Genomic DNA, 57,671 nt, shown 5'->3' on the forward strand with positions numbered 1-57,671 from the left:
TGTATTAATTTTTGTAATCTTCTATTTTACAAATGCAGAAATGGGAAGCGACAAAACTCCAATCGGGCTTGGTTCCTTAGGCGCAATTCCCGTAGCTTTTTTGGTTTGGGTAATCGGGTTGGCCCTTGGTGGTACAACAGGTTATGCAATTAATCCGATCAGAGATTTAGGTCCTCGTATTGTTCATGCCTTAATTCCAATGAAAGGAAAAGGAAGCAGCGATTGGGCATACTCTTGGGTACCCATTGTTGGGCCTATAATTGGTGCAACTTTGGCGGCACTATTATATCTGGCACTAAACATTTAATATTAAAAAAATATGAAGCACCTTATCTATACTTAGATAGGGTGCTTTTTTATGGAATATCTTTTTCCTATGTAGAATTATCAATTTCTCCAAGTGGAAATCCTCAATAAACCTATTGATTTAACCCCCACTACTTTAAATCTCAATCTTACCTTATATTAAAGCTGTAAAATTAATTATCTTTGAATTGAAGGACGAACAAAATCCTTTATAAAGCTTCTAACTAAACACCTACAATTGCAAGATTTTTTCCTCGTTATTGATACAGAAACCTCTGGTTTACCCAAAAACTGGAAAGCTCCGTATTCGAAGGAAAAAAACTGGCCTCACATAGTACAAATTGCCTGGATAATTTATGATTTTCAATATCAGGAAGTAAAACGTGAAAATCATTTTATTAAATCGGATGGTTTTACGATAGATAAGAGCGCCGAAAAAATTCACGGGCTTAGTGACGATTATTTAAAAAATCATGGCGAATCCCTGGATAAAATAATGAGTTTATTTTGCGATGATATAATTCGGTTTAATCCACTGATTATTGGACATTTTATCGAACTTGATTACCATATGGTTAATGTAGAGCTGTACAGACTGGGCAAAAAAAATGTTTTTCAAAATTCAACATTCTACTGCACAATGAAAACCAGCTCAGAATATGTAACCAATCCTTCTGTTAGCCACTTAAAATTGGATAAATTCTACACCCTATTATTCAACGAGGCGCCTTTACAAATTCATAATGCATTAGCTGATGCATTAAATACGGCCAAAATCTTTTTTTACCTAATCACTAATAAAAATATATCCTTAAATTCGGTGTACGAGCAGGAACACAGTTTTAATAAAGCAAAAGAAATTTCTAATAAACCCTCCTTAAAGCAAATTATACAGCGGTTATTCAATGGAAAATAGATTAGTAGATAAAATTTATACTTCAAGAATTGGTGATATCGCATTCAGAAAAATTGTGAGTTGCCTACCTCAAACACCAATTTTTGAAGTTGCTTTTAAAATGGCGGAGCACAAAACCAGTTGTTTGTTTATTAAGGATGAGCAAGATAATTTTCTGGGATTTGTAACAGATATCACCCTAAGAGATAAAGTAATTGCAAGACAATTAAATACTCAGCTGGCTATAAGAGAAGTGATGGATGTGAATATTGTAACCATTTCTCCAGATGCATTTGTTTATGAGGCGATTTTAATGATGTTCGGTAAAAAATCCCGTTATTTATTGGTTAATGACAATGGAAACTATCTTGGTTTTTTAAGTAGGAATAGACTTTTAAGCGAACAGGCAGAATCGCCATTGGTTTTTATTCAATCGGTTAAATCGGCAGTTAATACCACCGATTTAAAAAGCAAATGGCAAAAAGTACCTGGAATTGTTGCTCAACTATTGGAAAGAGGTGTTCACGCAAAAATTGTAAATGAAGTTGTTACTACCATTGCCGATACCATTTCATTAAAAATCATTGAAGAAGTAATCGCAAAGTTAGGGCCACCACCTGCAAAATTTGTTTTTATGGTTTTGGGCAGCGAAGGCAGAAAAGAGCTGAGCCTTAAAACCGATCAGGACAACGCAATTATTTACGAAGATACAACCGAAGAAGACCGTGCTGGTGTTCGTTCTTATTTCCTGGATTTTGCAGAACAGGTTTCTGATAAGCTGAATTACGTTGGTTTTGTTTATTGTGATGGTGATTACATGGCCTCTAATCCAAATTGGACACATTCTTTAGAACATTGGAAGTACAATTATAAAAATTGGATAGAGGAAGCCTTGCCAGAAGCAGCCGTAAAATTTGCAGCGTTTTTTGATTGTAGAGCCATTTATGGTGATTTAACCATAATGGAAAAATTGCGATCGTTTGTTGATGAAGAGCTTCAAAAACCGATAGAAAAATTCTATGTCTATTTGGCGAAAAATGCTTTGCTGTACGAACCTCCACTTACATATTTTAAACACATACGAACTCAAAAGATAGCAAAAAAGGAAGTATTCGATATTAAAACGGCAATGACTCCGATTGTAGATTTAGCAAGGGTTTACGCACTTCAAAATAGAATTTTTCAAAAGGAGAATACTGGAGAACGCCTAAAAACACTCAAAGATTTGGGTGTTTTTACAGAGCAACAATTTGATGAATTATCTCAGGCCTATTATTATTTAATGGGACTTAGGTTAAAACATCAGGCAAAACTTATTACCGAAGATCATATTGCTCCAAATAATTTTATCGAAATAGATGCTCTAACCAAGATAGAGAAAGTAACGTTGGTCGAGATCTTTAAAACGATTCTGAATTTTCAAAGTGGGATAAGGATGAAGTTTACCAATACTTTAGGTTAAAAATTCTTCAAATTGTATTTAACAAAAAAGGGCTCTGATATAAAATCAGAACCCTTTTTAAATATTATAATCGCGTAAGCGAGAATTTCTATTTTACTGCATCAATTACAGCTTTGAAAGCTTCAGGATGATTCATTGCTAAATCAGCTAATACTTTACGGTTTAAACCGATTTCTTTTGAAGCTAGTTTACCGATTAACTGAGAGTAAGAAATACCGTGCTGACGAGCACCTGCATTAATACGTTGGATCCATAATCCGCGGAATTCTCTTTTCTTAACTTTACGGTCACGGTATGCATATTGCAAACCTTTTTCTACTGTGTTTTTAGCAACAGTATAAACCTTACTTCTTGCTCCCCAATAACCTTTTGCAAGGTTAAGGATTTTTTTTCTTCTTCTTCTCGAAGCTACTGCGTTTACCGAACGTGGCATGTTGTTGTTGTTTTTTGGCAAGCGGCGTTCCGTTTAATCGGAAACTTTAAAGCCTGATACCTGGTGAAATTAATAAATTACTTTCCGATGCAAAGCATACGTTTAACGTTTCCTAAATCAGCGTCTGAAACTAGACTTGTTTGACCCAGTGCACGTTTACGTTTAGTGCTCATCTTTGTTAAGATGTGACTTTTGTATGCGTTGTTTCTTTTGATTTTACCTGTTCCAGTAAGCGAAAAACGCTTTTTAGCACTGGAATTGGTTTTCATTTTTGGCATAACCTGTTTTTTAATTTATAAACCTATTTTTATTTTTTCGCTACTTTAGGCGCAACTGTTAAGAACATACGTTTACCTTCTAACTTAGGTAACAACTCTACTTTCCCAACATCTTCCAAAGCCTGAGCAAATTTTAATAATAAAATTTCACCCTGTTCTTTGTAAACAATTGCTCTACCTTTAAAATGCACATAAGCTCTAACTTTTTCACCATTCTCCAAAAAGCTTATTGCATGTTTTAGTTTAAACTGAAAATCGTGGTCATTTGTATTAGGACCAAAACGAATTTCCTTAATTACAGTTTGTTTAGCATTTGATTTAATCTCTTTCTGCTTTTTCTTCTGCTCGTAAACAAACTTACTGTAATCAATAATTCTACAAACCGGTGGTACTGCATTTGGAGAAATCTCTACCAAATCCAATTCCAGTTCATCAGCAAGCGCCAAAGCTTTAGCCAAAGGATAAATCCCTGGTTCAACATTATCGCCAGCTAAACGCACTTCGGGCGATTTAATAAACTGATTAATGTTATGTTCTGCTTCTTTTTTCTTAAAAGGTGGACGTGGTCCCCTGTTAAATCCTGGTCTTCCTAATGCCAAATTTGTACTATTTAATTAAACTGTTATTTCTTTTATTAATAAATTGTTGAATTCCTCCAACGTCATTTCGCCTAAATCTCCCTCACCATGTTTACGAACCGAAACTTTTCCTTCGGCCATCTCTTTATCGCCGATAATGAGCATGTAAGGGATTTTTTTAACTTCCGCATCACGGATTTTGCGACCGATTTTCTCATCTCGAAAGTCAATCAGCCCGCGAATATCGGAATTATTTAGCTCATCTAAAACTTTTTTTGCATAATCTTCATATTTTTCTGAAATAGGAAGAATTGTAAACTGTTCCGGACTTAGCCATAAAGGGAAATTTCCGGCACAATGTTCAATTAAAACTGCAACAAATCGTTCTAAAGAGCCAAACGGTGCACGGTGAATCATCACTGGGCGATGCTTTAAATTATCGCTACCGGTATATTCCAATTCGAAACGTTCTGGCAAGTTATAATCTACCTGTATAGTTCCCAGCTGCCACTTTCTACCTAAAGCATCCTTAACCATAAAATCTAGCTTCGGACCATAAAAAGCTGCTTCACCATATTCTACAACTGTATTTAAACCTTTTTCTTCGGCAGCTTCTACAATTGCGCTTTCAGCAAGTTTCCAGTTTTCATCAGAACCGATATATTTAGATTTGTTATCTGGATCTCTTAACGAAATTTGAGCAGTATAGTTTTCAAAACCTAAAGATTTAAATACATAAAGCACTAAATCGATTACTTTTTTAAATTCATCCTTAACTTGCTCTGGCATGCAGAACAAATGTGCATCATCTTGGGTAAAGCCACGCACACGAGTTAAACCATGCAACTCGCCACTTTGTTCGTAACGATATACAGTACCAAATTCTGCGAAACGAACCGGAAGATCTTTATAAGAACGTGGTTTGAATTTATACATCTCACAGTGGTGAGGACAGTTCATCGGTTTTAAGAAGAACTCCTCTCCTTCTTGTGGAGTTTTTATCGGCTGGAATGAATCTTTACCATATTTATCCCAGTGACCTGAAGTAACATATAAATTTTTATTTCCAATATGTGGAGTAACCACTTGCTCGTAACCAGATTTTGATTGTGCCTTAGTTAAAAAATTAACTAAACGCTCACGCAAGGCAGTTCCTTTTGGCAACCACATTGGCAAACCAGCACCTACTTTTTCTGAGAACATGAACAATTCCAACTCCTTCCCCAATTTACGGTGATCGCGTTTTTTCGCTTCTTCGATCATCGCAAGGTACTCAGTAAGTTCACTTGCTTTAGGGAAAGTTACACCGTAAATACGGGTCAGCTGTTTTTTGGTTTCATCACCACGCCAATAAGCGCCGGCAACGTTCATCAGTTTTACGGCTTTAACAAAACCAGTATTTGGAATGTGCGGACCTCGGCATAAATCGGTAAATTTACCTTGAGTATAGAAAGTAATTTTTCCATCCTCCAAACCATCAATTAGGTCTAATTTATACTCATCACCTTTTTCGGTAAAGTATTTAATTGCATCAGCTTTGCTTACACTTTCGCGAGTAAAGGTTTCTTTTTGCTTAGCCAGCTCAATCATTTTGGTTTCTATGGCTTTGAAATCATCCGAAGAAAATTCTTTCTCTCCAAAATCTACATCGTAATAAAAACCTGTTTCAATTGCTGGGCCAATGCCAAATTTAGTTCCTGGATAAAGCGCTTCTAAAGCTTCGGCCATTAAGTGGGCGGATGAATGCCAGAAAGTTGTTTTGCCTTCCGCATCGTTCCAAGTTAAAAGTTTCACTGATGAATCTTCTTCGATTGGACGGGTTGAATCCCAAACTTGACCATTAACTTCTGCGGCTAATACGTTTCGAGCTAAACCTTCGGAAATTGACAATGCAATTTGATGGGCAGAAGTGCCCTTTTCGTACTGACGAACGGAGCCGTCAGGTAAAGTAATATTAATCATCTACAACTATGATTTTGTTCCTAATCCTTTGTTAAAACTTTGGAACGGTTTAAAAATATGGTGAATTCTAAATCACATACAAAGTGATTTTTATTTGGCGCAAAGATAGCGAAAGTTATTTGATTGGCTAAAATTTGGACAATTAATGTGTATAATCGTGATACAATTTAACTTATAGAATTTAAAAGGCCTGACAAGAGTATCTGTAAATTAAAGACTTGCAAAGTTTCCCATCACACTTTCCCTTGAAACTTCGTAAGTCGATATAAAAAAAGCCTGCACAAATTAATGGGCAGGCTTAAATATTGCTTGAATGAATAATTAGTTCATTCCGAAGGTTCTTATTTGTCCACCACCACCCGGAGGTCTGTTATTTCTAAAACGTTTCATCATGTTTTCCATTTTAGTTTTGTATTCCTCTTCGGTAATTAATTTAGCTTTTTTAGGGGCTGTAACATCTTTTGCACTTACATTTCTATATTCAATGCTTTTCGCAATAGAACTATTACCTCTACCTTCAATAGCTAGAACGGTTCCTTCTGTCCACATGTTAGGATTTGGAGAAAAGTTGAAGCCCAACTCGTTTGTGTACCAGATTTTGGTTTCTTCAACAACATTCTTATCCATATCCAAAAGCTTAATTGCTCTGGTTGATCTTACGATAACCTGCTTACAGGTAAAACCAAGAATTTTTTTAGTCGAATCTGTTTTAACAATTTCGATAGTTGGCGGTGCAACAGGTTTAGCTTTTGCTGTATCGCCAGGTGCTCTGTTCCCACCCATTCTCATAGATCCAATCGGACCACTTGTAGATAATGTTAATTTGCTCGGCATGTAATAAGTTGTATCGTTTAAATCGAAAACCTCTGTAAGTTTTTGATCTGCGAAGGTATAGTAATACTCACGATTACCACCACCGCCACCGAAACGCATCATCATACGACCCATTCCGCCTCCGTTTCCACCCCCACCAGCGCCATTACTGTCCTCAACTTCTTCTACTGGCATATAACTTGCATTAGTTGCCGTAAATAATAACTCGAAATTTGTCTTAACAGCTGAAGACATTCTAGCTTTCTGCTGATCAGTTAACTGAATACCACTTGCAGATGCCATAGCAGCAGGATCTACCGTTGTTTCAAATTGTATAGCTCCAGAGGTTTTCTTTTGTGCATCAGCTATGGATACAATTGAGAAAATACTCATTAAAGCAAAAATTAATTTTTTCATTATATGTTGTTTTATTGATTAGAGACTAAACTTGCAAAAAGGTTTAACAAAGGTATTGCAGATAAAACGTAAAGCTTGTTAATTTGTGTTAAATCTCTAGCAATCAGACGTAAAAAAACTGTTAGTATTCGGTACTTTCTAGCCAGCCATTACAAAGTACGTCTGCTATGTGCATTGTTTTAATCGGGAGATTATTCTTATCAATATAGCCTTGAAGATGTAAGAGACAGGATAAATCCGTCGAAATGATGTAATCTGCCTTTTGAGCCAACGCATGATTAACTTTTTGCTCTGCCATGGCCGATGAAATTGCATCGAACTTAACAGCAAAGGTTCCACCGAAACCGCAGCACATATCGGTGTCTTCCATTTCCAGCATTTCCAATCCGTGCACTTTTGAGAGTAACTGACGAGGTTCATCCTTAATCTTGCATTCCCTTAATGCGCTACAAGAATCGTGATAAACGGCCTTTCCTTCTAGCTCGGCTCCGAAATAATCCTTCTTGGCTACGTGAATCAAAAAATCAGAAAGTTCCCAAATGTTCGATTGCAAACTACGGCATTTATTATGGACGATTGTATTGGTAAACAAATCGTTATATCCACTTTTAATCATTCCTACGCATGATGCTGAAGGTGCGACCACATAGGTATTTTCGGTAAAATCATTTAAAAACTTTGTCCCCACTTCTTTTGCTTCATCCCAATAACCAGCGTTATAAGCAGGCTGACCGCAACAAGTTTGTTTTGAGTTGTATTCTACCTTACAACCAGATTTCTCTAATAATCTTAAAGTGTTAAAAGCGGTTTCTGGATATAATTGATCGACAAAACAGGGCACAAATAATTCTACTTTCATAATAATCTTCAGGCTACAAACTTACGATTTTAGCAATTCTTTGCGTTCGATTTTTCGTAAAAGCACCAAAAAGATTAAGCCAACGATAAAAAATGAAGCCAATGCGATGATTGATTGACGCATATTATGTGTGAGCCCTTCTATCGAAGCAAAACTAAATAACCCAATAACAATGGCTAATTTTTCGGTGGCATCGTAAAAACTAAAAAAGGAGGCAGTATCTGTGGTGTGTTCTGGAATATGTTTAGAATACGTAGATCGAGATAATGATTGGATTCCGCCCATAATTAGGCCTACTATGGCAGCTAAACTATAAAATTGATATTCATTAACAATAGAATAACCATAAATACAGCATCCTATCCAAACCAATACAACAATTATAAGAACATTTACATTGCCCCATTTCTTTGCCAAAAGCGACATTAGCCATGCGCCTAAAATCGCAACCAATTGAATGATTAAAATAACCGCAATTAAACTTCCAGATTCTAATTTTAGCACTTTTGCACCAAAACCTGCTGCAGCTAGCATAATGGTCTGCACACCCATCGAATAAAAAAAGAAGGCAATTAAGTAGGTTTTTAAAAACTTCATTTTCCTTAACTGATTCCAGACCTTTACAAATTCGCCGAAGCTAACCTTAATAATACCTTCACCAACAAAACTTGTATTAGGCACATCTTTGGGCAATACCTTAAAAGGAATTTGCGCAAATAAGAACCACCAGATACCAACTAAAAGAAAAGAAATTTGAGCTGGTAGCGATTTATCGGTTATGCCAAAAATTTCTGGTTTCAGTACAAATACAAAACATATCAACTGCAAGATTACGCTTCCGATATAGCCATACGAAAACCCCTGAGCACTTACCTTATCCTGATTTTCTGTTGAAGCAATTATTGGCAAATAAGCATTGTTAAACATTACGCCACCTACATAGCCCATTGCAGCCAAAACAAAGCAAATAATTCCCGCTTCCAAAGTTTCTAATTTGAAGAAAAACAAACCCATACAGGCAAACGAGCCAATGTAGGTAAACAATTTCATGAAAAATTTCTTCTTCCCCTTTGCATCGGCATAGGAAGATAATATTGGCAACAAAACCACCATTACCAAATAAGCAAAGGCCAATGCATAATTAGAGAGTACAGTGTTTATAAAGGTTTTGCCAAAAAATGTAACCTCATCTCCATGTTCTTTTGTTGTGGTAATGGCAACATAGTAAACCGGAAAAATTGTTGAAGTAATAACCAAGTTATAGGCAGAATTTGCCCAATCGAAAAAAGCCCAGGAGCGGATGGTTTTCTTATTGTCTTTTTCTATCATTTGTATTTAAAGCGGTTAACGGTTTGATGTGGTTAGTTGGTTAACTGTTAAATAAATTAACCAAACACTGGCTAAAGATAATACTTCTTCCCATCAGATTTTATCTTGCCGGCATCTAATAATTCTCGGATGGCTTCTATCCTATCATTTTCATTTCCGATTTTAATATTGGATACCAGATCATCTAAGCCTAACGCTTGTTGCTGTAACAAAGAAATGATTTCGAAATCGAGCTGATCGTTAATCTGATTTTCATTTTGGGCTCGCTTTTCTGCTAAACAAACATCGCAAACCCCACATTTTGTAGCGTTGTGTTCATCAAAATAATTAAGCAACTGAATGCTTCTACAAATATGCGATGATGCGTAGGCAACAACAGCATTGACTTGCTTTAGCAGGATTTCTTTTCTTAGTTCGAGGTACTTAAAATCGACATCGAAGTGATCCATATCTACCCGCGGGCGAACATATTGCAATTGTGGCTGATCTGTTTGCTGAATGTAGGTAAGCATTTCTATCGACTGCAATTTATTTAGCAAGGCGATTACATCTTTGTAGGAGATTCCGATTTTCTTCGCTAAATCTGCTTCATTTATTTTTACGAAACCATCAAATGCGCCACCATGAGAACGAAGTATAGTTTTAATTACATTATCATAAGCTTTATTTTCTATTTGAAAGCGATAAACATCTTCATGACTTACAACAAACATCATTCTTGAGGGCAGGAAAACACTTTCTGATAAGGTAATATAGCCATCGTGCTCTAAAAATTTCAACGAAGAAATCGTTTTTAAAACACTAATATTAAATCGTTTACAAAAATCGGCTATATCGAAAGTAAAAGTTAATCCTTCTCCGGCGCCAAAAGCCAACTGAAAATAATTACCTAAATAATGATAGGTTTTTCTAATGTCATCACTCGAAGGAAAACTATTAATGTATCTTGCTTCCAAACTCAAAACATCAGATTGATTGGCCAACAAAACGGCGTAACTTCGTTTTTCATCTCTACCGGCTCTTCCTGCCTCCTGATAGTAGGCCTCCAAACTTTCGGGCAAATCTAAATGGACAACGGTTCTAACATCGGCCTTATCTATTCCCATACCGAAGGCATTGGTAGCCACCATAATTCTGGTTTTATTCTGCTTCCATTCTTCCTGTTTTTTAAATCTCAGATCACGTTCTAAACCGGCATGATAAAAATCAGCCTTAATCTGGTTGCGATTAAGAAAATTAGAAACCTCTGCAGTTTCCCTTCTGTTGCGAACGTAAACCAGTCCTGTTCCATTTACATTTCTGCAAATATCAATCAGTTTTTTATATTTATCTTCTTGATTAAAAACAACATAAGACAAATTATCTCGAGCAAAACTTTTAACAAAAATCTGTGGATCTTTCATTTCAAGCTTATTCAAAATGTCTTTTCGAACAAATTCTGTGGCTGTTGCAGTTAATGCCAAAACCGGAACATCGGGGTGGATCTCTCTCAGTTTGGCAATCTGCTGGTATGGAGGACGGAAATCATAACCCCACTGAGAAATACAGTGTGCCTCATCAACTGCGATAAGATTAACATTCATGTAAGAAATCCGCGTTCGAACCAGATCAGAAAGCAACCGCTCTGGCGATAAATAAAGGAATTTTATTTTACCATAAATACAGTTATCGAGTAAAATATCGATTTCGCGCTTCCCCATTCCTGCGTAAATGGCTATCGCTTCAATTCCTTTTGATTTAAGATTTTCAACCTGATCCTTCATCAAAGCAATTAGTGGAGAAACTACAATACAAATGCCCTCTTTAACTAATGCGGGCACTTGAAAACAAATAGATTTTCCACCTCCAGTTGGAAGAAGTGCCAAACTATCATTTCCTTCTAAAACCGAAGTAATAATATCCTGTTGTAAGGGCCTAAAAGCTGAGTGTCCCCAATATTTTTGTAAAATCTCTATTGCTGTCATAAATCGGCAGTATCAAAACTATACATTTAATCTAAAATCGCCATCTATTATTACTGGATTTAGAAAAAATTATCTTTAAGAAAGATTGTTAACTTTGTTAAATAAGACAGATTAAATGTTAGAAACACAATTTTCAGATATTGTTAGCTTAATTAAACATGCAAGAACGATTGCCCTAAAAACTGTAAATTCTACACTAATTAATCTTTATTGGAACATTGGCGAATACATTCACATTCGAATTAAAAATGCAGAATGGGGCCAATCTGTTGTAAAACAATTGGCAGAGTTCTTAGCTGTAACTGAACCAGGTTTAAAGGGTTTTTCTGATAAGAATTTGTGGCGCATGAAACAGTTTTATGAGACTTACAAAGATGTTCCAAAACTCTCGCCACTATTGAGGGAAATTAGCTGGTCGCACAATTTAGCTATCTTTTCAAGATGCAGTACAATTGAGGAGCAAGAATTTTATTTAAGATTATCAAAAAAGGAAAATTATTCATTTCGCGAGTTAGATAGACAAATTTCAGCTGGTTTATTTGAAAGAACAATTATTGGAAACACAAAACTCTCAACAGTGTTGAGAGAAATGCATACCGAGATTGAAGGCAATTTTAAAGATAGTTATGTGTTCGAGTTTCTAAATCTTCCAGAACCACATAATGAAAGTGACTTACAAAAAAGACTAATTCAAGAAATGAAAAACTTCATTCTTGAGCTTGGTAAAGATTTCCTGTTTATCAGCGAAGAATATAAAATTCAGGTTGGAAATAGCGATTTCTATATTGACTTACTTTTTTATCACCGAGGATTGCAATGTTTAGTTGCATTTGAATTGAAAGTTGACAAATTTAAACCTGAACACCTAGGACAGCTGAATTTTTATTTGGAAGCACTAGATCGGGATGTTAAGAAAAAGAACGAAAATCCAAGCATTGGCATTTTGCTTTGTAAAGATAAAGACAATGAAGTTGTTGAATATTCTTTAAGCAGAAGCTTATCACCAACACTCGTTTCAGAATACAAAACCCAACTTCCAGATAAAAAACTATTGCAAAGAAAAATTCACGAATTATTTAAATAATTATTAAAGTCGTTAATGAAAAAACTCTACATACTTTCCGCTCTGTTACTTATAGTTCTTACCTCAAATGCCCAAGAAAAGAAATGGGACGTAGAAAAATATCAAGGTACTACAAAAACCATCAACGTAAATACGGATGAAGGTACGTGGATGAATCTCGACGTAAGCCCTGATGGACAAGAAATTGTTTTCGATTTGCTTGGCGATATTTATTCAATGCCTTTTAGCGGAGGTGTTGCAAAATTAATTAGTGGTGGCATCGCCTGGGATGTTCAACCCAGATTTAGCCCCAATGGAAAATACATCTCTTATACCAGCGATAAAAGTGGTGGCGACAATATCTGGATTATGAACCGGGATGGTTCCAACAAAAAGCAGGTTACCAAAGAAAGCTTTAGATTATTAAATAATGCCACTTGGATGCCCAACAGCGAATATTTGGTTGCTCGGAAACATTTTACGGCAAGCCGATCTTTAGGGGCAGGCGAAATGTGGATGTACAGCATAAACGGTGGCGATGGCGTACAGCTTACAAAACGAAAAAATGACCAACAAGATGCAGGAGAGCCAAATGTTTCTCCAGATGGGAGGTTTTTATATTTCAGTGAAGATGTAAGTCCTGGACCTAATTTCGAATATAGCAAAGATCCAAATGGAACCATTTACGCCATTCGTCAATTAGATTTAACAACTGGAAAATTAACAACTTTAATTAACGAACAAGGCGGTGCATGCAGACCCCAGGTTTCTCCGGATGGAAATTTAATTGCTTTTGTAAAACGCGTTCGTTTAAAATCGACACTTTACGTTCAGAATATTAAAACTGGCGAAGAATGGCCGGTGAATGAAGATTTATCTCACGATCAGCAAGAAACTTGGGCAATTTTTGGAGTTTATCCAAACTTTGCGTGGACACCAGATAGCAAAGCCCTGGTTTTTTATGCTAAAGGAAAAATCAGAAAGACAGAAGTTGGAACGCTAATTAACAGCGATATTCCGTTTCAGGCGAATACCATTCAAACCGTTCAAAAGGCTTTGCATTTCGAACAACAGGTTTTCAGTAATGATTTTTCTGCAAAAATGCTGCGACAGTTAACAACATCACCAGATGGAAAAACGATTGTATTTAACGCAGCTGGTTATCTTTATAAGCAGGAAATGCCAAACGGTACCCCAGAGAGACTAACCAATGGTTTAGATTTTGAGTTCGAACCGAGTTTTAGTCCTGATGGTAAATTTGTAATCTTTACAACATGGAGTGATGAGCTGCGTGGTGCCATTAAACGAGCGGATTTAAAATCTGGCAAAACCATTACGCTAAGCGATGAAAAAGGTTTTTATTATTCGCCACAATACTCTACCAAAGGCGATAAAATTGTTTTCAGAAAAGGTAGTGGAAATGATGTTTTAGGTTATAATTATGGCAGAGGAACAGGAATTTTTGTTATGCCAGCAAATGGTGGTTCTAAAATTTTGGTGTCAGAAAATGGAATCAGACCACAGTTTAACAATACCGATACCAGAATTTATTTTCAAAGTTATGCTGACGGGAAAAAGGCTTTAAAGAGTATAGATTTAAATGGCGCTAATGAAAGAACACATTTCACATCTCAATATGCTAATCAATTTGTAATTAGCCCCGACAATAAGTGGTTGGCATTTAATGAGCTCTTTAATGTTTACATCACACCGATGATTAACGTTGGAACAGCTCAAGATGCTTCTGCGGGCAATAAATCAATTCCTGTAGCAAAAGTAACCACCGATGGCGGAACTTATATACAATGGAGTGCAGATAGTAGATATTTACATTGGACGTTAGGTCCAAAATACTTCACGGTTGATGTAAATGGTGCCTTTAATTTTGATGGAACAACACCAAAAACAGAAGCTTCATCAACAGATATAAACTTAACCTTAAAAAGCGATGTTCCGACGGGAATAATTGCCTTGAAGGGAGCACGGATTATTTCGATGAAAGGTGATGAAGTAATTGAGAACGGAACAATTTTAACAGATGGAAATAAAATTACAGCAATTGGCAAAGCAGATGCAATCACCATTCCGGCAAATGCCAAAGTAATTGATGTAAATGGAAAAACCATAATGCCAGGAATTATTGATGTTCATGCGCATCTACGCACCAGTCCTGATGGAATTACGCCACAGGCAGATTGGAGTTATATGGCAAACTTGGCTTTTGGAGTTACAACTTCTCATGATCCTTCTAGCAATACAGAAATGGTTTTCAGTCAAAGCGAAATGTTAAAAGCCGGTAGAATGGTCGGGCCAAGAGTTTACTCAACAGGTTCGATTTTGTATGGAGCAGATGGCGATTTTAAAGTGGTAATAAATAGTTTAGATGATGCTTTGGCAAATCTTCGCAGGTTAAAAGCTGTAGGTGCATTTTCAGTTAAATCTTACAATCAGCCAAGAAGAGAGCAACGCCAACAAATATTGGAAGCGGCCAGACAGCTGAAAATGGAAGTGGTTCCTGAAGGTGGTTCAACATTTTTTACCAACATGAACATGATCGCCGATGGGCATACCGGGATTGAACATAGTATTCCGGTTTTACCAGTTTATAAAGATGTTATAAATTTCTGGAACAGTACCGAGGTTGGCTATACACCAACCTTAATTGTTGCCTACGGTGGCCAATGGGGTGAAAATTATTGGTATGATAGGACGAATGTTTGGGAAAACGAGAAGCTAATGACTTATACTCCACGTTCCATAATTGATTCGAGAGCGAGACGTAGAACAACTTCAGAGTATAGCGATTATAACCATATTGACATTGCAAAGGCAGCCAAACAGATTGCAGATGGCGGTACAAAAGTAAATTTAGGCGCCCACGGACAAATTCAGGGTTTGGGTGCACATTGGGAACTATGGATGCTGGTTCAGGGTGGATTTTCTCCCCTTCAGGCCATTAGAGCAGCAACATTAAATGGCGCTTCTTATTTAGGAATGAATAAGGAAATAGGATCTTTAGAGATTGGCAAACTTGCGGATTTGGTTATTATGGATGCGAATCCATTAGATGATATCCGAAATTCAGAAAAGATTAAATATGTTATGATTAATGGTCGACTTTACGATAGCGCTACGCTAAACGAAGTAGGAACTAGAGAAAAATTGCGCAACAAATTGTGGTTCGAAAATGCGAAAGGAAACGGTTATATCGTTCCTGTAGGAGAATCGGAAACTTGGACTTTTACTGTTCCACATTGCGATTAAATTAGTTGCTTTACCATGTAAGGAATGTAAGCTTCATTTAAGCTCAAAGTCTTATATTTTCTTACATTCCTTATATGGTTAGTTTCTATAAAACCAACAATCCAAATTCCCTTAAAGTATTTATTGGTTTAGAGTACCAGAACAATTCAAAGTTTTCTATCTTGGATTCGAAATCAGATTTTACCTCAGCAAAGTTGTAAACTTTTTCATTTGAAATGTGGGTTTTTTCCAAAAATGAAATCAACCACTCACCTTCACTTTTACTGGTTTGAATGCTGAAAGTTTGTTTTTTATCGTGAAAAGTTAGCGAAGCCATTTCCCATGAATTTCCTTTTTTAGATTTCGTGTATGTTTCAATGGAAGCTTTTCCACCCAACCAAACTACTTTTGCAGTTGGTTTTGTATTGAAATGATTATCATCATTTAAAGCACGTTCAATAAAATCAGTTGGGATTTTAGTTTTTGGGATCTTAAAATCGAACCAATCCTGCAATTCATAATCTAAACAAATTCCATGCATAAAATTAAATAGGGATTTCTTTAACCCGTAACTAAATTTATTGTGGTCGATACCAGTCTTATCAACATAATTTATGTCGTTATTGGCGAAACTTCCAATCGTTTCAGTTTCTTTAACCACACCAAATCTTTCGGGGTACATGCCCACAGGACTGTGTGCCGTCATAGCGAATTGATGCCAAAAACCTGATTGTAAAACACCTGCCTCAAACAACTGACGAACCATCTCCAAGCTATCAACTGTTTCCTGAATGGTTTGCGTTGGATAACCATACATCAAATATGCATGAACCATAATACCAGCAGCCGTGAAATTACGGGTTACTTTTGCCACCTGCTCAACCGTTACGCCTTTATCAATCAGTTTTAATAAACGGTCTGATGCCACTTCCAAGCCACCAGAAACCGCAATACAACCCGAAGCTTTTAATAGCAAACATAAATCTGCAGTAAAGCTTTTTTCAAAGCGGATATTTGTCCACCAAGTTACGGCCAATTTCCTGCGGATGATTTCCAATGCTACCTCACGCATCAAGGCCGGCGGCGCTGCTTCATCAACAAAATGAAAACCGTTCTGACCTGTTTTGGCATATAAATCTTCAATTCTATCAACTATTTGCTTAGCCTGAACGGGCTCGTAAACCTTAATATAATCTAAAGAAATATCGCAGAAAGTGCATTTTCCCCAATAACAACCATGCGCCATGGTCAATTTGTTCCATCGTCCATCGCTCCACATGCGGTGCATCGGGTTAACAATTTCAATTACCGAAATGTATTTATCCAAAAGTAAACCTGTATAATCGGGTGTTCCAACGTCTGTTTGTTTATAATCTTTTCTAAATGAATCATTTTTATATACAACATCTCCATTTTCGAGCAAAAACGTACGTTTATACATTTGCATTTCTGCAGGCACAAATCCGCTAATGTTTTGGATCAGCAAATCAATTGGCAATTCGCCATCATCCAAAGTAATGAAATCAAAAAATTCAAAAACACGCTTATCAGAAAGTGAACGCAATTCGGTATTTGGGAAACCGCCTCCCATCGAAATTTTAATTTCAGGATAATTGGTTTTTACCCATTGCGCACAACGAAAGGCACTGTATAAATTTCCAGGAAAAGGAACAGAAATTAAAAACAGTTTCGGTTGGATAGCTTCTATTTTATCCTTTAAAACTGAAATTAAAATATTGTCAATATATGTTGGTTGTTGGTATAATGCATTATAAAGTTCGTCAAAAGAATTTGCGCTTCTTCCCAAGCGTTCAGCATATCGGCTAAAACCAAAGTTTTCATCGATACATTCTACAATGTAATCAGAAATATCTTCGAGATAAAGCGTCGCTAAATGTTTCGCTTTATCCTGCGTTCCCATTGCTCCGAAAGCCCAATCTAATTCTTCTAATTGCGCAAAGCGAGATGCCTGCGGCAGAAAATCATCGCCGCAAATTTGGAGTGCCAAGGTTGGATTTTTCCCTTGAAGAAAAGCAATTACCGCATCAATCGTTTTAAGATATTCATCTTTCAAAGCGAAAATTCGCTTCGCATTATCGCTTAATGGCCTCTGATTATTTACGGCAAATAAGTCGTTCAATCCTTTTTTTGAAAACAATTCTAAAATCACTTCAATGCCCAAATCGGCTTGGCTTGAAGATATATTCTTGGTATTCAAAAATCCTTTTATATACGCCGTTGCTGGATATGGGGTATTCAGTTGGGTAAATGGTGGCGTAATGGCAAAGATTTCGGTTTTCAAAAGGAATTTTTTTCTGCAAAAGTAAGGGAATTTTAGAAGATTAATCACTTTTAATACTACCATAAAAGATTCGTCATTTCGAGCGAAGCCGAGAAATCTTTGTAACAGGTTTTCAATTCAAAGATTTCTCCATTCTACTACGTTTCAGTAGAAAGGACGACTCTTCGAAAGTACATTTAAACTAAATCGCCAATCAAAGCGTTTTATAACTACATCAATACCGTTTTCTACCCGAATGAAAGTTTTTAGTCTCTTTTTTCTGATGCTCCTGGCACAAATCAGCTTTGCTCAAAAACCGTTTATTTTCCCTAAAGTCAAGGCGCAAGGAACTTCAATTGAGCAACTTACACCTAATAACTGGACGGTAATTGAAACTGCAAACGGCGATTTAAATAATGATGGAAGTGAAGATTTAGCTATGATTTTTGAATCAAATAAAATTACAGATGAAACCAGAACTTATGGAGATAACGATAGCGAAATCATTAAGGAAACACAGAAACCACGAATTTTAGCTTTATTTTTCAAAGATAAATCCTCAGGGATTTATCGTTTATCAACCCAAAACAACGACTTTATTTTACGTTCTCAAGAGGGTGGAAAACTCGGCGACCCGCTAAATCAAATCGGAATTAAAGACCAACAACTTTATTTACGCTTTCAAGGCGGTGCCGAATGGCGTTGGGAAATGGGTTATACTTTTAAATTCGAAAACAAAGATTGGTTTCTAACCAGTGCAATAAACTTATATTTCAACCAAAATACAGGCGACATGACTGAAAGGGTTTATGATTTTAAAACCCGCGAGTTATTTACGACTGTTGGTAATTTGCACAGAAGAGATGTGGCAAATCGCAAAACAAGCGAAGTTTTGTATTTCTCTCAATTAAGAACTTTTAAAACGTTTAAAAAACCTTGGGCCTGGGAAATTATGCCCAATATTTATTTGTAGATGAACTTTTTGAATATCTCAATATGTTAAAAGACATTGTCGTAAAAAAAATGATTAAAATGCACGAATAATATATTTTAAAGAGCCATTCAAAATTATGCAATCCTATGAATCCGTCATCAAACCATGTTTTAAATAAAGAATGAATTAGAATTAATGCTGAAATAATTATACATGAAAGAGCATAACCCGTTTTATTCGTTTCACACAGACTTATCGACACTTTTGCCGATAATTGATAATAAATGGCTGCAGTTAGATATGATATTAGTATCATAAAAAGGACGGAAAAAGAAACATTGTTAAAGACGTTTAGAGACCAGAACGATATAAACAGTATAACTATGGGTGCAAAAAAGGAAAGCACAAAGTAAACAACAATAAAAAAAAGTAATTTCATATGTTCAAGTTAAGCAATATTTGAGAACTGGATATAACCTAAATATTCTGCGCTATTACAAAACCGCTGGCCCAGGCCCATTGAAAATTATAACCACCTAACCAGCCCGTAACATCCAGACATTCGCCTCCAAAAAAAAGATTTGGAATTTTCTTGCATTCTAAGGTTTTAGAAGAAATTTCATTGGTGTCAATCCCGCCACGCATTACTTCGGCTTTGTCATAGCCTTTATCGCCTGCAGGTTTAACTTTAAACTCGTGGATTGTTCTTTCAATTAAATCTATTTCTATCTTGGTTAATGATGCTACAGGTTTGCCCAAAGGTAAAAACTTTCCTAAAGCATCCGTAAATTTCTTGGTGTAGTACCGATTCAGTAAAGTAGATAAAAGGGTTTTCCCATTTGATTTTCGTTCTTCATCCAAAAGTAAAACTATATTGTGATGTGGCAACAAGTTCAGATTAATCACTTCTCCTCTTCGCCAAAAGGATGAGATCTGTAAAATCGCCGGTCCGCTTAAGCCCCAATGTGTAAACAAAATATTCTCTTCGAAAGAAATTTCATCATTACTTACTTCGCAAAAAACCGAATTGCCCGAAAGTTGGGCAAACCAATCTTCATCTTTTCCGGTAATGGTTAAAGGAACTAATGCCGGAGCCGTTTCTATAATTTTTAAATCGTGTTTACGGGCAAATCGTAAGGCAAAATCTGTTGCACCCATTTTTGGAATTGGTAATCCACCTGTTGCAATAACAAGCTTTTCAGCCATTAAAACAATCTTTTTACCATTCTTTTCATAAGTAACGTTGAAACCATCGGGTAGGATTTCAATATCTTTAACATCGGCATTGCATCGAATTTCCTGACCAAAATCTTCGCAAATGGAGGTGAAAACCTGAACCACATCCTTCGCATTTTTATCATCAGGAAACAATTGTCCTAATGTTTTTTCTTTGCCTTGAATGCCATAAGTTTCAAAAAAGATAATGGTATCGTCAACTGTCCATTGGGTAAATGATGATTTAATAAAGTGAGGATTGGCAGAGATAAATTGTTCAGCAGAAGCAAACTGGTTGGTATAATTACAACGACCACCGCCCGAAATCAGAATTTTGGCACCTGGTTTTTCGTTCTTTTCAAGTACAATTACTTTTTTACCCAAATAGCCGGCTTGTACCGCACACATCAATCCGCAAGCACCTGCACCAATAATTATTGCATCAGCATTCATTTGGCAAAGTTAGAAGTTTTAGGTTTATAGTAGCGACTTGTTTTAATAGCCCCGATTGCAGTGGAAAGCTTTTTGGTGTAGCAACTATAAATAGATTGTCATGCTGAGGTACGAAGCATCTGCAACCTATGAAACAGATGCTTCGTACCTCAGCATGACAGAAGTTAAAAAAACTTGTAACGTAAAGCGGGACTGATTTTCATAACTGCGGTGTAATTGCGCTTCAAAAAACTTATGATACAAATTAACCATTGTTCCTTTATCCATCTTCTTTTTGCTATTTTTGCGTTTCAAAAAATCTATCTTATTAATGGCAAAACAGATTAGCGAATTAAAACTGGGCATTTTAGGTGGCGGACAATTGGGCAGAATGCTCATTCAGCAAGCCATAAATTACAACGTAACTTCTTTAGTTTTAGACCCTGACCCTGATGCGCCTTGCAAACACATCGCAAACCATTTCGAAAATGGTTCGATAACAGATTTCGATACGGTTTACAATTTCGGTAAAAAAGCAGATATCATTACCATCGAAATTGAAAAAGTAAATATTGAGGCTTTGGAACAACTCGAGAAAGAAGGAAAGATGGTTTTTCCACAATCAAGGGTAATTCGATTAATTCAGGATAAAGGTATTCAAAAACAATTTTTCAAGGAAAATGATATTCCTACCGCTCCTTTTCAAATTGTAAATACGAAAGAGGACATCGAGAATAGCCACTTCCATTTTCCTTATATATTAAAGTTGAGAAAAGATGGTTACGACGGTAAAGGCGTAATGAAAATCAATCATGCATCCGATTTAGATAAAGCTTTTGATGCGCCTTGTATTATCGAAAAACTGGTTGATTTTGAAAAAGAAGTTGCGGTTATTGTGGCTCGCAATTCAAACGGTGATATGAAAACTTTTCCAATGGTCGAAATGGAATTTAATCCAGAAGCGAATCTGGTTGAGTTTTTGATTTCTCCATCTACATTTGCGGAAAGCTTGCAACAAAAGGCAGAAAATATCGCAAAAAACATTGCCTCATCAATGAACATTACTGGTATTTTAGCCGTTGAAATGTTTGTTTGTAAAGATGGCGAACTTCTGGTAAATGAGGTTGCCCCTCGTCCACACAATAGTGGCCACCAAACAATAGAGGGCAATTATGTATCGCAGTTCGAACAACATTTACGATCGATTTATAATTTGCCATTGGGCGATACAAGCAGCATTACCAATGCCATTATGATAAACCTATTGGGCGAAAAAGGTTCGGAGGGTGTGGCGAAATACGAAAATTTAGAGAAGATTTTAGCTATTGACGGTGTTTACGTTCATCTTTATGGCAAGAAATATACCAAACCATTCCGTAAAATGGGTCACGTAACCATTGTTGATATTGATAGAGAAAAGGCCATTGAAAAGGCTAGATATGTACAAAGAACATTGAAAGTAATTGCTTAGACGAGCAAAGAACAAGGATTAAGGAACAAGGATTTAAAGTTAAAACAAATATAATGAGTGCGAAAGTAGGAATAATAATGGGCAGCAAATCTGATTTACCTGTTATGCAAGATGCGGCTGATGTATTAAAAGAATTTGGGATAGACTATGAAATTACGGTAGTTTCTGCTCATAGAACTCCAGAACGGATGTTTAATTATGCAAAAGAAGCACAAGGCAGAGGTTTAAAAGTGATTATTGCTGGTGCTGGTGGCGCTGCGCATTTACCTGGAATGGTGGCATCAATTACCACGCTACCTGTTGTTGGTGTTCCAGTAAAATCCTCAAATTCTATTGATGGCTGGGATAGTATCTTATCCATTTTGCAAATGCCAAATGGTATTCCTGTAGCAACTGTAGCTTTAAACGCGGCTAAGAATGCTGGTTTACTGGCTGCTCAAATTTTAGCAACTGCTGATGAATCTTTGATGGAAAAAATGCAAGCTTACAAAGATGAGTTGAGAAGAAAAGTTGAGGAAAGTGCCGATGGCCTTTAGTCCGAAGTCGGCAGTCCGATGATTTGACGTATTAATTAAACGCCATGACTTCGGTCTTCCGACTTCTAACTTTCCGACTAGTTTAATTCAAACTCGGATCTGATGGAAAATTACTTACATGGGCATATTTCGGACCCAAATTTACAATCACATCTCGCCAAAGTTTTTCATCATCAACATTAAAAATAATATCCGGGTTCGAAACATCGCTTACCATCCAAGAGTTCTGCTCTAATTCTCTATCCAATTGCCCGTCATCCCAACCAGAATATCCCATAAAGAACTTAATTTCCTCTTCGCTTATCGCATTGGTATTGATTAAAATTTTCAAAGTTTCAAAATTTCCGCCCCAGTAAAGACCATTTCCAATAGGCTCGCCACTTTGAAGCTTATCATAACATCTATGAATAAAATGAAGCGTATCTGTTGCTACGGGGCCACCGAAATAAATGTGGTTATTTCCCTCCCACAAATCTTGCATAATATCGCTTAAAATTAAGTTGCCAATTTGGTTTAAAATATAACCAACGGAACCATCATCATCATGTTGCGTTAATAAAACAACAGATCGCTTAAAATTCGGATCGGCCATAAAGGGTTCTGAGATGAGTAATCGGCCTGTTTTAGGTTTTATATTGTTCAGCATGATAATTATCATTTGTTGCACCATAAAAGATGCCTATTTTTGTTAAATGCAAGTTACAAATGAATTTCTACAAAACCTGCGCCAAGATTACAAAAGCGCAACGTTAGATGAAGCTGACGTAGATAACAATCCGATTACACAATTTAAAAAATGGTTTGACCACGCCGTTGAGGCCAAAATTTACGAGCCCAATGTAATGACTTTAGCAACGGCAGATAAATCTGGAAGACCAGATGCCCGAATTGTTTTGCTTAAAGGTGTTGATGAAGATGGTTTTCGCTTTTTCACGAATTATTTAAGTGCTAAAGGAAAAGAATTAAAAAGGAATCCCTACGCTTGCCTGGTTTTCTTTTGGCCGGAACTAGAAAGACAGGTTAGAATAGAAGGATCAGTAGAAAAATTAGATAAAGAAACTTCTGAAGCTTACTTTTTAACCCGCCCTAAAGCCAGCCAAATCGGTGCTATTGTTTCTCCACAAAGCCAGATTGTACCCAATAGGGCTTTTTTAGAAGAACGATTTGAAGATTTCAGTAAAAAAAATGAGGATAAAATGGTTGCCAAACCGGCACATTGGGGTGGTTATATTGTTAAGCCAACAAGAATCGAATTTTGGCAAGGAAGACGAAGCCGATTACATGATAGAATAAATTACGAGTGGGTTAAAAAAGAATGGGTTAAAACCAGATTAGCACCATAATTAAAATGCCTTTAAATAAATAAAGGTCAGCTATCCAGCAAGACCTTTATTTTAACTAATCATTAACTAACCTAAATTTACTAGGAAGTACTTTTATAAAAACGCTTCGATTGTTCAAATCTTTGCGGTATATTTTCTGTGTCAGGATCAATTAAACGGTTATTTCGTTTTCTTGATGGATCAAAAATCCTCTAAAAAAACTGCATTCTAACAGTTGTATCGATGAATAATTGGTATGTCTCGACGAAATTTAAATTAAGAAAAATTAACATCCGTATTAACATTTTTTAACTTTATTAATTTGAAAATCAGCATATTATACACTAATAATTAAGCAGAAAATGCATCTAAATTTTTGATTAGAATGTTTAAAAAATTAAAAAGCCGAGGCAGATACCAAACTCCTTTTAAAGAATTTGTTATTCACCTCGACTTTAAAATCAAAAACAGCTAAGCTTAGTAGCCAGCGTTTTGAGCAATATTTGGGTTGGCATTTAACTCATCTGTTGGAATAGGCCAAATGTATCTGTAATCGCTATAGGCAATTGCAGCTTTAGCAGCTGCAGTTGTAGGTCTTAAAACCGCATCCCAATTTGATCCTGTTCCGCTTAAGGCTGTTACTAAGATTTTAGCAGGAATTCCTCCGCCAGCAACCTGGAAATTTGCATCTTGAGAAAGCCTTGTAATATCTGGCCATCTTCTGCCCTCACCAGCAAACTCAATTCTTCTTTCGTTTAAAATGGCTTGGGTTAAAGCATTTTGTGATGCAAAACTTAAAATTGTGTATTGGCTTGCTGTTGGCACAGCACGGTTTCTAACCGCATTTAAAAGCGTTAATGCTCTTGTATCTAAAGCTGTAGTTCTAGAATAAGCTTCGGCTACGTTTAACAAAACTTCAGCATATCTAATTATTGGTGCATAATCGGTTTTGTTTGTGTAATCTCTAAACTTGTAGTTAAAGAAATATTTTGCACCTGTTGTAGTTTGCTGAATCTGCAACAGAGTTCTTCTTGTATCGCCAGTAACCCAAAAAGAGGCGTTATACAAATTTGGGCTTGTGGCTACCAATCCACGGCCACCTAAACTGGCTGGCCCAAACATGTTGGCTAAAGCTCCATTTACGCCACCGTTTGCAGCGGCACTGTTTTCGATAGAAAATATAGACTCTGTATTATTGCTGAAACCCGTAAATGGTCCATCGGGAGAAGCCGTTAAGGCATAATTACCTATTGGACTTGTAAATGGTGCTGTGGTTGCCGATGTACCCAATTTTGCACCTTCAGTAATCACTCCAGCAAAATCATTCATATGAAGTTTTACCCTGGTTTTTAATGCAATTGCAGCGCCTTTAGTTGCTCTAGTAATTGCATAAGTAGATCGGGTAGCAGGCAAATTCGCTTCTGCATAATCCAAATCCGCTAAAATTTTAGAATAATCTTCTGCTACGGTTCCTCTTGGTACCTGGATTTGTGCTGAAACTGCATCTGTAGAATTTACGGCAACGGTACGGTAAGGAATTCCAATGTTGCTTCCATTTCCATCAACGTAAGGGCGAGAAAAATTGATCACCAGTTCGTGATGTGCCAAGGCTCTCAAAAATCTAGCTTCTGCAGCATATTGAGTAGAAACTGCTGTAGTAATTGTACCCTTTGCAGCCGCAGCTTCTACCCCAGCAATTAAAATATTACACTGATTAATTAGAGCATACAAATTACTCCAAAGGTTGATGTTGTTTGCCGTTGTAGAGGTATAAGTAGATTCATAAGTAATCTGGTAAAAAGTCGCCAGATTCACCATGTCTTCTCCCCTCATTTCACCTTGTTCTATCGAAGCGGCACCAAATGGATAACCTCTACCCGAACCTCCGTTATAAGAACCTACAGCAGCGGTATTGTAAACACCTGCGGCAACCAGTTCTATGTTTGCTGGGGTATCAAAAGCTGTTGCTTCTGATAAGGAGTTAATGGGATTTAACTCTGTATATTTTTGGCAGGATGATACTGTTAACAGGGTTAAAAGCAATCCCCCAAAGGCCAATTTATTTTTTATATTAAAAAATTTCATATCGTGTATTCTTAAAATCCAACATTTAAACCAACCAAAAACGTTCTAGCTTTTGGATTTGTATTGTAATCTAAACCAGCCTGGCTATTGGTTGATGTGCTATAATTTAATTCAGGATCTAACCCAGAGTAAGGCGTAATTACAAATGCATTTTGCACTTGAGCATAAATGCGTAGTCTGCTGAGTTTAATTTTATTGGTTAATGAAGTTGGGAACGAATAGCCCAAAACAATATCCTGAGCTCTAATAAACTTACCATCTTCTACAAAACGAGAAACTGTGCTAGAAGTTAAATTGATAAAAGCATCTCTACCGTAATATAATTTAGGCACATCGGTTACCTGTCCAACGGTTGTCCATCTATTTAAAATCTCAGCTCCGTTATTTAAGAATTTCTGATTTAACAAACTTTCCTGACGGGTAATATTCATCACTTTGTTGCCACCAGAAAAAACCATGTTAATATTTAAATCGAAACCTTTGTAACTGAAGTTGTTTACGAACCCACCATAATAGGTTGGGTTAGATTGACCCAAAATCTTTTTATCTGCAGCAGATAATGTGGTGGCCGTAGTTAAAGCAGTTGGATTTGCAGGATCATAATTATAGTACGTTTGGTTGGCAATATTTCCCTGAATTACCTGCCCATTTGCCTTAACATATAATGGATTACCGTTGGCAGCATTTACGCCTGCATATTCGTAACCATATAACGTACCGATTGATTCTCCAACTCTGTTGATGTTATACGTGTAAGTAATATCAGAGTTGTTGTTTGATAATTGAGTAATTTGATTTTTAACTAATGTTAAGTTGAACGATGTATTCCACTTAAATGGTGTACTTCTTAAAACATCTGCACTAACCGCAAACTCATAACCTTTATTGTACATTTTACCAACGTTTTGGTTAATCGAGTTTCCTGGAACACCCAACGAAGGTGCCGTTGGCGCAGCTAAAATCAAATTATCGATGTTGTTTTTAAAATAATCGGCAGTTATGGTAATGCGATTATCAAAAAGTGTTGCGTCGATACCAACATCATATTTCCCACTGGTTTCAAATTTTAATGAACTATTTCCAACCTGAGTATAGGCTAATCCACTTTGAACGCCATAAGTTGCTGCACCAAAGGTTCCTGCAAATGGATAGTTGCCAATATCTGTATTACCGGTTTTAGCATAACCACCACGGATTTTCAAGTCGTTAATAAACTTTAAAGATTCGCTATCCTTAATAAAACTTTCTTGAGAAACCCTCCACCCTACTGAAACACCAGGCAATTTTGCACTTTGATTACCCAATGGAAGTGAAGAAATCGCATCGATACGATAAGTACCGGAAACTAAGTAACGATCTTTATAAGCATAATTTGCTCTGGCGAAATACGATTTATAAGCATTTTCTGAAACACCGCCACCAATACCATAAGTAGATTGAGTTAATGAATTACTGATGATGTTTTCTCCGCTGAAGAAAGTACTTGATAACTGTGATCCGCTGGCATAAAATGATCTGTCTTTCGATTTTTGATATTCGATACCTACAACCGCACCGAATGAATGATCGCCAATTGTTTTTGAATAATTCAAGGTATTGGTCCAGCTGTATCTAAATCTTGGGATATACTGTTGCAACTCATAACCTTTCGTTGCACTCCCACCATCGCCATGTAAAGGATCTAAATATTGATAATCTTCGCCAAAAATATTCATTGTAGAAATTTGCGAGCGAAGATTTAAGCCATCGATAATTTTTAAATCGGCAAATCCGTTTCCTAAAAGTGTAAAGGTTTGGTTTCTAAAAATGTTATGATCCAATACGTATTTAATGTTGGTATAGTTATCATCAATCTCTTTTAAGTTGGCTCCTTTACCCAAACGAGCATTATCCGAACTTAAATTATATGATCCATCTGCATTAAAGGCGCCAACGTTAGGTAATGCCCTAATGGCGTTTCCAACATTTCCAGATAATGAACTTGTACCAGAGTTTAATCCAAAATTGGTTACATAAGAACCTGTGGCACTCATGCCAAAGGTAAGTCGATTGCTTAAAGCTTTTTGCTCAAACTTACCAGAAAACTGATATTTGGTTTGGCTATTTGCCGTTATAATACCCTTCAAATCTGCATAACCTAAAGAGAAGTAATAATTCGATTGATCTGTAGCGCCACTAAATGAAATGTTATGATTTTGCTGAAAGGCATCTTTGTTATACACAACATTCTGCCAATCTGTATCAATTACATTTCCGCTAGCATCTGTTGCCAAAACTGCCTGTGGAGTTGTTGTTCCCGAATTGGCAAGTTTTTCATTGGCAATAGTTACAAATTGATTCGCATTTAACAAATCGAAACGCTTAGCTACATTCGCCCATGCAAACCACGAATTGTAATTTACCTTGGTTTGGCCTTTTGTACCTTTTTTTGTAGTGATGATAATTACACCATTAGCACCTCTCGATCCATAGATAGCGGTTGCGGCACCATCTTTTAAAACATCTACACTTTGGATATCGTTAGGATTGATATCACCCAATGGATTTATTGAAGCCACACTGCTCGATCCGCTTGATATAATTACCATTCCATCAACTACATACAAAGGATCTGTTCCTGATGAAATACTGTTTGTACCCCGAATTCTAATTCTCGGACCAGCGCCCAATATCCCGCTCGAATTGGTTACCTGAACACCGGTAACTTTTCCAGCCAAAGCCTGATCAAAACTGGCTACAGGTTTTCCTGCCAAATCTTCGCCTTTAATACTGGCTACAGATCCCGTTACATCTTTTCTTTTCGCTGTTCCATAACCAATTACCACTACGTCTGTTAGCGCTTTTGCTTCGGATGTTAGCGAAACATTCACTTTTGTAGCCTTACCAATTGTTATATTTTGAATAACATAACCAATTGATGAAAACTGAATTACAGCATTTCCATTTACTTTGATAGAGTAAGTTCCATCAGCACCTGTAGAAACTCCATTTTTTGTGTTGGCAATTTTCACACTCACACCCGGTAATGGCAAACCATCTTCTTTTGCGGTTACCACACCGGTAACAGTTCTTTCTTGTGCCGATACCTTCGTTACCAGCAAAACAATAAAGAGCAACACACACTTTAGTAGTTTTCTTTTCATTTACATTTAATTTTAGTTTAAATAGTTAATAATATATTTGAAGAATTAATCACAGCAAGGCTTCGCCGAACTAAAAATGTTCTGCCACAAGCGCAAGCAAAATGATTAGTAGAAAAATTCATCGTGCGGAAAACTTGAGAGGATTTCCAGTTTTTTAAAAACCTATGCGATGATTAATAATTCGAGAACTAATAACAGTTATTGAAAAAAATTAAAATGTTAAGTAACGATGAAAGTGAAAAATGAATCGACAAACCGTTTTAACATTGTTAAAAAGCAGTTTTTAACAAAATTTACCAATTAAATTCATAAAGAATCATTTTTTGATATATGAATTGTTAATTTTTCAGCTCATTAACAGACAAATACAAAATATAATGAGCGAATACCTAATCTAAAACAGTAAAAAGAGCAAAAACTAACCAAAATGATAAAAAATATTTCAGTAATCGGATCAGGAACAATGGGAAATGGCATCGCACATACCTTTGCACAGTTCGGTTTTAAGGTAAATCTTATAGATATAAATCAAAATGCGCTAGATAAGGCATTGCAAACCATTACCAATAATTTAGAAAGACAGGTATCAAAAGGAACTTTAACCGATGATCAGAAGTTAGAGGCTTTAAAAAACATAAATTCATTTACATCAATTCCGGAGGGCGTAAAATATGCTGATTTAATTGTTGAAGCGGCCACAGAAAATGTAGATTTAAAGTTTAAAATTTTCAAAGAAATAGATGAATCTGCTCCTAGCGATGCGATTTTGGCGTCAAATACTTCTTCTATATCCATCACTCAAATTGCGGCCGTTACCAATCGTGGCGATAAGGTAATTGGGATGCATTTTATGAATCCTGTTCCGGTAATGAAACTGGTTGAGGTAATCCGCGGTTACCAAACCAGCGATGAAACAACCAAAAGCGTTATGTTGCTTTCAGAAAGTTTACAAAAAGTGCCAGTTGAGGTAAATGACTATCCGGGTTTTGTAGCCAACAGGATTTTAATGCCAATGATTAATGAAGCCATTTATTCCTTATATGAAGGTGTTGCGGGAGTTTATGAAATTGATACGGTGATGAAACTTGGAATGGCACATCCAATGGGGCCTTTGCAACTGGCAGATTTTATTGGCTTGGATGTGTGTTTGGCCATTTTAAAGGTTTTACAAGATGGTTTTGGAAATCCAAAATATGCGCCTTGCCCACTCTTGGTAAACATGGTTGCTGCTGGCAAAAAAGGCATAAAAACTGGCGAAGGGTTTTACACCTACACTGCCGGATCAAAAGATTTGGTGGTTTCTGATAAATTTAAAAAATCCTAATTTTTTTAGCATTTAATTTTATATTTGCTCTATGAATGAAAATCTGGATCCAGAAGCGCATAACTTAACTCCTACCGATCGTGATATCGAAAGGGTTTTGCGTCCGCAGGCTTTTGAAGATTTTACGGGACAGGAAAAAGTGATGGAGAATCTAAGGATTTTTGTTCAGGCGGCAAAACTGCGTGGCGAGGCTTTGGATCATGTTCTTCTTCACGGTCCTCCAGGATTGGGGAAAACTACGCTATCTTATATCATTGCCAATGAAATGGGTGCTGGGATCAAGGTTACTTCTGGTCCGGTGTTAGATAAACCTGGCGACTTGGCTGGCTTATTAACTGGTTTAGATACGGGTGATATTCTATTTATTGATGAGATTCATCGTTTATCTCCACTGGTAGAGGAATATTTATATTCTGCAATGGAAGATTTTAAAATAGATATCATGCTAGAAACTGGCCCCAATGCCCGTTCTGTACAGATTTCCTTAAATCCATTTACACTTGTTGGTGCTACAACCCGTTCTGGTCTGTTAACAGCTCCGTTAAGAGCCCGTTTTGGAATCAATGCCCGTTTAGCTTATTACGATGCCAAATTATTAACTACAATTGTACTTCGTTCATCAGATATTTTAAAAACGCCAATTAATGACGAAGGCGCTTACGAAATTGCCCGAAGAAGTCGTGGTACACCGCGTATTGCCAACGCACTTTTAAGAAGAACTAGAGATTTTGCGCAAATTAAGGGAAATGGAAACATTGATACCGAAATTGCTCGATATGCTCTAAATGCTTTAAATGTTGATGAGCATGGCTTAGATGAAATGGATAACAAAATTTTGGTAACCATAATCGATAAATTTAAAGGCGGACCTGTTGGCTTAAAAACCATTGCAACTGCTGTTGGAGAAGATGAGGGAACAATTGAGGAGGTTTATGAACCATTTTTAATTCAGGAAGGCTACATTATGCGTACATCTCGAGGCCGTGAAGTTACGGAAGCAGCTTATAAGCATTTGAAGAAAAATTATCCAGGGCAGACAGGGAAATTGTTTTAGATTTAAGATTTCCCGCAGATTTAAAAAGATAAAAACCGCAGATCAACGCAGATTCAAATCCAAAAAATGACGAATTTGCTGAACTCTTTATCAACTTTTTATCCTTTTAAATCTGCGTTCCTTATCTGTGCTCATCTGCGGGGAAAAATCTCAATAATCTCTTAAACCATAAGCCTCCCTGTAAATGCTATTTGCAATATTATCTGTCTTAAAGTTTACCAACAACCCTAATTTAATCCCCGATAGCTTTAAATATGTAAGTAATTGCTTATGATGCACATTCAAAATCATTTCAGTTGATTTTAATTCAATAATTACTTTTCGTTCAAGTACTAAATCCAATCTACAACCAACATCAACCCTAATATTTTCGTAAACCATAGTTAAAGCAACCTGATTTTGAACATATAATTCTGATTTTTCTAATTCATATTTTAAAGCAGCCTCATAACCCGATTCTAAAAGTCCTGGCCCAAGTGTATTGTAAACTCTAAAAACACTGCCTCTAATTATATAAGAAAATTTCATTTTCCGTCATTATTAAAAATAACAATTAAAATTTATTATTCCTAAAAGGAGTATTTCTTTTGTTATTCATTAGTGTTATGTAAATCCGGTACAAACATTAAGGCATCTTCTCTGTTCATAATTATATAAATCAAACATTTTATGAATATTGAATTACGCAAATTAACGCTAGAAGATTATACAGATTTAAAAGAATCCATGCTACAGGCTTATGACAGTATGGGAGGCTCAATCTGGCCAAAATCAAGTATTGCAAAACTTTTAAATATTTTTCCTGAAGGGCAACTGTGCATCGCTGTTGATGATAAGGTAGTTGCCTGCTCGTTATCGATAATTGTAGAATACGATGAATATGGAGATCGACACACTTATAAATTAATTACCGGCGATTATTCCTTTTCAACCCATGATCCAAACGGAGACACACTTTACGGAATCGAAATCTTTGTTCATCCAGATTTTCGCGGTTTGCGCTTGGGCAGAAGATTATACGAAGCAAGAAAGGAGCTTTGCGAAAGTTTAAACCTAAAAAGCATTATTGCAGGTGGACGCATTCCGGGATATCATGCTCATGCAGATAAATTAAGTCCGAGACAATATATTGATAAGGTCAAATCAAAAGAAATTTACGATCCTACCTTAACCTTCCAGATTTCAAATGATTTTCACGTTAGAAAAGTTTTAAAAAATTATTTACCGGGCGATCACGAATCTAAAGAATATGCTACCTTAATTGAGTGGAATAATATTTATTATCAGGGGTTAGATGCCTCAGCTCGTTCAGCCATGACCATTCGTTTGGGTTTAGTACAATGGGAAATGCGTTTATTTCCAGACATGGATGTGTTTTACGAACAAGTAGAGTTTTTTGTGGATGCGCTTAGCGGATACAAATCCGATTTTATCCTGTTTCCCGAATTGTTTAATACTCCCTTGCTTCAACCTTATAATCATTTACCAGAGATTGAAGCCATGCGAAAACTCGCAGAAAAAACGCAGGAAATTGTAGATAAAATGCATGAGTACGCTTTGAGTTATAACGTAAACATCATTACGGGCAGCATGCCTTTATTAGAGAACGGGAAACTTTATAATGCTACCTATCTGTGCCATAGAACTGGGAAAATTGATGAATACAGAAAAATACACATCACGCCTAACGAACAAAAATATTATGGAATGGTGGGTGGAGATAAGGTTCAGGTTTTTGATACGGATTGTGGCAAAGTAGGAATTTTGATTTGTTATGATGTTGAGTTTCCTGAGCTTAGCCGGATTTATGCCGATCAGGGAATGCAAATTTTGTTTGTTCCATTCTTAACCGATACCCAAAACGGCTATACCCGAGTGCGTCATTGTGCGCAGGCAAGAGCAATTGAGAACGAATGTTATGTGGCTATTGCAGGTTGTGTGGGTAATCTTCCGAAGGTAAACAATATGGATATTCAGTTTGCACAATCTGCTGTTTTTACCCCTTCAGACTTTGCCTTTCCAACCAATGCTGTTAAGGCAGAGGCAACTCCCAATACGGAAATGGTTCTTGTTGTCGATGTTGATCTTCACCTATTGGATGAATTGCATCATTATGGTACAGTTAAGGTTTTAAAAGACAGAAGAACTGATTTATACCAAACAAGACTTTTAAAATAAAATTAGACTTCATTGAAACAAAAAATGCCGGTCACATCACTAACCGGCATTTCAATTTAATCTAAAGCTAACTATTTTCTCATGGCAAACCATACAATTAAGCCAATAATAATGGCAATTGGTAAAATCCATTTTAAAACGGAACCCGCACCATTTTCATCCTTTTCTGTTACCGCCGGTTTTGCTGGTCCTGGATCTTCTTTATGACTCTCGTAATCTTTTTCTATCGGTTTTGGAGCTTCCCCTGACTCGACATGTTGTGGATCTATATTTTCCATTTTTTTATTTGAGTAAAGGCCTCTAATCATCGAGAAGCCAGTAATTAATTAATTTAGTTTTCTTCATTTACAACAAGTGATTAGTGAAAATGTTTTAAAACATAAGCCTTATCTTTGCAAATCTGTGTATAACAATTCAGCAAAATATAGCCAACTCATTAAAGATGAAGCCATCCGTTTAGGTTTCATTTCTTGTGGTATTTCTAAAGCCGAATTTCTAGAAGAAGATGCCCCAAGATTGGAAAAATGGCTTAAAAACAATCATCATGGCGAAATGAAGTATATGGAAAATTACTTCGACAAGCGCTTGGATCCACGTCTTTTGGTTGATGATGCAAAATCTGTAATCTCCTTATCTTTAAATTATTATACCGAAGAAAAACAGACTGATGCAAATGCTCCAAAAATATCAAAATATGCCTATGGCCAGGATTATCACAGCGTAATCAAAGATAAACTTAAGGCGCTATTATTTTTTATAGAAGATAATATTGGTGAAGTTTCTGGACGTGCATTTGTAGATTCTGCGCCTGTTTTAGATCGGGCTTGGGCTAAAAAATCTGGAATTGGCTGGATTGGGAAAAACTCAAATTTAATCAGCAAAACAGATGGTTCCTTCTTTTTCTTGGCAGAGTTGATTGTTGATTTAGAATTGGATTACGATCATCCTTTCCAAACCGATCATTGCGGTACCTGCACGCGTTGCTTGGATGCCTGCCCTACTGATGCCATTATTGCACCACAGGTTGTAGACGGAACAAAATGCATTTCTTATCTCACCATAGAATTGAAAGAAGAAATTCCTACAGAATTTAAAGATAAAATGGCCAATTGGATGTTTGGCTGTGATATTTGTCAGGATGTTTGTCCCTGGAATCGATTTTCAAAAGTGCACAACGAACCAGCCTTTAAACCCGACAATGGCTTGTTAGATTTAAATGAAAAAGACCTCACCGAAATAACTGATGAAGTCTTTAAAAAAGTTTTTAAGGGTTCTGCCGTTAAGCGTACCAAGTTTAATGGATTAAAAAGAAATATCGATTTTCTGAAATCTTAATTTCATTAATCTTTGTTATATTTGATAATGACTGATATTCAATTATATACTAAACTTTCAGAATTACCTACTGGACTAAAAAAAAAGGTATCTGATTATATAGATTCTTTGGTTAATAAGACCAGAACGGATATTCACAATCAAAAAAGAACTTCAGGATTAGCTAAAGGTTTAATAATGATTAAAGATAATTTCAATGACCCAATTAAAGGTTTTGAAGAATATTTATAATGAACCTGTTACTTGATACACACATCGTAATTTGGTTTATTACTAGTGATAAGAATCTTTCTAAAACTATAAAAACTCAAATAGAAGATCCCGAAAATAAATGTTTCATTAGCATAGCTAGCTATTGGGAATTATCAATAAAATATTCACTTGGCAGAATCGATTTGAATGCAGCCCTTGAAAAAATATTTGATATTATTGAAGAAAGTGGGTTTGAGATACTTCCAATCACATTAACACATATTTTAAAATTGCAACAGCTAGAGCATATTCATAATGATCCTTTTGATAGAATTATAATTGCTCAGGCCACAGTTGAAAAACTCACTTTGGTAAGTAAAGATGCATATTTTCCTTCCTACCAAATTCGACTAATCCAATAATATATAATTTAGTTCACTGAAAAGTTATTATCACTCTTAACCTTATCCGGAATGTGAGCACTACCCATAACCACTTTAGTTAGTTTTTTAGTTGTTTTAATTTCAACAAAAACTTGTTTATCTCCTTTTTCCCAAACCCCAATTGTATTGTGATTCTTTTCGATTGTACCATCACTGTATGTTAAGGTTAAATCTATTGGTAACGGTTTAATGCTCTTATTTTCTACAGTAATCGTATAACCAGTAGCTGTTTTTTCTACTGCCTTTATAGCCATATCGGTCACTCCACCTTCAAAAAACCAAGCTTTCCAAAACCAGTTTAAATTTTTGCCACTTCCCTCGTTTATACAGTTAAAGAAATCGTAAGGCATTGGGTGTTTGCCATTCCAATTTTTAATGTAATTGTGTAACGCCTTGGTAAACAATTCATCGCCCAAATAATCTTTTACAAATAGATAAGCCAAACCCGGTTTAGGATAAGAGTTTGTAAAAGAACCTGAACCTTTAAGATCTGGAGTTAAGGTCATAATCGGAGTATCATCCTTACCTCCCGAAGAAGATGCTGTAGGTTGGATACCATACTCATCTACAATCGTAGAATCAATCATTGGTGAAATTAACCACTCGCCTATTGTTGCCCAGCCTTCATCCATCCATCCGTATTTGGTTTCGTTTATACCCATATAAAATGGAAACATGGTATGGAAAATTTCATGATCCGTTAAAGTAATGGCATCAACACGATTATCAACCGGATTATCATTCACCATCATAGGATATTCCATCTGATCTAAACCATCAAAAATTGTTTCATGATTATAAGGAAACGGCCATTTTGGAAAAGTATAACTCATAGATTCAACCGTTTTACGGGCAAAATCGATCACCTCATAATAATCTTTATGTTTTGGATTGAAAACGGCATCTACACGCGTTCTTCTCTTTGTATTTGGATCTACAATCAAGCTCGAAGATTTCCATAAATAATGATCGCTTAACGCGAATACAAAATCGGTTACGTTTTTAGCTTCAAATTTGAAAGTGTTGAAATCATTAGGCTGTGTTACTTTTTTATCCGTGAGATCTTTTTCGGTAATCACATCAACAATACCATCATTCTTTTCTGCAGTTAACATTTTCGCAACAATATCTTTTTGGAAAACAGAAGAAGCATTTTTTAAATCGCCTGTTGCCCAAACGCCGTAACCGCCCGGAACGGTTACTTCTGCATTAAAATTATCAAAGTCGTTGTAAAATTCTTCGGCACCTGTGTACGGAAATTTATTCCAACCATCAACATCATCATAAACGGCAACTCGAGGAAAAAAGTAAGCAACAAAATGTGAACCTTCATCAACCTGCCCCGTACGCATGTGCGAACCTTTGTTAAGGGTATAATTATAATCTATAGAAAATGTAATGGTTTTCCCTGGCAAAACTGCTGGAACATTAACGGTCATGTTGGTGCCATCAATCTTAAAATCGCTTATTGATTTTCCGTTTGATACCATTTTATTAATGGACACACCTTCGCCTAAATCCGACTCGGCAAACTTGGCTTTTCTAGGTGTTCCTTTTTTGTACAGATTTGGGTATAGTTTAAACCAAATTTCCTTTAAGGTATCAGGACTGTGATTGGTATATACAACTTCTACCTTCCCTTTTAATAATCGGTTAACTGGATTAAAATCAACTTTCAGATTATAGTTGGCACTATTTTGCCAATATTTTTTTCCAGGTTTTCCGTCTTCATTTCTTGTGCCTTTTGTATATGTATTTTTAAAGACTGGCTCGATCGGCAATTGAGTTTGTGCAGAAACTGAACCACAAAGAATTATTAAGGCAATAACAATTTTAACAAATTTCATAGTATATAAATAAATGAGAAGCTATCTGATAGAAACTTCTACTTTAAGCTTTGGTCTTTAAGCTTTTTGTTATTTCCCAAATTTCATTTTCAACTGCTCCAACATATCTGTATTAATTGGCTCTGCAGGCTTTTCTTTTTTCGGCTGAGGTTTTGGTGTGTAAGGTTGTTTATTAGCTGGCGCTTGATTTTGAGGTCTGGGCGCTCTGTTCTCATTCTTTTTGGCATTGAATTTTGCCCATTCCTCATCTAATTTCTTTTTGGTGTACAAAGGGAAATCGCCTTGCTTCATCCAAGCATAATAACTTGGCTCAATCGCAAAAACCTGTGCGGTAGTTTTGCCTTTGTGCTTACCAAAATTGAAACAAACTTCATTATTATCATTATAAACCATTCTGCCTGCAAAATCAACAGGCTTGTTAATGTTTGTAAAAACGTGCAAAGCATCAACATCATTTACAACCGGTATGCTTTTAACACCTTGTTTGCTTTCATATTCAGTTTCTTTATACATTTCCAATTGGCCAAGCAAAACTTTATAAGTGGCAATTACATCTGCTTCTGCTGCGTGGGCGTTAACTAAATCTTCCTGACAATAAAATTTATAGGCTGCTTTTAAGGTACGTTGTTCCATTTGGTGGAAAATATTCTGCACATCAACAAACTTTCTATTGTTCATGTCGAAATCTACATCTGCTCTTAAAAATTCTTCCAAAAGCATTGGAATATCAAATTTATTTGAATTGTAGCCTGCTAAATCGCTTTCTCCAATAAACTCAGCAATTTCTGTAGCAAGCGTCTTAAATGTGGGCTCGTTCGCAATGTCTTCATCATAAATTCCATGAATTAAAGAAGTTTGCAACGGAATGGGCATTTCTGGATTAACACGCCATGTTTTAACAATTTCAGTACCATCTGGCATTGCTTTTAAAATTGCAATTTCTACAATTCTATCGGCACCAACATTTATACCAGTAGCTTCTAAATCGAAAAATGCTAAGGGACGTTTTAAATTTAATTTCATTCTTTTATGATGTGAGATTAAGACATTGATTTGCCACCAATGTTCTATAATATTTTTTATTCAAAAGTGCTAAAAAGGTTTCATTACTTATCAAAAAGAGGCTAACTAATTTAAAAATATAATTGTAAAATTATTTCATAATATTGGTTACTACTATTAAATTGCCATAAATATTACACGCTCCTAATGAAAAATATTCTAACCATCTTACTCCTACTTTTCGGAAGCTTAGTCGCTAATGCTCAAAACTTTAACTTCGGAGCAGTTACTTACGATGACTATGAATTTAGTAAAAAGAAAATAGACAGTAACGCAAATGCAATAGTTTTACGGGAATTTGGAACGGCTTCTCTCCAATTAGATGACAACACCGGTAGATTGGAACTTGTATTTGATCATCATGTAAAAATAAAAATATACAACAAAGAGGGTTTTAAAGAAGCCAATATTGTGATCCCGATGTATAAGGATGATAGTCGTGAAGAAAGCATTTCTGATTTAAAAGCATCCACATTTAACTATGAAAACGGAAACTTTGTAGAAACCGCAATGGATAAAAAAGGTGTTTTTACTGAGAATAAATCCAGGTATTTACGGCTAACCAAGTTTACACTTCCTAATTTGAAAGAAGGATCAGTTATAGAATACAGTTACCGATTAAAATCTCCAAATATTTTTAATTTCAAATCATGGGAGTTTCAGAGCGATATTCCGAAAGTGATCAGTGAATATATGGTTTACATCCCCGGAAATTACAATTACAATGTTTCGCTTCGCGGATTTCAAAAACTATCTGATCAGAAAGTAGAACTCGCTAAGGAATGTTTAAGGGCCGGCGGTGTATCTATGGATTGCTCGAAAATTACTTATCAGATGAAAAACGTTCCAGCATTTATTGAAGAGGATAACATGACGGCTCCAAGTAATTTTAAATCAGCAATTTACTTTGAACTATCTGACGTTCAAAATATTAATGGCGGAAAAACTTCTTACACCAAAACCTGGAAAGATATTGATTACGACTTGACATCAGAGAAAAGAGTTGGCGCCCAGATGAAAAGAAAAGATGTTTATAAAGATATTATTCCGGTAATTACCAAAAATGCCACTGATGATTTGAGCAAGGCAAAAGCCATTTTTGATTACATTAAAAAACAAATTAAGTGGAATAATTATGTTGGAATGTATTCTGAAGACAACATAAAAAAAGCTTTGGAAATTAGATCTGGAAATACCGCTGATATAAACTTAAACCTTATTTCTGCACTTTCTACCGCAAATTTAGACGCAGAAGCTGTAATCCTTTCAACGCGTGATAATGGCACGGTTAATAAACTTTATCCGGTAGTAAGCGATTTTAACTATCTCATAGCAAGAGTTAACATCGGCGATCAAAGCTATCTGTTAGATGCTTCTGAACCTTTGTTACCATTTGGACTGCTCCCACTGCGCTGCATAAATGATCAGGGAAGAGTTATCAATTTAAAAAAGGCATCTTATTGGATTGACTTAAAAGCCTCTCAAAAAACAATCACCAGTTACATTTTAACAGGTAAATTAAATGATAATGGAAAAATTACAGGCACAATAACCACGCACAGTTCTGGTTATGCGGCCTTCAATAAAAGAAAGGATATAAAACGTTATAGTTCGCCAGAAGAATATGTAGAAAAGCTTGATGAGCGGATGCCTAAAATTAAAATTTTAAGCCAGCAGATAGACAATCTTGATAGCGTAGAAAATACTTTAACAGAACGATATGAAGTTGAGTTTACCGTATATGATGGTGTAAAAACGCAATTTTATTTAAGCCCGTTTTTTATCAATACAATTTTAAAGAACCCATATAATTTAAATGACAGAACGTATCCCATCGACCTTGGCACGGCTTCTGACGAAAGAATAATCATAAATATTGCCATGCCCGATAAGTACGAATTGCTCGAAAAACCAAAGGATATGGCCATCGGACTTCCAAACAACGGAGGAAAATATTTACTCAAAACATCATTTGAAGACAATTCAATTTCTTGTAGCCAAATTTTACAATTTAACAATGCCATTTATCCAGCAGAAGAATATCTATTTTTAAAGGAGTTTTACAGCAAGATTATCCAAAACCAAAAAACAGAACTTCTATTTAAAAAAGATTCAAAATGAGATTAATCATAACTTTTGCTGTTTTATTTTTTGTTGCCAAAACTGCTTTTTGCCAGGATAATTACGATGTAGACTTAATTCCTTCCGCTTTACGAAGCCGAGCAAATTCATGCATCAGAAACGAAGAGCGAACTGTTGATATGCAATCGCCTGATAACGTTATGTTTAATGTTAAAAAGGCAATTACGGTTTTTAACGAAAATGGCGAGGATGAAGCTCGGCTGGTTTTATATTATGACAAAAACGTATCTATAAAGAGCATAAAAGGCGAAATATACAATGCCTCGGGAATATTGATAAACAAGTTTTCTCAAAGTACTTTCTCTGATGTTAGCGCAGCAGATGGGTTTTCGTTATTTGTTGATAGTCGCGTCAAACACTATTTGCCTTCAATTAATCAATTCCCCTATACAATTGTCTACAATTATGAAATTCGGAATAAGCAAAACCTGATCATTCCAGATTGGGTTCCAAAACCGGGCAACGATGTTTCTGTAGAAAAAAGCACATATACTTTTATTTGTAAGCCTACTGATGTAATTAGAATCAAGGCTCAAAATTTTGCTGGCAAACCAGAAGAAACCACTACAGAAAAGCAAAAAACTTTTATCTGGAAAACAGGCAACATCTCCGCCGTAAAAACCGAACCATTTAGTCCAGATGCAGAAACCTATGAAACAAGTATAAAAATTGCGCCACAACAATTTACTTACTATGGGCGTAAGGGCAGTTATGCTAATTGGCAGGAATTGGGCAAATGGATTTATGATGATCTGTTAAAAGATAAAACCGAGCTGCCTCCTGCTACCATTCAATATGTGAAGAGTTTAGTTAAGGATGAAAAGACCGATCAGGATAAGGCTCGAAAAATTTATCAATACCTGCAGGATAAAACCCGTTACATCAGTGTTCAAATCGGAATTGGGGGCTTCCAGCCTGTGTCTGCATCAGAAGTAGATCGATTGGGTTATGGCGATTGCAAAGCCTTGGTTAATTATATGCAAAGCCTGCTAAAGGCCGTTGATATAGCGTCTTACTATTGCGTGGTTGAATCTGGAAGCACCAAAAAGAGCGTTGACCCAAACTATGCCAGTATGGTCCAAGGAAATCACATCATTCTTTGCATGCCTATGAAAGGCGATACCACTTGGCTGGAATGCACAAGTCAGAAAATTCCATTCGGGTTTTTAAGTGATTTTACAGATGATAGATTGGTTTTGGCCTGCACTGCCGAAGGTGGAAAACTCTTGCATACGCCTAAATTATCAACAGAAAAAAATCTTCAAATCCGTAAGGCAGATTTAGTTTTACAGGCAGATGGAAACATAATAGGAAACGTTAATACCGTTTTTTCAGGTGCACAATATGATAATCAAGAAAGTATTATTGGTAAACCCCTGAGCGAGCAATTTAAGTTACTTAAAGAATATTACGATATCGATAATATTGATTTTAAATCCGTTAGCTACAATCAGAAAAAAGATATCAATCCAGAAGTTGCAGAAAATATCGCAATAAGCATAAGAAACTACGCACCTGTAAATGAAAACAAAATGTTTCTATTGCTCAATGCATTTAATATTAAAAGATCAGTACCCGAGGTTAGAAACAGAACTTTGCCTGTTTATTTAAATAGAGGTTATACTGATGAGGATGTGATTACTTATACATTACCAGATAATGTTCAAACAGAGTTTATTATTCCTCAAAGCAAAAACTTAAAAAGCCCTTTCGGCGAATACATTTCCAAAACCAGTATTGATGGTAAAAAGCTAACATATTATAGAAAATTGGTACTTAATGAAGGTACTTTCCCTGCCGAAAGCTATGAAGCTTATGCAAAATTTGTTGGTGATGTAAATTCGGCAGATTATCTGAAACTGGCACTTAGCTTAAAAAAATAATTCCAAGGGTAATTCCAATAATCATAATAAGATACATTAGAATTTCCGTTGAGGCGAAGCGTTTGTATTTGGTCCAAAAAGAATAATCTTTATCGTGCTCGGGCATTTAAATTGTTTGAGCCGTAAAAATAGGCAAATTGATTTAATTTTTAGGTTTATAAGTCGTAATCTGCTTGGCCATGCCCTTAAATAAGATTACATGGAATGGCCACATTGCATACCAGTACATTCTTCCCCATAAACCTTTTGGCCTAAAAGTGGCAATCTGCGATAGAAAAGCTTTACCATGAAATTCAATTAGTTTAAGTTCTAGCCAGGCTTCTCCTGGCACTTTCATTTCGGCAAATAAGAGCAATCTTTTATTTTTTTTATCGGCCAATAAAACCCGCCAAAAATCCAGCACGTCTCCAGCTTGGATGTCGGTATTACTTGTTCTACCCCTCCTAGTACCTACACCACCAAAAATTTTATCTAAAAACCCTCTAAAATGCCAAAGCCAATCCATATAATACCAGCCTCTATTTCCTCCAATACTCCAAATGTTATCAAAAACTTCTTCAGCCTTACGCTCAAAAGGCATTTTCACTTTATAGTTTAAAGTTCCATTTTGCGGAACCTTAATTTGGTCCATGAAATCTGTAGTTAAATAACCGCGGTTTAAGGCATCCTTCCAGCTCGAAACAATAGAGTTTTGATCAATTTTTTCGAAGGCTAAATGAAGTGCTTCTGCATAAGTTAAGCACTTTCTTGGCACAACTTCGTGGATTTTGTTATCCTTACAAACCACTTCATTCTTCATGCTATCAACCAAACTTCGTGCTAAAGAATATGGAACTGGAGTAATTAAGTTTAACCATAGTGAAGATAATCTGGGTGTTAAAACCGGCAAAGTAATAATCCACCTTTTTAAGCCACGTTCGTCTGCATAACCCTGAAGCATAGCCCGATAGGTTAAAACATCGGGACCGCCAATATCAAATGTTTCATTATAGGATTTCCTGTTGTGAAGAACGCCGGTTAAATAAGCCAAAACATCTCTAATTCCTATTGGCTGACAGCGTGTATTTACCCATTTCGGTGTAATCATTATAGGAATCTTTTCTGTTAAATCTCGAATAATTTCAAATGATGCACTTCCAGATCCTATAATTATAGCCGCTCTTAAAATGGTACAGGCAATTCCTGATGCTTTAAGCTCCTCTTCTACGGCTAATCTAGAACCTAGATGTTTGGATAAATGATCATCATTGGCAATTCCGGTTAAATATATAATCTGCTTACAAGTTGTTTTTTTTATTGCCAAAGAAAAATTCTCGGAAGAGGTTCTTTCCATCTCCTCAAATTTGGCATCGCTTGATGACATTGAATGAACCAAATAATAAGCTGCATCAATATCTTTCGGAATCTCCGTTAAAGTTTCTGCCCTTAGTAAATCTCCATTAATGATGGTTACTTCTTCACTTAAATCAGATTGATGTACAAATCGTCTTTTATCCCTAACCATGCAAACCACTTCATGCTTTTCTTCTAAAAGTAATGGCAGTAGTCTAGTTCCAATATATCCGTTAGCTCCCGTAAGTAAAATTTTCATTTGAAATGTTTGAATAATAACACTTCTATCGAGGCTTTGTTGATGATAATCAAACATTTAAATTAAAATAACATTCCAAAAAGCTATAACAGGATCAATTGCGTCATGATAGTGTAAAGGAAACCTCTTAAACATCGTGACAGTTTAAACAGACACAACAAATCTAATTTCACATCGTATAAGTAGTTCAATATAAAATCAAACATCCCTGAATGAAGAGAAACATCATGGGCATTGCTGCGATTATTTTGGCGGGAATCAGCATTGTCGGAACGAGTTGGAAAGCGGTGGAGGCTCCACACACACAACAACAAACAATCAAAAATATAGCGCAAGATAGTCTTTACAACCGCTACATTTTAAATCTTTACCACACTGCACATTTAGATTCTGCTGGTTTAAATGAAGCGGTTTTTGAAAAGGCACTAACCGGATATTACAACATGAAATATTCGGGTTTACTACATTCAAAATCTATTTTAACCATTGCAGATTTTGATCAGGAAAGCTGTAAAAAGCGTCTTTACATCATCGATTTAAATAAAAAAGAACTGCTTTTAAATACGTGGGTTGCTCACGGGCAAAACAGTGGAGGTGATAAACCCACTGCTTTTTCTAACAACATGAACTCGAATCAAAGCAGTATTGGGTTTTACTTAACCGGAGAAATTTATTTTGGTAAACACGGCCGTTCTTTAAAATTGGATGGCATGGATAATGGCTTTAACAGCAATGCCAGAGAGCGGGCAATTGTGGTTCATGGAGCAGATTACGTATGCCAGGAAAGCATTAACCAACTGGGTAGATTGGGCAGAAGTCAAGGATGCCCTGCCGTTGCTACCAAATTGGCAAATCAAGTCATCAACACAATTTCCGATCGAACGGTCTTATTTATTAATAATTCAGAACAACGCTACAACTCACAATTTCTTAATGAGCAATTGGCAGCAACTGTAGCGCTTAATAACGAAGAGGTTTTGGCTTCTAGGATAGATTAATGATTTTTTAAGTTTGTGGCGTTTAAGTTTTTAGGCAATAGTTTTAAAATCGGTTTTTTGAATTTTGATAAATAATCCCAAATCCAACGATTACTGTCTACATCTTTTTCGCCACAATCGACAATTTCTGCCCGTTTTAAAAGTTTGGCAACCAAATTCTGAACCCAATGGATTCTTACAAAACGGTTAAATCCCAAACCTATGTAATCGCAATAAACATGCACTACAATTTCGACAACCAAAGAATCATTTGTAATATTTAATTCCTTTCCATAGCAGTTTTGATAAGCTGCTTTTATCGTTTCAATTAAAAGGTCGAATCTTAAGTTCGGCTTTCCATCTAAAAAACGCCACAATTCTGCGTCGCTGTAAACACGAATTAGCTGTGGCTCTAAATCAACCCTAATTTTGCAATTTTCTAATTCGTAAAATTTATTCATATCTGTTTTTAGATGTGCCAGAGCCTATTTTGTTACTAAAATCCCACCCTGCTAACACATAATGAGCGAAAAGGTTTCTGTTACAACAGGTTATAGTGTGAGTAAAAATTTGAGTCGTACACAAATAATTTTAATCATCTTTGAGGTTTAGAAAACATTCTAATTCATGAAGATTGTAATTGCGGAAAAGCCCTCTGTTGGTCGCGAGCTTGCAAAAGTTTTTGGAGCGACAACCAGAAAAGATGGATACATTGAAGGTAAAGGATATTCTTTTACTTGGGCTTTTGGGCATCTTTTACAATTGGCACCGCCACAAGATTATGGCTTTATTGGCTGGAGAAAGCAACATTTACCCATGCTGCCTCAAAAGTTTAAACTGGCCATTAGAAAAATTAAAACCAAAGATGGTTTTGTTGAAGATCCGGCGGTTAGAAAACAACTTGACACCATTAAAAGGTTATTTGATGAAGCCTCGGAAATTATTGTTGCAACAGATGCCGGACGTGAAGGTGAACTTATTTTCAGGTATATTTATTATTACTTAAAATGTAAAAAACCTTTTAAACGTTTATGGATTTCTTCTCAAACTGATGAAGCGATTAAAGACGGATTTAGAAACTTAAAACCGGGTACCGATTACGATACATTGTTTAATTCTGCGCATTGCCGTTCAGAATCTGATTGGCTTGTAGGAATGAATGCGACTCAGGCTTTAAGTATTTCTGCCGGGAACCGAACGGTTTTATCTTTGGGAAGGGTACAAACCCCTACGCTAGCCATGATTTGTGCCCGCTTTTTGGAAATCAAAAATTTTGTTCCTCAAACGTATTTCCAGATTAGCATCCAGTTAGTAAAGGACGAGCAGACTTTTAAAGCTGTTTCAATATCCAATTATAAAGAAAAAGAAGAAGCCGAAAAACTCTTCGGTCTGATCGAAGATGTGCAATCAGGTTTTACAAATGGAGGAAATATTACTGCGGTTGAAGCAAAACCAAGAAAAGAGCCACCACCATTATTACACGATTTAAGTAGTTTACAGCAAGAGGCCAACAAGAAAAAAGGATTTACGGCAGATCAAACCTTAAATCTTTTGCAGAATTTGTACGAAAGCAAATTGGTTTCCTATCCCCGTACTGGGAGCCGGTATATAGGTGATGATGTTTTTGCGGGTGTTCCAGATTTGATCTCTAAGTTTACAGACCATCCTGATTTTGGAAAGCAAGCTCAGTTTTTACAGACCACCAAATTAAACAAGCGGAGTGTAAATGCAAAAAAAGTAACCGATCACCATGCCGTTTTACCTACAGGTGAGCAAGCTTATGGTTTAAGCAGCGATAAACAAGCTATTTACGATATGGTGGTTGGGCGAATGATGGAAGCTTTCCATCAAGAATGTTTAAAGGAAATTACCAAAATTACCATCCAGTCAGGTCTCACTTTTATTGCAAACGGTACGGTTATTCGTTCTGCTGGCTGGCGCTCTGTTTTTAACGAAACAGATGAAGATAAAAAGGATGAAGATAATGCTGCTTTACCAAAAGTTGCCGTAGGTGAGCAACTTCCGATAACCGAAAAATCGTTACTAGAAAAGCAGACAAAGCCAAAATCGATGTATAACGAAGCTTCACTTTTAAAAGCACTTGAAACATCGGGCAAGGAAATTGAAGATGAGGAATTGCGTTATGCCATGAAGGATAGCGGATTGGGAACTCCGGCAACACGAGCATCGATTATAGAAACACTGATTACTCGAGAATACATTACCAGAGAAAAACGTAACCTAGTTCCAACGATAAAGGGATTGGCTGTTTACGATGTTGTAAAGGATAAGCAGATTGCCCAGGCAGAACTAACGGGCCAGTGGGAAAAAAGATTGGAAGAAATTCGTTCTGGTGCATCAGTAAAGGTTTTCAAATCTGAAATTACGGAATATACCAAAACAATTACTCAAGAACTTTTAATTGCCGGAGCATCAATTTCTGGTAAATTGGAAGATCAAAAATTAGAAAAAGCTTAGTCTTTAAACAACTTATCTACAAGTTCGCGAGCCGAATTGCCCATTTTTTCATCTTTTTGGATAAATCCTATTGCGCCGGCATCGTAATAACTCTGTTCTAGTAAAGATTTATCATTTCCTGAAAACATGCAGACTTTTAAACCGGGTTGAATGGCATGGATTTCGGTAACGGTTTTAGGATTGCTATCGCCATTTGGCATGTTAATATCTAAAATCAGCAAATCAAATGGCTCATTTTTTACAAAATCGAACGTTTCGTTTAAGTTTGATGCTTGCTTAATTTCTGGTGACGTGAGCAATTTTGTAAAAAAGCCCTTCATTACAATCCGCATCAATTCGCTATCATCAGCAATTAAGATTTTGAGATTATTAGTCATTATGAGAGATTCTGATTAGGATGATTTTATCAAAAGTAACAAATTATTTGATTTAAGCCTAAAATCGGAAAATGATCCCAATCACTTTTAAAAATCCATAAATGCCCAAGCGCTGTGATAACCGCCCAAATCTTCAGCATACTGAATAAAGTTGGCGTAAAACGATGACTTTGAGAGTGTAGAACTGTCTCCAATTACAACGAGTTTTTTTCTGGCCCTCGTCATGGCAACATTCATTCTTCTAATATCCGAAAGAAAACCGATTGAACCCTCTGCATTGCTTCTAGTTAAACTAATGTAAACCACATCACGCTCCTGACCCTGAAAACTATCTATCGTATTTACAGAAATTTGATCAGTATATGGTGCAAGCACTTCGTTCTCTTTTACCAATCCCTTTAAAATTTGAACCTGCTGCTTATAAGGTGATATTACCGCGAAAGTCGGAAAACTTCCATTTGGCTTTTTTTCTTCAAGAGTTTCTACAAGGTTAACAAGATGTTGGATTAGAAAACTTGCTTCTTCCGGATTTGTTGTACTGGTTCCATCCAACTTTTCATCAAAGCTACAGCCTGCCGTATCAATAAAAGTTAGGGCTTCATCTTCAGGAAAAAGCAGATGATGTGCTACAGATTGATGCGCATTTAGTTGATTTTCATAAAATACTTTGGAAGAATATTTCATGATTTTCTCATTCATTCGATACTGTTCGTTAAGAAGCACAACCGCTTCTGGATGAAGCAAAACCGATTTTTCCAATAAAGTTTTACTTAAACCGTTTCTTGCTGCCTCGTTCGATTTTATTGTTGGCGAAAGCTGAAAATGATCTCCTGCCAAAATTACTTTTTGCGCTTTTAAAATTGGTATCCAACAGGCAGGTTCCAACGCCTGTCCGGCTTCATCGATAATGATGGTATTGTAGGTTAAGTTTTTAACCGTATAATGATTTGCACCTACCAGAGTTGCTGTTATAATTTGTGAATTGGTAAATAGATTGTCCATAATGTACTGTTCAATCTGTTCTACTTCCTTGCCTATTTTATGCGCTTCGTTAAAAAGTGCCTTACGCTGATCTCGCTCTGCTTTACCAAAACTTCGTTTATATTTATGAGCCATGTTTTTGTACTCATTTGCCTGTTTTTTTAAGGCCTTAATGTTTTTCATTTCTACATGATCTGCCATTTTATGATCAAGTGTAGAAGCCATTAAATGTTCAGAAACCCGAGCGGGATTACCTACACGAATTACATTTAAACCTTCCTTCGAGAGTTTTTCAGTTAATAAATCCACTGCCGTGTTACTTGGCGCAACAACCAAAATTTTTTGATTATTATGTTTCACCAGCGATTTTATGGCCTGTACTAGCGTAGTCGTTTTACCCGTTCCCGGTGGGCCATGAACAATTGCCAAATGATCGGCGGAGATAATTTTATTTACCGCAAGCTGCTGAGATGCATTTAGGTTATTCGGCAGAATAAACTTTTCTTCATTTTGAAAAGATGGTTTATCGCCTTTGGTTAAAATCTTAATAAGTTTATTTTCGGTATCATGATCGGCAAGATTGGTGGCTTGTTTTAGCGCACTCTGCATCTCATCATAGCTATTGTTATCAAACAGCAAATCGATACCCAGCTTGCCATCTCTGGCCCAATCGGGCATTTCATCAATGCGAAAATTAATTTTCAGCTTATTTCCACTAAGATGCGTAATCACACCCTCTATACGATCGATTTTTGCATCGTGGTTAGAAAAAAGCACAGCTGATGAACCAAATCTAAATTGATGTGAAAATTCCTGATGAGTGGTCCGCTCTAATTCGACCGTTAAATAATCACCACGACCAATTTCTGTGTTTCTAATGGCTATAGGGTACCAGGTTAAACCCAACGCTCTCCTATCCGCAGCAGAAGTATTTTCGGTAAGTTTTAAATACGATTGTAAATCTTCCTCACGCTCTATGTTGAGCAAATCTTGAAGATTTTTAAAATATTCTTTAGGCAATGGGAAATTTTTAACTGTGAAAAATGAGATAATGACGAAGTGTTATAGCAAAATAAATATCTATAAAACCAATTCCTGATGCAGTTTCAGCAATGTTTCATTGGGATCGCTGCAAAACCCTGGGTGAACCTTAGAACACTGCACTACTGTACTCCTGGTAGCGGTTAGCCACCTAAAACGCGATGCCTGATCGTATTTGCCAATTGGCCCAGAACCAGCTGATCCTTTACTAATTCGCTGAAAGGCGTTAAGATTATCTGTTAACTCATTAATATCAATCTCTTTCGAAAAAGCATTAATTTTGCTTTCATCTAAATAAAAAATACTTTGAAGATACTTTTGTTTTGCACAGAACAAAATAATGCCCACATTAAGAAACTCTTCGCGTTCTACCCTAGGCATAACCCGAATAACAGCATACTCAAATAAGAATTTCTCTTGCATGCTGTGCCTCTTTTAAAAATATATCAGAATGTGCTAAACGCGTTTCTAAGAAATACGCATAAGCTCTACGATGTTCATCCTTGTTGTCAAAATTTGTTTCGCCTTCCAACCATTCATCGGGAATTAAATTAATTACAGCCTGAATTTTTTCAGCGTTTAATATTAATCTAAATTCTTGATCAACCAGTTCTAATTCTGAGGCCCACTGTAGCAAAACGTGGTCTTTAACCAAAACAAAAGGTCTTTCGGCTTGCTCTTTCCAGTTTTGCCAAGAATGGTGAAAGTATAGCGCAGCGCCATGATCTATTAACCAAAGTTCTTTATGCCACAACAACATGTTGGTGTTTCGACAAGTGCGGTCCATATTGGTTAAAAAACAATCTAGCCAAACAATTTGAGATGCCAATCTGGAATCGATTTCGGTTACTGTTGGATCGAAAGTAATTGCACCAGACAGATAGTGCAACGCTAAATTTAAACCCACACTGGCTTTTAATAAGTCTTGTATTTCTTCGTCGGGTTCTGTTCGTCCAAAGGCTTCGTCTAAATTTGCAAAAACAAGCTCTGGTACTCGTAAACCTAAAATTCTTGCAATTTCTCCACCAATTAGTTCGGCAATTAATGCTCTTGGCCCTTGGCCAGCACCACGGAATTTTAATACATATAAAAAACCATCATCGGCCTCAGCGATTGCAGGCATAGATCCACCTTCTCGCAAAGGCGTAACATATCTGGTAACATTAACGGTTCTTAATTCTATTGGGAAATTATTCATAAATATGAATCGACGGGTTTTTTAGAAAAACAATCCCCATCCAAACTTTCGACAAATTTAGCAGAAATCCACGAATAATCAGATTTAAGAATTTAAGGCTAAAGTTGGTGCTAGTCGTGCCCTAAATAAGCATTTCCAGCTGGTGTCATTGCTGCAGACCATTGTACGGCATCGCGATTAATGGTTACTAAACCCATGCTTTCAAGTTCTTCATACTCTTCTTCCATTCCACCTAAAACCGAAGAACTTACTTGTTGGTTAATTACCTCAAGTAGAGATAAAATTTCTGCTCTTTCCATAATGATATAATCGATTAGATTTTAATTAAACATAAATATAATCAAAATGTTTACCGCTTAAGTAAAACATTATTAAAGGTTTGAGGTTGATTAATTAATCCCTTTTTTAATCTTTCATCCTAATGGAAACACATATTTATTACCTTTTTATTTTGGCGCTACCCGTTGCCTGTATTGCATGGACGGTTACGAAAGAAGAGATTTTTAGAGAAGCTAGAGAATTTTGCGTTGATAAATCAAAAAATTGCAACAAGCTAATCAAGCGGAAATTTTTCTATGTTTTTACTTGCGAATATTGCTTTAGCCATTATGTTACTGTATTGATTCTTTTTCTAACTGGATTTACACTTCTTTATCATGATTGGAGGGGTTATATTATTGCTGGTTTTTCCATCGTTTGGATTGCGAATGTTTATATGAGTTTATACAACATTATCCGGATCGATTTAAAGAAAGAAAAAATAAGGGTTGCCAAAGAAGAATCTGAATTAAACAGCTAAATCTGAAACTTTTGAGAGGAAAGAGATGTTTTTAAAACTTCTAAGCCATTATATATGCCATCATCAGTTATTGACCATTTTAGTTATGATACAAAAACAAAGGCATTAAAAATAACCTTTTTAACCGGAATGGTTTATGAATATAAAAATGTTCCGCAAAAAATTTTCGATATGTTTCGGGTTTCAGGCTCGAAGGGCCGATATTTTAACGATCAAATTAAGGGAAGTTATAAATTCAAAAAATTAAAAGCAGAATAATATGCCCGAGGGTCCATCAATTGTTATTTTAACAGAACTAATCGAAAATCTGCATCTACATAAACCAGAAATTATTGAAGTTTCCGGAAATGTTACAACGATAGATAAGGATAGGCTTCTACATCAGAAAATTCAAGAATTTAGAAGTTTCGGAAAACGTTTCTTAATCTGTTTTAAAGATTTTACCCTCCAAATTCATTTTATGCTCTTTGGAACTTATCTTATAAACGACACTAAAAAAACGCCTCTTAAACTTGGCTTAACGCTTAAAAAAGATCAGCTAAATTTTTACACTTGTAAAGTTGATTTATTAGAAGGCAAAGCCCATAGTTTATATGATTGGTCTATCGATATTATGGGCGATGAGTGGGATAGCAAAAAGGCCATTAAAAAACTAAAAGAACTTCCAGATTCTTATATATGCGATTTACTTTTGGATCAGCATATTTTTTCTGGTGTGGGCAATATCATAAAAAATGAAGTCCTTTATCGATCGAGGATTCATCCTTTAAGTAAAATCAAAGATTTACCATTGGCAAAAATTAAGGAATTGGTTGCGGAGGCGAGGCATTACAGTTTTGATTTTTTGAAGTGGAAAAAAGAAGGAACATTAAGCAAACACTGGGAAGTATACAATCAAAAGGTTTGTCCAAAAAATCATCCTATCGCAAAAAAGGAAATTGGAAAAACACATAGACAAACCTATTATTGTACTGCATGTCAGAAAAAGTATAATTGAGGGTTCAAATATTTTTTTCTACAAAAACATTTGTAACTCTTCAACAACTTTAAAATGAGAGATTTAATTTGGTATCAAAATTCCCAAAATTAATCAATTATAATTTTAACGTAAAAGAATTGTTAACCTTTTAGGATTTATGGAAAGTAACCCTATATTTGTCCTCGAGAGCGTTAATTTAGATACGGGTATATGGCTTAGGCTGTATGCCCGTTTTTTATTTCCATTAGCCTTTTAAATGACTTATTACCTTGTTCAAACAGATTTTAAGCCAAGATGTATACAATTCTGGATGCAACTCAATATCCTGTTTTAGTGAAGTTAAATCAATATACTTATAACTTTCAACCTCATCCCTGTTTATTTTAGGAAGATCATCCGACAATCCAAAAAACACATGATCAAGCTCATGTTCCGTTAAGCCATCTTCAAAGTCGGCTCTGTATGTAAAACTGAAAAGATACCGTAAATCACAAACCATTCCCATTTCTTCAAGCAGTCTTCTGTTCGCGGCATCGAGATTATTTTCTTCTACACGGGGATGGCTGCAGCAGGTATTGGTCCATAAACCTCCAGAATGATATTTATTAATGGCTCTTTGTTGCAGCAAAAGCTCGTGATTAGAGTTAAAAATAAAAACAGAAAATGCCCTGTGCAGCGCTCCTTTTTCATGAGCCTCCATTTTTTCCATTTGACCAATTGGCAGATCATCTTTATCAACTAATATTACCTGTTCGTTCATTTACTGCAAATATTTTTTAAATCACGTTTAGTTTATGGCGAATTACAGAATCAAACATTAAACCTATTTTATGATGATTGGGTATGCGGATTCTTTCAGTCATAATTCTTTCTGCGGTTAGGCCTTTTATCTTGTTAAATAACTTTCTATAATAAATATAAGCTAAATAAACACCATTTCTGGAGCACGAAGGTAACATTTTGATTCCAATCAGGGCTTCTCTAAACTCCGATTCAATTTCTTCTTCTATTTGTTTTTTTTGATTATCGCAGAATAAAGCCAAATCTACATTCGGAAAATAATTTCTATTTAAGGCTTGATGATCTGCTTTAACATCTCTTAAAAAATTCACTTTTTGAAAAGCCGAACCCAGTTTCATGGCATAGGGCTTCAATCGCTCGTACTCTTCCTCATCTCCTTTTGTAAAAACCTTCAGGCACATTAAACCTACCACTTCTGCAGAACCCAAAACATAAGCATTATAAAGTGCTGGTGTATAATTCTGTTCGTTCAAATCCATCTCCATGCTCTTTAAAAAAAGATGAATGAGCTGATGATCTATTTGATATTGATTAATTACCTTTTGAAATGAATTTAAAACCGGATTTAAACTAATTCCCATTTTAATGGCTTCAAATGTATCTGCAGAAAATTTATCGAGAAGATATTTCTTATCAAATTGATGAAAGCTATCTACAATTTCATCCGCAAGCCTTACAAAACCATATATTGAATATATTGGTTGCCTTACCTCCCTGCTTAAAAAATAAATTCCAAGCGAAAAACTAGTGCTATACCTTTTGGTTGTTAGCTTACTGCATTCTTCTGATAACTGATCAAATATTTCTTTCATGTCTTAATTCGTGTTGGAATAGAATTTTCAAAATCGTTAAGGCTTTTTATCCAGTTAATATGACTGATGTTTTCTAATTTTTCAATAACATTTCCATTTCCTGCCAAATGGATTTTAGCATTTTGGCAAATTTCCGATAATTGATAAATGTATTGTTGTGCCATTTTATTGTGGCGGGATTTGACCATAAAAAACAAAATATGATCTATATGATTGGTTGCAAAAACTTTTTCTAATGAACTTAATGGAACCTTACTGCCTAAGAAAATAACTTTTTGATTAGCCGATCGAAGAAAATAATTGGCATAAAGCAAACCAATATCATGATCTTCATCCTCTGGAAGAAAAAGAAGCCAGGTTTGTTCCGCATTCTCGCCTATTGGAATTTCATTAATTGCCGAAAAAATTTTCTGTTTGATGATGTTTGTCAGAAAGTGCTCGTGTGCGGGACAAATATCTTCTTTTAACCACATTAACCCTAATCGAGTTAATAGCGGATACATTATGCTTTTGTAGGTAGCGGATAATCCATAAGTGGATAAAGCCTCATCCAATAAACTGCAGAAAGACTTTTCTTCAAAAGCAATCCCAAATTTTATAAGTTGAGTTATATAATATTCTACTTGTTGATCGGAGGAGATTTGGTGATATTCCTTAACCAAAAGTGTTTTCACTTCAGCATCAGAAAGTTTGCAGATTTTAGAGATTTTTAAGCCAGATTGATTTAAACTTACAATATTTAAGAGCTTAACAAGTTGCTTATCATCATACAAACGTGTGTTTCCTTCAGATCTCATTGGCGTTAACGCATTATACCGCTGTTCCCATATCCTAATGGTATGAGATTGAATGCCTGAAAGCTGTTCAAGATCTGAAATGGTATAAGTCATTTATTTTGTTTAAAAATAGGCAATATTTATTTAAACAAAACTAAACTTAAAAAGTTTCCCATCAATTAAAAGTTCAGGAATATTTATCCTTAAACTTTTAAATAATTTGATTGTAAGAAGGATTTTATCGCAAAGATTTTTCGGTCAGTAAAACGCCCCTTTCGCCATTTCCAGTTTCTATTGTATGCACATGCTTGTAGGTTTGACTTAATAAATCATAACCATGCTCTCTTTGACGCACTGAAACTGAATTTAATAGGTATGTTCTGTTGTTCTGCATACAAAGCAAACTGCCGTTAGCTAAAAGTAAAAAATCGAAATCATAACCAATATCCTGAAGTTCGATTACTTTTTTAGTTATAGAACTATTTAATTTCCTGGTTGCTTCGGTTCTGTTTTTCATGGCTTTTTTGTTTTAGGTATAGGTTTGCGTTGTGATTATGAAAATAAGTCGACAACACAGTATAAATTATACGGAATAATTATTAATATATTGTAATACAACCGTTTAAATTAAATTGTTTGAGAAAAATCAACAGGAAAAATTGTTCAAAAAGGTTTTTAAGGTGTTTATAAAGAATTAGTTATAAAATATAAACCTATTATTGAATATATTTTATCCAAACCAACCAAATTCCTTTACGAATGAAATAAAAACCGTTACAAGTGCTTTTTATTTCTTAATTTGAGAATCAAGCTTTAATTTGGCAATAAATTATCCTACTCAACCTAAAATGAAATTAAAATGTATTGTGATCGACGATGACATTCATGCCATTAATGGCATAAAGTCTTACATCAACACATTATCAAATATTCAACTTGTACATGCTTATACCGATCCTTTAGAAGCGCTAACAGAAATTAGCGGGGGAAATGATGTAGATATTATTTTTATGGATGTTGATATGCCGATGATTTCGGGTATCGAACTTTCTAAAGCTGTTCGCCATAAAACCAGTAAATTAATCTTCACAACATCGCATTCAAAATATGCTTATGAGGCATTTGAAATGCATGCCAGTGCATATTTACTTAAACCTTATACTTTTGCTCGATTTGCCGAAACTATAAATCGGTTATTTCCGCAAACTCCGAATGTTCAAAATATAAACATCCAACAAGAGGATGATTATTTTTTTGTACGGAACAAAAATGAACGGAATAACCTAATTAAGGTTAGTTACACTGATATTGTAGCAGTAGAAAGTCTTCAAAATTATGTTAGAATTTACACAGTAGATGAAACCATCGTTACCTATATCGCACTGTCTGAAATTAAAGTTATTTTAAAGGAATATCCAAATTTTGCGCAGGCCCATCGATCATTCATTATCGCAAAAAACTATATTGAAAAGGTAGAAGGAAATATGCTTAAAATGATCAATAACCTAACTGTAAATATTGGCAACAACTATAGAGACGAAATCCAAGCCTATATAAGGGAAAAAACAATTAGAACAGGCAGATCGTAGATCCGCCTGCATTAAATTATTAGTTCTTTTTAATGAAAACGATGTTTCCTCCTGATATTGAGGTTGACATAGTTTCAGTAGGATCTGTTGAGTACATTGCTTTACTTCCGTTGCTTTTAAAAATAAAAACTGTTTTTCTGGTAATTTTTTGTAGCTTTTTCATAGTTCTTTTTTCTATGAAACTAGCCTGATAATCAATCGACTAAAAAAACCTTACACATACAATATGATATCCTACACGGACGAACGAATTACCGTTAAAAACAAAATTTGGACTTGGATGATAGACAAGAAAGTCCATATTATATCTTGGATTGTCTTTATTTTCTATGAATCAATAATAGCTGGGATATTTATTGGCAAGTTTGGTACTTTTCAGAATTATGTAATCCACTACTCATTAAACATTGCCCTTTTCTATATTCATGCTGAAGTTGTATTAACATCTAGTTTAAAGAAACCAAAGCAAGCTTATTGGAAATTGCCTATATTTTTTATTTTAGAAATTATTGTTTACTTCTCTATTTTGTATGGTGTAGAGTGGCTGTCTGTGAAATATTCTGGATATGTGGGTATTAGGAAATTTGAATTTAGTGTTGCCTATTTTATCGGTCCCTTATACAGATGGACATTTTTTACAGGCTTTGCAACGGGCTATTATTTCCTGATAAACTTTTTAAAAGAAAGAAAGAAAACTGAAAATCTGGAGCAACAACGCTTAAACAATATTATCCAGATTGCTAAATCGGAAAATGCATTTTTAAAGGCGCAGATTCAGCCTCATTTTCTAT

General features: G+C 35.7%; 53 protein-coding genes (2 of these 53 running past the window's edge). 24 read left to right on the forward strand and 29 right to left on the reverse strand.

Going from position 1 to position 57,671, the window contains the following annotated elements; genetic code table 11:
• From DF947_RS03240 to DF947_RS03250, 3 genes are all read left to right on the forward strand, one after another.
• Nucleotides 1–307: the final stretch of an MIP/aquaporin family protein gene (locus DF947_RS03240; protein ID WP_109928227.1), read on the forward strand. It extends 425 nt beyond the left edge of the window; the window shows 307 of its 732 coding nt (coding positions 426–732); its start codon lies off the left edge, out of view; it ends in the stop codon at nucleotides 305–307.
• Nucleotides 308–544: 237 nt separating this feature from the next.
• Nucleotides 545–1,222 (forward strand): 3'-5' exonuclease, encoded by a 678-nt coding sequence (locus tag DF947_RS03245; protein WP_158526220.1) that lies wholly within the window; start codon nucleotides 545–547, stop codon nucleotides 1,220–1,222.
• Nucleotides 1,212–2,663 (forward strand): DUF294 nucleotidyltransferase-like domain-containing protein, encoded by a 1,452-nt coding sequence (locus DF947_RS03250; protein WP_109928229.1) that lies wholly within the window; start codon nucleotides 1,212–1,214, stop codon nucleotides 2,661–2,663. The genes DF947_RS03245 and DF947_RS03250 overlap by 11 nt, the downstream gene beginning before the upstream one ends.
• Before the next feature lie 88 nt (nucleotides 2,664–2,751).
• Here DF947_RS03250 and rplT read toward each other — a convergent pair whose 3' ends face one another.
• The 8 genes from rplT to DF947_RS03290 all read right to left on the reverse strand — a co-directional run bounded on the left by rplT (nucleotide 2,752) and on the right by DF947_RS03290 (nucleotide 11,296).
• Nucleotides 2,752–3,096 carry a 50S ribosomal protein L20 gene (gene rplT, locus DF947_RS03255; RefSeq protein WP_025144714.1) on the reverse strand — a complete coding sequence of 115 codons (345 nt, stop codon included), beginning with the start codon at nucleotides 3,094–3,096 and terminating at the stop codon, nucleotides 2,752–2,754.
• 77 nt (nucleotides 3,097–3,173) lie between these two features.
• Complete coding sequence (gene rpmI / locus DF947_RS03260; RefSeq protein ID WP_109924531.1) at nucleotides 3,174–3,374, reverse strand: 50S ribosomal protein L35; 201 nt, start codon at nucleotides 3,372–3,374, stop codon at nucleotides 3,174–3,176.
• A gap of 29 nt (nucleotides 3,375–3,403) precedes the next feature.
• The gene (gene infC, locus DF947_RS03265; protein WP_109928230.1) at nucleotides 3,404–3,973 is read right to left on the reverse strand and encodes a translation initiation factor IF-3; all 570 of its coding nucleotides are present in this window, start codon (nucleotides 3,971–3,973) and stop codon (nucleotides 3,404–3,406) included.
• Nucleotides 3,974–3,988: 15 nt separating this feature from the next.
• Nucleotides 3,989–5,914, reverse strand: coding sequence for a threonine--tRNA ligase (gene thrS / locus DF947_RS03270; protein WP_109928231.1), 1,926 nt, complete (start codon nucleotides 5,912–5,914; stop codon nucleotides 3,989–3,991).
• Between the two features lie 321 nt (nucleotides 5,915–6,235).
• Nucleotides 6,236–7,144, reverse strand: coding sequence for a hypothetical protein (locus tag DF947_RS03275; protein WP_109928232.1), 909 nt, complete (start codon nucleotides 7,142–7,144; stop codon nucleotides 6,236–6,238).
• Nucleotides 7,145–7,265: 121 nt separating this feature from the next.
• Nucleotides 7,266–8,003, reverse strand: a complete 738-nt coding sequence (locus DF947_RS03280) for a (Fe-S)-binding protein (RefSeq protein WP_109928233.1) — start codon at nucleotides 8,001–8,003, stop codon at nucleotides 7,266–7,268.
• A 21-nt stretch (nucleotides 8,004–8,024) separates the two neighbouring features.
• Entirely contained in the window at nucleotides 8,025–9,332 is a 1,308-nt protein-coding gene (locus DF947_RS03285) for an MFS transporter (protein WP_205940725.1), read from the reverse strand.
• 71 nt (nucleotides 9,333–9,403) lie between these two features.
• Nucleotides 9,404–11,296 (reverse strand): RecQ family ATP-dependent DNA helicase, encoded by a 1,893-nt coding sequence (locus tag DF947_RS03290; RefSeq protein WP_109928235.1) that lies wholly within the window; start codon nucleotides 11,294–11,296, stop codon nucleotides 9,404–9,406.
• Between the two features lie 115 nt (nucleotides 11,297–11,411).
• On the opposite strand from DF947_RS03290, the gene DF947_RS03295 reads away from it, so the two are divergent.
• The gene (locus DF947_RS03295) at nucleotides 11,412–12,380 is read left to right on the forward strand and encodes a PDDEXK nuclease domain-containing protein (protein ID WP_109928236.1); all 969 of its coding nucleotides are present in this window, start codon (nucleotides 11,412–11,414) and stop codon (nucleotides 12,378–12,380) included.
• 15 nt (nucleotides 12,381–12,395) lie between these two features.
• Nucleotides 12,396–15,623 carry an amidohydrolase family protein gene (locus tag DF947_RS03300; RefSeq protein WP_109928237.1) on the forward strand — a complete coding sequence of 1,076 codons (3,228 nt, stop codon included), beginning with the start codon at nucleotides 12,396–12,398 and terminating at the stop codon, nucleotides 15,621–15,623.
• A gap of 85 nt (nucleotides 15,624–15,708) precedes the next feature.
• Here DF947_RS03300 and DF947_RS03305 read toward each other — a convergent pair whose 3' ends face one another.
• The gene (locus DF947_RS03305; RefSeq protein ID WP_109928512.1) at nucleotides 15,709–17,904 is read right to left on the reverse strand and encodes a B12-binding domain-containing radical SAM protein; all 2,196 of its coding nucleotides are present in this window, start codon (nucleotides 17,902–17,904) and stop codon (nucleotides 15,709–15,711) included.
• A gap of 235 nt (nucleotides 17,905–18,139) precedes the next feature.
• Here DF947_RS03305 and DF947_RS03310 point away from each other — a divergent pair, with 235 nt between their 5' ends.
• Nucleotides 18,140–18,856 carry a hypothetical protein gene (locus DF947_RS03310; protein WP_146202868.1) on the forward strand — a complete coding sequence of 239 codons (717 nt, stop codon included), beginning with the start codon at nucleotides 18,140–18,142 and terminating at the stop codon, nucleotides 18,854–18,856.
• 438 nt (nucleotides 18,857–19,294) lie between these two features.
• Here DF947_RS03310 and DF947_RS03315 read toward each other — a convergent pair whose 3' ends face one another.
• Nucleotides 19,295–20,485, reverse strand: coding sequence for a BaiN/RdsA family NAD(P)/FAD-dependent oxidoreductase (locus DF947_RS03315; RefSeq protein ID WP_109928239.1), 1,191 nt, complete (start codon nucleotides 20,483–20,485; stop codon nucleotides 19,295–19,297).
• A gap of 310 nt (nucleotides 20,486–20,795) precedes the next feature.
• On the opposite strand from DF947_RS03315, the gene DF947_RS03320 reads away from it, so the two are divergent.
• Together DF947_RS03320 and purE are read left to right on the forward strand one after the other, a co-directional pair.
• Nucleotides 20,796–21,935 (forward strand): 5-(carboxyamino)imidazole ribonucleotide synthase, encoded by a 1,140-nt coding sequence (locus DF947_RS03320; RefSeq protein WP_109928240.1) that lies wholly within the window; start codon nucleotides 20,796–20,798, stop codon nucleotides 21,933–21,935.
• 53 nt (nucleotides 21,936–21,988) lie between these two features.
• The gene (gene purE, locus DF947_RS03325) at nucleotides 21,989–22,471 is read left to right on the forward strand and encodes a 5-(carboxyamino)imidazole ribonucleotide mutase (RefSeq protein ID WP_109928241.1); all 483 of its coding nucleotides are present in this window, start codon (nucleotides 21,989–21,991) and stop codon (nucleotides 22,469–22,471) included.
• Between the two features lie 82 nt (nucleotides 22,472–22,553).
• Here purE and DF947_RS03330 read toward each other — a convergent pair whose 3' ends face one another.
• On the reverse strand, nucleotides 22,554–23,117 hold the full coding sequence (locus DF947_RS03330; protein ID WP_109928513.1) for a YqgE/AlgH family protein: 564 nt from the start codon (nucleotides 23,115–23,117) through the stop codon (nucleotides 22,554–22,556).
• Between the two features lie 46 nt (nucleotides 23,118–23,163).
• On the opposite strand from DF947_RS03330, the gene pdxH reads away from it, so the two are divergent.
• Nucleotides 23,164–23,814, forward strand: coding sequence for a pyridoxamine 5'-phosphate oxidase (gene pdxH, locus DF947_RS03335; RefSeq protein WP_109928242.1), 651 nt, complete (start codon nucleotides 23,164–23,166; stop codon nucleotides 23,812–23,814).
• Nucleotides 23,815–24,270: 456 nt separating this feature from the next.
• On the opposite strand, the gene DF947_RS03340 is transcribed toward pdxH, so the two are convergent.
• Both DF947_RS03340 and DF947_RS03345 read right to left on the reverse strand, forming a co-directional pair.
• The gene (locus DF947_RS03340) at nucleotides 24,271–25,878 is read right to left on the reverse strand and encodes a RagB/SusD family nutrient uptake outer membrane protein (RefSeq protein ID WP_109928243.1); all 1,608 of its coding nucleotides are present in this window, start codon (nucleotides 25,876–25,878) and stop codon (nucleotides 24,271–24,273) included.
• A gap of 11 nt (nucleotides 25,879–25,889) precedes the next feature.
• The gene (locus DF947_RS03345; protein ID WP_109928244.1) at nucleotides 25,890–29,021 is read right to left on the reverse strand and encodes a SusC/RagA family TonB-linked outer membrane protein; all 3,132 of its coding nucleotides are present in this window, start codon (nucleotides 29,019–29,021) and stop codon (nucleotides 25,890–25,892) included.
• Nucleotides 29,022–29,448: 427 nt separating this feature from the next.
• Between DF947_RS03345 and DF947_RS03350 the strand changes: the two genes are divergently transcribed.
• Both DF947_RS03350 and ruvB read left to right on the forward strand, forming a co-directional pair.
• Nucleotides 29,449–30,345, forward strand: coding sequence for a 3-hydroxyacyl-CoA dehydrogenase family protein (locus DF947_RS03350; protein ID WP_205940726.1), 897 nt, complete (start codon nucleotides 29,449–29,451; stop codon nucleotides 30,343–30,345).
• A gap of 31 nt (nucleotides 30,346–30,376) precedes the next feature.
• Nucleotides 30,377–31,399, forward strand: a complete 1,023-nt coding sequence (gene ruvB, locus DF947_RS03355; protein WP_109928245.1) for a Holliday junction branch migration DNA helicase RuvB — start codon at nucleotides 30,377–30,379, stop codon at nucleotides 31,397–31,399.
• 150 nt (nucleotides 31,400–31,549) lie between these two features.
• Here the strand turns inward: ruvB and DF947_RS03360 are convergent, their stop codons facing one another.
• Nucleotides 31,550–31,927, reverse strand: coding sequence for a GxxExxY protein (locus tag DF947_RS03360; protein ID WP_109928246.1), 378 nt, complete (start codon nucleotides 31,925–31,927; stop codon nucleotides 31,550–31,552).
• Nucleotides 31,928–32,068: 141 nt separating this feature from the next.
• On the opposite strand from DF947_RS03360, the gene DF947_RS03365 reads away from it, so the two are divergent.
• Entirely contained in the window at nucleotides 32,069–33,577 is a 1,509-nt protein-coding gene (locus tag DF947_RS03365; RefSeq protein WP_109928247.1) for a carbon-nitrogen hydrolase family protein, read from the forward strand.
• Nucleotides 33,578–33,648: 71 nt separating this feature from the next.
• On the opposite strand, the gene DF947_RS03370 is transcribed toward DF947_RS03365, so the two are convergent.
• Entirely contained in the window at nucleotides 33,649–33,855 is a 207-nt protein-coding gene (locus tag DF947_RS03370; protein WP_109928515.1) for a hypothetical protein, read from the reverse strand.
• 124 nt (nucleotides 33,856–33,979) lie between these two features.
• Here DF947_RS03370 and queG point away from each other — a divergent pair, with 124 nt between their 5' ends.
• Genes queG through DF947_RS03385 form a run of 3 tightly spaced genes read left to right on the forward strand, consistent with a single transcriptional unit; the run spans nucleotide 33,980 to nucleotide 35,526 of the window.
• Complete coding sequence (gene queG / locus DF947_RS03375; RefSeq protein ID WP_109928516.1) at nucleotides 33,980–34,912, forward strand: tRNA epoxyqueuosine(34) reductase QueG; 933 nt, start codon at nucleotides 33,980–33,982, stop codon at nucleotides 34,910–34,912.
• Between the two features lie 27 nt (nucleotides 34,913–34,939).
• Nucleotides 34,940–35,143: a type II toxin-antitoxin system VapB family antitoxin gene (gene vapB / locus DF947_RS03380; protein ID WP_109928248.1), complete on the forward strand. Its 204-nt coding sequence runs from the start codon at nucleotides 34,940–34,942 to the stop codon at nucleotides 35,141–35,143.
• Nucleotides 35,143–35,526, forward strand: coding sequence for a type II toxin-antitoxin system VapC family toxin (locus tag DF947_RS03385; protein ID WP_109928249.1), 384 nt, complete (start codon nucleotides 35,143–35,145; stop codon nucleotides 35,524–35,526). The genes vapB and DF947_RS03385 overlap by 1 nt, the downstream gene beginning before the upstream one ends.
• Before the next feature lie 8 nt (nucleotides 35,527–35,534).
• Here the strand turns inward: DF947_RS03385 and DF947_RS03390 are convergent, their stop codons facing one another.
• Complete coding sequence (locus DF947_RS03390) at nucleotides 35,535–37,394, reverse strand: M1 family metallopeptidase (RefSeq protein ID WP_109928250.1); 1,860 nt, start codon at nucleotides 37,392–37,394, stop codon at nucleotides 35,535–35,537.
• A gap of 69 nt (nucleotides 37,395–37,463) precedes the next feature.
• On the reverse strand, nucleotides 37,464–38,417 hold the full coding sequence (locus tag DF947_RS03395; protein WP_109928251.1) for a 3'-5' exonuclease: 954 nt from the start codon (nucleotides 38,415–38,417) through the stop codon (nucleotides 37,464–37,466).
• 186 nt (nucleotides 38,418–38,603) lie between these two features.
• Here DF947_RS03395 and DF947_RS03400 point away from each other — a divergent pair, with 186 nt between their 5' ends.
• Complete coding sequence (locus DF947_RS03400) at nucleotides 38,604–40,577, forward strand: DUF3857 domain-containing protein (protein ID WP_109928252.1); 1,974 nt, start codon at nucleotides 38,604–38,606, stop codon at nucleotides 40,575–40,577.
• Nucleotides 40,574–42,481, forward strand: coding sequence for a DUF3857 domain-containing transglutaminase family protein (locus tag DF947_RS03405; protein WP_109928253.1), 1,908 nt, complete (start codon nucleotides 40,574–40,576; stop codon nucleotides 42,479–42,481). The genes DF947_RS03400 and DF947_RS03405 overlap by 4 nt, the downstream gene beginning before the upstream one ends.
• A 142-nt stretch (nucleotides 42,482–42,623) precedes the next feature.
• Here the strand turns inward: DF947_RS03405 and DF947_RS03410 are convergent, their stop codons facing one another.
• Nucleotides 42,624–44,072: an SDR family oxidoreductase gene (locus tag DF947_RS03410; protein ID WP_109928517.1), complete on the reverse strand. Its 1,449-nt coding sequence runs from the start codon at nucleotides 44,070–44,072 to the stop codon at nucleotides 42,624–42,626.
• A gap of 212 nt (nucleotides 44,073–44,284) precedes the next feature.
• Between DF947_RS03410 and DF947_RS03415 the strand changes: the two genes are divergently transcribed.
• On the forward strand, nucleotides 44,285–45,070 hold the full coding sequence (locus DF947_RS03415; protein WP_109928254.1) for a murein L,D-transpeptidase catalytic domain family protein: 786 nt from the start codon (nucleotides 44,285–44,287) through the stop codon (nucleotides 45,068–45,070).
• Here DF947_RS03415 and DF947_RS03420 read toward each other — a convergent pair.
• Complete coding sequence (locus tag DF947_RS03420; RefSeq protein WP_109928255.1) at nucleotides 45,067–45,510, reverse strand: hypothetical protein; 444 nt, start codon at nucleotides 45,508–45,510, stop codon at nucleotides 45,067–45,069. The genes DF947_RS03415 and DF947_RS03420 overlap by 4 nt on opposite strands.
• A 166-nt stretch (nucleotides 45,511–45,676) precedes the next feature.
• Here DF947_RS03420 and DF947_RS03425 point away from each other — a divergent pair, with 166 nt between their 5' ends.
• Nucleotides 45,677–47,527, forward strand: coding sequence for a DNA topoisomerase 3 (locus DF947_RS03425; RefSeq protein WP_109928256.1), 1,851 nt, complete (start codon nucleotides 45,677–45,679; stop codon nucleotides 47,525–47,527).
• Here DF947_RS03425 and DF947_RS03430 read toward each other — a convergent pair.
• The 5 genes from DF947_RS03430 to DF947_RS03450 form a co-directional block, all read right to left on the reverse strand.
• Nucleotides 47,524–47,904: a response regulator gene (locus DF947_RS03430; protein ID WP_109928257.1), complete on the reverse strand. Its 381-nt coding sequence runs from the start codon at nucleotides 47,902–47,904 to the stop codon at nucleotides 47,524–47,526. The two genes, DF947_RS03425 and DF947_RS03430, sit on opposite strands and share 4 nt — an antisense overlap.
• Before the next feature lie 87 nt (nucleotides 47,905–47,991).
• Entirely contained in the window at nucleotides 47,992–49,905 is a 1,914-nt protein-coding gene (locus DF947_RS03435; protein ID WP_109928258.1) for an AAA domain-containing protein, read from the reverse strand.
• A 60-nt stretch (nucleotides 49,906–49,965) separates the two neighbouring features.
• Entirely contained in the window at nucleotides 49,966–50,349 is a 384-nt protein-coding gene (locus DF947_RS03440; protein ID WP_109928259.1) for a DUF3037 domain-containing protein, read from the reverse strand.
• On the reverse strand, nucleotides 50,327–51,124 hold the full coding sequence (locus DF947_RS03445) for a HipA family kinase (protein ID WP_109928260.1): 798 nt from the start codon (nucleotides 51,122–51,124) through the stop codon (nucleotides 50,327–50,329). The genes DF947_RS03440 and DF947_RS03445 overlap by 23 nt, the downstream gene beginning before the upstream one ends.
• Before the next feature lie 110 nt (nucleotides 51,125–51,234).
• Nucleotides 51,235–51,423: a hypothetical protein gene (locus tag DF947_RS03450; RefSeq protein ID WP_109928261.1), complete on the reverse strand. Its 189-nt coding sequence runs from the start codon at nucleotides 51,421–51,423 to the stop codon at nucleotides 51,235–51,237.
• A gap of 122 nt (nucleotides 51,424–51,545) precedes the next feature.
• On the opposite strand from DF947_RS03450, the gene DF947_RS03455 reads away from it, so the two are divergent.
• From DF947_RS03455 to DF947_RS03465, 3 genes are read left to right on the forward strand one after another with little or no spacing between them, the layout of a single operon-like run.
• The gene (locus tag DF947_RS03455; RefSeq protein WP_109928262.1) at nucleotides 51,546–51,923 is read left to right on the forward strand and encodes a hypothetical protein; all 378 of its coding nucleotides are present in this window, start codon (nucleotides 51,546–51,548) and stop codon (nucleotides 51,921–51,923) included.
• Between the two features lie 54 nt (nucleotides 51,924–51,977).
• Complete coding sequence (locus DF947_RS03460; protein ID WP_109928263.1) at nucleotides 51,978–52,181, forward strand: KTSC domain-containing protein; 204 nt, start codon at nucleotides 51,978–51,980, stop codon at nucleotides 52,179–52,181.
• A gap of 1 nt (nucleotide 52,182) precedes the next feature.
• Nucleotides 52,183–52,920, forward strand: coding sequence for an endonuclease (locus DF947_RS03465; RefSeq protein ID WP_109928264.1), 738 nt, complete (start codon nucleotides 52,183–52,185; stop codon nucleotides 52,918–52,920).
• A gap of 226 nt (nucleotides 52,921–53,146) precedes the next feature.
• On the opposite strand, the gene idi is transcribed toward DF947_RS03465, so the two are convergent.
• The 4 genes from idi to DF947_RS03485 all read right to left on the reverse strand — a co-directional run bounded on the left by idi (nucleotide 53,147) and on the right by DF947_RS03485 (nucleotide 55,808).
• Nucleotides 53,147–53,662: an isopentenyl-diphosphate Delta-isomerase gene (gene idi, locus DF947_RS03470; protein WP_109928265.1), complete on the reverse strand. Its 516-nt coding sequence runs from the start codon at nucleotides 53,660–53,662 to the stop codon at nucleotides 53,147–53,149.
• 16 nt (nucleotides 53,663–53,678) lie between these two features.
• Nucleotides 53,679–54,515, reverse strand: a complete 837-nt coding sequence (locus DF947_RS03475) for a phytoene/squalene synthase family protein (RefSeq protein ID WP_109928266.1) — start codon at nucleotides 54,513–54,515, stop codon at nucleotides 53,679–53,681.
• Entirely contained in the window at nucleotides 54,512–55,405 is an 894-nt protein-coding gene (locus tag DF947_RS03480; RefSeq protein WP_109928267.1) for a MerR family transcriptional regulator, read from the reverse strand. Before DF947_RS03480 ends, DF947_RS03475 begins: the two co-directional genes overlap by 4 nt.
• A 124-nt stretch (nucleotides 55,406–55,529) precedes the next feature.
• Nucleotides 55,530–55,808, reverse strand: coding sequence for a hypothetical protein (locus DF947_RS03485; RefSeq protein WP_109928268.1), 279 nt, complete (start codon nucleotides 55,806–55,808; stop codon nucleotides 55,530–55,532).
• Nucleotides 55,809–56,139: 331 nt separating this feature from the next.
• On the opposite strand from DF947_RS03485, the gene DF947_RS03490 reads away from it, so the two are divergent.
• Nucleotides 56,140–56,880: a LytR/AlgR family response regulator transcription factor gene (locus DF947_RS03490; RefSeq protein ID WP_109928269.1), complete on the forward strand. Its 741-nt coding sequence runs from the start codon at nucleotides 56,140–56,142 to the stop codon at nucleotides 56,878–56,880.
• Nucleotides 56,881–56,899: 19 nt separating this feature from the next.
• Here DF947_RS03490 and DF947_RS22170 read toward each other — a convergent pair whose 3' ends face one another.
• The gene (locus tag DF947_RS22170; protein WP_158526221.1) at nucleotides 56,900–57,043 is read right to left on the reverse strand and encodes a hypothetical protein; all 144 of its coding nucleotides are present in this window, start codon (nucleotides 57,041–57,043) and stop codon (nucleotides 56,900–56,902) included.
• A 63-nt stretch (nucleotides 57,044–57,106) separates the two neighbouring features.
• Here DF947_RS22170 and DF947_RS03495 point away from each other — a divergent pair, with 63 nt between their 5' ends.
• Nucleotides 57,107–57,671 carry the 5' portion of a sensor histidine kinase gene (locus DF947_RS03495; RefSeq protein WP_109928270.1) on the forward strand. Its footprint extends 524 nt past the window's final position, so 565 of the gene's 1,089 nt are visible here — the first part of the coding sequence; it begins with the start codon at nucleotides 57,107–57,109; the stop codon falls past the right edge of the window.

Source organism: Pedobacter paludis (assembly GCF_003173575.1).
GTDB lineage: Bacteria > Bacteroidota > Bacteroidia > Sphingobacteriales > Sphingobacteriaceae > Pedobacter > Pedobacter paludis.

Excerpts from the sequence above, each read along its gene's own strand:
- DF947_RS03340 (WP_109928243.1), bottom strand. The coding sequence starts at position 25,878 with ATGAAATTTTTTAATATAAAAAATAAATTGGCCTTTGGGGGATTGCTT.
- DF947_RS03430 (WP_109928257.1), bottom strand. The coding sequence starts at position 47,904 with ATGACTAATAATCTCAAAATCTTAATTGCTGATGATAGCGAATTGATG.
- DF947_RS03320 (WP_109928240.1), top strand. The coding sequence starts at position 20,796 with ATGGCAAAACAGATTAGCGAATTAAAACTGGGCATTTTAGGTGGCGGA.
- DF947_RS03285 (WP_205940725.1), bottom strand. The coding sequence starts at position 9,332 with ATGATAGAAAAAGACAATAAGAAAACCATCCGCTCCTGGGCTTTTTTC.
- idi (WP_109928265.1), bottom strand. The coding sequence starts at position 53,662 with ATGAACGAACAGGTAATATTAGTTGATAAAGATGATCTGCCAATTGGT.
- rpmI (WP_109924531.1), bottom strand. The coding sequence starts at position 3,374 with ATGCCAAAAATGAAAACCAATTCCAGTGCTAAAAAGCGTTTTTCGCTT.
- DF947_RS03405 (WP_109928253.1), top strand. The coding sequence starts at position 40,574 with ATGAGATTAATCATAACTTTTGCTGTTTTATTTTTTGTTGCCAAAACT.
- DF947_RS03275 (WP_109928232.1), bottom strand. The coding sequence starts at position 7,144 with ATGAAAAAATTAATTTTTGCTTTAATGAGTATTTTCTCAATTGTATCC.
- DF947_RS03280 (WP_109928233.1), bottom strand. The coding sequence starts at position 8,003 with ATGAAAGTAGAATTATTTGTGCCCTGTTTTGTCGATCAATTATATCCA.
- DF947_RS03345 (WP_109928244.1), bottom strand. The coding sequence starts at position 29,021 with ATGAAAAGAAAACTACTAAAGTGTGTGTTGCTCTTTATTGTTTTGCTG.
- DF947_RS03460 (WP_109928263.1), top strand. The coding sequence starts at position 51,978 with ATGCCATCATCAGTTATTGACCATTTTAGTTATGATACAAAAACAAAG.
- DF947_RS03250 (WP_109928229.1), top strand. The coding sequence starts at position 1,212 with ATGGAAAATAGATTAGTAGATAAAATTTATACTTCAAGAATTGGTGAT.
- DF947_RS03300 (WP_109928237.1), top strand. The coding sequence starts at position 12,396 with ATGAAAAAACTCTACATACTTTCCGCTCTGTTACTTATAGTTCTTACC.
- DF947_RS03310 (WP_146202868.1), top strand. The coding sequence starts at position 18,140 with ATGAAAGTTTTTAGTCTCTTTTTTCTGATGCTCCTGGCACAAATCAGC.
- purE (WP_109928241.1), top strand. The coding sequence starts at position 21,989 with ATGAGTGCGAAAGTAGGAATAATAATGGGCAGCAAATCTGATTTACCT.
- thrS (WP_109928231.1), bottom strand. The coding sequence starts at position 5,914 with ATGATTAATATTACTTTACCTGACGGCTCCGTTCGTCAGTACGAAAAG.
- DF947_RS03445 (WP_109928260.1), bottom strand. The coding sequence starts at position 51,124 with ATGAATAATTTCCCAATAGAATTAAGAACCGTTAATGTTACCAGATAT.
- vapB (WP_109928248.1), top strand. The coding sequence starts at position 34,940 with ATGACTGATATTCAATTATATACTAAACTTTCAGAATTACCTACTGGA.
- DF947_RS03420 (WP_109928255.1), bottom strand. The coding sequence starts at position 45,510 with ATGAATAAATTTTACGAATTAGAAAATTGCAAAATTAGGGTTGATTTA.
- DF947_RS03400 (WP_109928252.1), top strand. The coding sequence starts at position 38,604 with ATGAAAAATATTCTAACCATCTTACTCCTACTTTTCGGAAGCTTAGTC.
- DF947_RS03450 (WP_109928261.1), bottom strand. The coding sequence starts at position 51,423 with ATGGAAAGAGCAGAAATTTTATCTCTACTTGAGGTAATTAACCAACAA.
- DF947_RS03490 (WP_109928269.1), top strand. The coding sequence starts at position 56,140 with ATGAAATTAAAATGTATTGTGATCGACGATGACATTCATGCCATTAAT.
- DF947_RS03465 (WP_109928264.1), top strand. The coding sequence starts at position 52,183 with ATGCCCGAGGGTCCATCAATTGTTATTTTAACAGAACTAATCGAAAAT.
- DF947_RS03425 (WP_109928256.1), top strand. The coding sequence starts at position 45,677 with ATGAAGATTGTAATTGCGGAAAAGCCCTCTGTTGGTCGCGAGCTTGCA.
- DF947_RS03385 (WP_109928249.1), top strand. The coding sequence starts at position 35,143 with ATGAACCTGTTACTTGATACACACATCGTAATTTGGTTTATTACTAGT.
- DF947_RS22170 (WP_158526221.1), bottom strand. The coding sequence starts at position 57,043 with ATGAAAAAGCTACAAAAAATTACCAGAAAAACAGTTTTTATTTTTAAA.
- DF947_RS03365 (WP_109928247.1), top strand. The coding sequence starts at position 32,069 with ATGAATATTGAATTACGCAAATTAACGCTAGAAGATTATACAGATTTA.
- DF947_RS03410 (WP_109928517.1), bottom strand. The coding sequence starts at position 44,072 with ATGAAAATTTTACTTACGGGAGCTAACGGATATATTGGAACTAGACTA.
- DF947_RS03390 (WP_109928250.1), bottom strand. The coding sequence starts at position 37,394 with ATGAAATTTGTTAAAATTGTTATTGCCTTAATAATTCTTTGTGGTTCA.
- DF947_RS03370 (WP_109928515.1), bottom strand. The coding sequence starts at position 33,855 with ATGGAAAATATAGATCCACAACATGTCGAGTCAGGGGAAGCTCCAAAA.
- DF947_RS03360 (WP_109928246.1), bottom strand. The coding sequence starts at position 31,927 with ATGAAATTTTCTTATATAATTAGAGGCAGTGTTTTTAGAGTTTACAAT.
- DF947_RS03415 (WP_109928254.1), top strand. The coding sequence starts at position 44,285 with ATGAAGAGAAACATCATGGGCATTGCTGCGATTATTTTGGCGGGAATC.
- DF947_RS03440 (WP_109928259.1), bottom strand. The coding sequence starts at position 50,349 with ATGCAAGAGAAATTCTTATTTGAGTATGCTGTTATTCGGGTTATGCCT.
- DF947_RS03295 (WP_109928236.1), top strand. The coding sequence starts at position 11,412 with ATGTTAGAAACACAATTTTCAGATATTGTTAGCTTAATTAAACATGCA.
- rplT (WP_025144714.1), bottom strand. The coding sequence starts at position 3,096 with ATGCCACGTTCGGTAAACGCAGTAGCTTCGAGAAGAAGAAGAAAAAAA.
- DF947_RS03475 (WP_109928266.1), bottom strand. The coding sequence starts at position 54,515 with ATGAAAGAAATATTTGATCAGTTATCAGAAGAATGCAGTAAGCTAACA.
- DF947_RS03455 (WP_109928262.1), top strand. The coding sequence starts at position 51,546 with ATGGAAACACATATTTATTACCTTTTTATTTTGGCGCTACCCGTTGCC.
- DF947_RS03350 (WP_205940726.1), top strand. The coding sequence starts at position 29,449 with ATGATAAAAAATATTTCAGTAATCGGATCAGGAACAATGGGAAATGGC.
- DF947_RS03330 (WP_109928513.1), bottom strand. The coding sequence starts at position 23,117 with ATGCTGAACAATATAAAACCTAAAACAGGCCGATTACTCATCTCAGAA.
- DF947_RS03485 (WP_109928268.1), bottom strand. The coding sequence starts at position 55,808 with ATGAAAAACAGAACCGAAGCAACCAGGAAATTAAATAGTTCTATAACT.
- DF947_RS03395 (WP_109928251.1), bottom strand. The coding sequence starts at position 38,417 with ATGAAATTAAATTTAAAACGTCCCTTAGCATTTTTCGATTTAGAAGCT.
- ruvB (WP_109928245.1), top strand. The coding sequence starts at position 30,377 with ATGAATGAAAATCTGGATCCAGAAGCGCATAACTTAACTCCTACCGAT.
- DF947_RS03315 (WP_109928239.1), bottom strand. The coding sequence starts at position 20,485 with ATGAATGCTGATGCAATAATTATTGGTGCAGGTGCTTGCGGATTGATG.
- DF947_RS03290 (WP_109928235.1), bottom strand. The coding sequence starts at position 11,296 with ATGACAGCAATAGAGATTTTACAAAAATATTGGGGACACTCAGCTTTT.
- DF947_RS03480 (WP_109928267.1), bottom strand. The coding sequence starts at position 55,405 with ATGACTTATACCATTTCAGATCTTGAACAGCTTTCAGGCATTCAATCT.
- pdxH (WP_109928242.1), top strand. The coding sequence starts at position 23,164 with ATGCAAGTTACAAATGAATTTCTACAAAACCTGCGCCAAGATTACAAA.